The sequence below is a fragment of the Parapedobacter sp. SGR-10 genome (genome assembly GCF_011030405.1).
Lineage (GTDB): Bacteria > Bacteroidota > Bacteroidia > Sphingobacteriales > Sphingobacteriaceae > Sphingobacterium.
Genome location: NZ_JAAJTJ010000003.1, coordinates 1 through 57,671, shown reverse-complemented (window position 1 = coordinate 57,671; position 57,671 = coordinate 1). Strand labels below are relative to the sequence as shown.

The window sequence follows — 57,671 nt, the reverse complement described above, 5'->3', positions numbered from 1 at the left end:
AGTACATTGGAAGCACTCCATGTCCACAATCCGCTGCCGCGTCCCCATTTCCGGCCATCGTCCGTACTGCCCGAGTAAGATACCTCATTGGACGTCACATGTACATATTTTACGTTGGACATCTGCATGCCCGGACCGCCACTTTTGGTCACTTTGTTTCCACTCATCACCACATGGGTTATATTAGCCCTGGAATTTTCTCCGGTGAGCTTTATACCTGTATGTTCTACATTTTCGACGAGACAGTCCTCTATACGTACATTATTGATCTGAGTGGGATATGTACCGGCTATCAATCGGATGCCAAACCCATACGGCTCTGTTCCATTAGCTGAGCGGACTTCTTTGGGATCTCTTATATATCCGGGATTTTCGTAAAAAACATCACTGACTTTGACGTCTTTTACCAGGATATTCTCTGTGTGCATCTTGTCGGATGCCGTGATCAGTATGCCACAGCGCATATCTTTCGCGCCCTTTTCACCGGTGTAGCCGTTGGCTGTGATATGCAACTTGCGAATCTGAAGATGTGTGCAATTGCGGATCAGTAGCGCGTTGGCTTGTCCTTTTCCGTCTATATGTGCCGGTTCTTGCGATTTTTGATCAGGCCAGGCATAGCTTTCTAAGACAATCGGTTGTTTTAACCATCCATTGCGGCCCACAAGCTCTAGCGTGCCTTTGTGGTTCTCACCAGCGGCCAGCAGAAGCCTGTCTCCCGGTTTTAACGCAATCTGACTAGCTTTTTTAAGGGTCTGTATAGCTGTTGTCATAGATTTTCCGTCGTTGCTGTCATTGCCTTTGACTGGATGCACATAATAATCGGCCGCAAAGCTATTCATTGCTATGAAACATCCTAATAGACTTATGCATACCTTCTTGATTGTCTTCTTCATGTATCAATTCATTTAATTGGTATTTTTGTATCCATTCTTCTTTCTTTCCTGAACATATTTTCGCGTTTCACGGAAAGTTGACATGTCTCCAGTAAATCTTGGATCCCCTGTTTTTAAAGCATAGTTGGTTAGCTTATTCTTCAATTCTTGTCTTGTTTTTTCATGTGCTGTATTGCCGATCAGATTTTTTCCCTGCCATCTGTCATTGCCCATGTCATACAGTTCCTCTGAGGCTATCTCTGCTGCCGGATCTGTATAAGGCTCTACAGGCCGATCGTTGGAATAGTTGACGATATATGCATAGGTATCCGTAGTGATTGCCCTAAACGATTTGCTGGCAGGATCGACGTCACCGTGCCATTCTAGACCCGTCACCGCAAAATCACGTTTTTTATCCACCCTGCCGGAAGCATCTGATTTTAAAACGTTCAAAAAACTATTCCCGCTCATGGACGGTGGTACAGGAACCTTACAGGCCTGAAGGACGGTAGGTGCAAAATCCGAAAAATTGACAAAGTCACTTACCGTACGTCCTCCCGGCATGCCTGCGGGCCACATGATAGCCAGAGGAACATGTGTCCCAGAATCGTAAGGGCTCGTTTTCCCTTTATTGCGTCCCACAGAGGTACCGTTATCGGCCGTTACGATCACGATCGTATTATTCAATTGTCCTTTTTTCTCCAGCAAGGCCAAAGCTTCTCCCAAACGTTGGTCGGCATAGCAGATCTCATAGCCCATATTTGCACGATTTTTCCGGGTTGCTTCTGTATCTTTCGTAATAGGAGGGATCAATATGTCGGCTAGGCCAATGCCGTGTTCGGATTCCAGTCTTTTCCAATTGTCGGGATCAAAGGGAGCATGAGGTTCAAATACACCATACCAGAAAAAGAAGGGCTGCTCTGATTCGACCGATTTCAGAAAGTTTCCAAAATTGGCACCATAATCAAGCACCGATATATGAGGAATCCTTTGGGTAGCATCGAGTTTGGCCTCATTATATACTTTAGCCCCCAAATCTGCCGGATGGGCACCTTCGGGGTGGACACCGGGGCCCCATGTTTTGCCTGTCGAACCGACCCGGTATCCCGCGTCTTTTAACAGCTCCGTGAGGATAGGAAACTCACGAGGAAACCACGCGTGTATAAACGCACCCTGTTTCAGTTCCCAAAAGTTTCTTCCCGACAGTAAAGCCGCCCGGGCCGGGGCACATGAAGGTGCAGACGAATAGGCATTCAAGAATAAAGCACCGTTTCTAGCCACTCTGTCGAAATTGGGTGTAGGCAGCTTAGACTCGCCGTAGATGCTCCGCTCAAACCAGCTTTCGTCATCTGTAATAAACAAAAGGATATTAGGCCTGCTGGCTTGTGCCATGGCTATACCATTATTGACGATAAACGAAACCAAGCAAGCAAAAAACAGAAATATTTTTCTACTAAATATATGGGATAACAAATTCATAATCATTGTTTTTTAATTTATTTATTTCTTACGTTCATTATAATTGCTTATAAGTATCTCTTTCCGCAGCTGATCCCAATCCAATTATTTTCATAAAATTCATTTCCTTCCGATCAGGATATGGTTGGTTAAAAAATGTTGTCTAAGCGGAAGCAAGGCAAATAGATTTCATCATTTCCTATATTTCGTATCAGCTAATATCGATCTATCCAACGCATTGTTCCAATTGAACTTCGATGCTCTATCCGTCTTCCATTGACGACTAATGAAAGGATCATTGGTCTTATCCAAGTGTGCTTTCAATTTCGCAAACAGTTCATCCATCTCCCGGTCACGTCCCATTCCTCTAAAAATAGGTTTCATCTGATAAGGATCCTCTTGCAGATCATACAGTACCATACCGTCTTTTATATAGCGATAAAATTCCACCTTGGCCAGACAGAACAGATACCGATCTGTACGTATCGCCCGCCAGCTTCTATCATGCTCTGTCATCTCTCCCTGGTCAAAAGAGGTATAGGCCGCTTGGGGAATATCCTTCTGCTTTCCTCTCAACAGCAGTTCGGTAAAATTAAAACCGTCTACACTTTCGGGGATTTCCAGGTCGGCCAAGCCTAGCAGTGTGGGCATGATATCGATACTATTGACGATATTATCGTGGAGAGCAGGTTTCACTTTTGATGGATAAGCAATCAGAAAAGGAATACCTATAGCTTCTTCATACCATATCCCCTTTGTCATACGCCCTTGGGAGCCAAGCATCTCTCCATGGTCCGATGTGAAGATAATAATGGTATTGTCATACTCGCCCATATCTTTAAGCTGCTGAAGCAAACGACCAAAATTCTCGTCGATAGAGGTGATGGCTCCAAAATAGCCCGGAAACGCCCGCCACGCATCGTCTTTAGGTCTCCCTACAGGTTTGATATTCGGTCGTCTGGGCATGCCTTCCGGATCGGGATAAAGCGCCTCAAATCTTTCGGGGGCAGCATACCCGCCACCTTTTCTGATTTCATTGTTTACTCTCCTACCAGGCATCCAGCGGTCTTCATAGCCTTTACCTGCTCCATTGTGTGGCGTGAGGTACGAAACAACCAGAAAGAACGGATCTTCTTTTTTGGATTGAAGAAACTCAACAGCCCTATCGGTTACCCAATCTGGTTCCCAGCTATTTCTGACAACAGTCCTCTCTTTTTGATCCTGGATAAAATAGGGCTGTTCAAACGGTCTGTCTCCTTTAGAAATAATCCAATAATCAAACCCATGCCGGCGGTCTTTGGGCACATACCCTTCGTTAGGCCCGTCAAGATGCCATTTACCAATATAACCTGTATTGTACCCAGCTTTTTTGGCCACATCTCCCATGGTAATTGTCCTGGTAGACATCCTCACACCGTTGCCATACACACCCGTATTTACCGGATACTGTCCCGAAAAGAAACTTGCCCTGCTTGGGGTACAGATTGGCCGAACGGTCATGGTATTTTTAAAAACTACCGCGTTTTTTGAAAAAGCATCCAGATTCGGAGTAATCACGGGATCTTCTCCTATAAATCCTAAGGCCTGTCGACGCCACTGGTCACACATCACAAAGAGCACGTTGCTTTTTTTCGCTTTTCCTCTATCGCTATGGGTTTGTGCTATTCCCGTCAATATACTTACCACAAGGAAAAATAACGTACTGTTTATTCGTTTCCACATACCTAATTATTTATGTATTGAAAGATTGTTCCACTTTCGAGCAGGGCTCCATTTTCCCAGATATTGTGATTATTGGTCGCATCAAACTCGTACAAGGCCGTCATATCCGTATTGCCGATAGTCTCTATTGCCTCAATAAAGCTGTGAAAGTATTGCAATCTTCGTGCTTCGCCTCCGTTGTTTTCGAACTGCGGCCTTGCAAATCCCCATTCGGTCATCCAATACGGCAACGGTTGCTCCAATACCGCATTGATCGGGTTAAAGTAATAGGTACGAAGGTCATGTTCCATATCATCCACCAATGGCGGATAGGCATGTAAACCTATGCCATCGGCAAACCGAAGGTAATTCTTTTTATCAGACTGATCAGGATGTTTACCTTGCAGCAGGGTCATGAACATATTAGTCGCTATGACCGAAATACCTCTATTGATCGACCAGCTGTAGTTGTTTCGCTCACCTCCGCTGACCATACCGGTGGTCACCAACTTGACATTCCTATCGGCAAAATGGGTATCCATCAGCTCCTTTGTGATTGCCAGACATTTGCCATACTTACCAATACCGGCATAGATAGGTTGAAAAGAAGGAAGGTCCAGCGGTGTATCCAATCTAAACACCTCCCCTTTTCCTGCCGCGTTTGGTTGCAGGTCACCGTTGAAATCCCCCCAATTGGCTTCGTTGAAGAGCTCTAACCCAATCAAGGCATCTTTAGATGTACGCAGTGCTATCTGTTTCAACAACTCGTTCATATAGCTACGGAACCGAACGAGATCAATATCTGCCATCCGATAGAGCTTAAAATTGGGCCCCGGCACTTTTTGATACCCCAGTGGAAACATCTCCATCCACATAGGCTGTATCAACAGCACTTTGACCCCTCTATCCGCAAAGATATTGATACTGTGGATGACCTGGTCTATACTGCCGTCTTCCTTCACCCCGTTTATCCGTACGACCGGAATATCACTCTTGACTATATTATTTGCGATCTCAACGGTTTTACTGTTGTTCACCCATTGCAGATTCTGCCGACATATACCGTGTATAGGAAAGATAGAAGTCAATTCTTCCTTGCGGTCGGGATCACCCGGGTCGGGAAGGGTGTCCGGTGTGTCCGAACACCCCTGCAATCCCCCTGCGCTGAACAGCAGCATAAGTATGCTGTATAAAAACACCTGTTTCATCACTGCAATTTAATGCTTTTCATCTATTGTTGTTTATCCCTTACGCAGCGTATGCTAAATCCCGATCTTAAATCGGGACTATACCTGTTGATAGGTTTCGCCCGTATGACTCTTGCAGTCATATAAATAGATGTCGGGTTATTTTGGGTACTCGTCCACATATAATGCCCTTCCCAAGCTCCGAACTTCTCGAACGCTCCGGTAATATGTCTTCTTCCAACCGGTGCGGCGCCAAATCCATAATCGTCGGTTCCGACCGGCGCGGATGTCCAAACTGCGCTACGCAATTTAACCGCAACATCCTGGGTAGCACCTCTTGCCGTACTCTCTCCTGATATCTCAAGGTCTGCTTCCGGCATACCCAGGAAGCGTTCCAGTTCCTTAAAATCCTCGTCGGTAGGCACACGCCAACCTACAGGCGCTACACCCCTTGGATCCAATACCGTATAGCCATTGTACAAGCGGCCAAACCGAGCAACCATCTCCGCCTCTGTGGCTACAGTGACCGGAAATGCCGCAGAACCTGTCACCGGGGTAGAATACACCGCATATGCCCCGGACGTCAAACCTGCCCAATCCGAATCGGTAAATCCGGTCGGGATCGGTGCTCCTGTACGGTAATGGGTCACTTTGAGGTTTTCGGTCATCCACTCCTGGTTACCGATCGTGACAATAGCGTACTCGTTGCCGTCAATGTCTACAGGTGGACCGACCTCGTCGGCATGCCATACGGACAGGGCCATATCGACATTCGCAAGTGGTCCGATATTTTGGGGCAATGCTCTATTTTGCAGCACATCGTTGATGGATGCGCCTCCGTAGAACATCGCAATATCCCCATGGTTCAAGTCGCCACCGCCATCGATATCTACATAGGCTCTTGCAAAGAGATACGGTACATCCTCGAGGTTTTCAAAGACCAGCGTCAGCCCGTTGTCAATCTCCGATTGGGTCAGCGTATGCTGGCGTATAATGTCGGGCGTACGGCCTGTCACCGGTTCATCCTCTGTCCCGGCATAGTATAGACCGACCTCCAGCTGTGCTCCGGCCAATGGCGGAGCCGGAAAGGTGATGAGCATCTCCAATGGTGGCCGCTGTGTGGAGTACAGCCGATCCATGATCATGGTCAAAAACTTGCGATGGCTGACACTTTCAGCCGTTGCCACCTTTCTCATGACTTCCCAGACATTCAGTGACTCCCCTCCTCCGTAAGCCACGGCAATATCTCCTTCGCTCAGTTTACTATCGTCGTCCACATCTGCAAAAGCGATGGCATACGCAAAGGGGGATGTGATCTTACCTTCAAAAGTCAAGGTCAATCCTTCTGCGATTTCTTTTGCGGTAAGAGTATGCTTGAGCACTTTGTCCGGTTCTCTATCAAGAAACGGTTCATTTTCCTCCTCCGCGTAGTAGAGATGGGCAATCAATTGCGTGCCCGGAGCAGGCTTCTCTTCAAAACTAAAATTAAGATCCAGTCCATTGGAATTCTTTACTTCTAGTTTGATATCCCTGTTGTCTTTTCTACAGGCGGCTAGGATCAGTATCAAACATGATAAAAATCCTAAAAGTAAATGGTGTCTTTTCATGTTTTATATTTAAGTATTCATTATGTTGGTTCTTAGAAAAAATCATCTGACCTTACTATTTATTCCTTTGTTGTGCCTGAAATTCCTTTAATTTTTCACGCTGTGCCGGTGTAAGAATAGCTGCTATACCGTCTCTCTGCTCCTTGTTGATCCGCCTCCGCCACAGGGCTTTCTTCTGATCGTCTCCTTCTTGGGTTTCTTTAACCTCTTTCCTTTTTAGCGATAAGGTAGCGAGCAACGTATAGAGCTGCTGGGTCTGCCCCTCCGTGAGATCCAGTTCTTTTTTCAGACGCTTTGAATACTTATCTGACCATTTATGATACGGCACCGCTCCCGAAGAGGCCGCGGCCTGCTGTGCTTCCTGAGCCTTAACTTGACTTTTGTTGTTTGCCTGCTCTCGCAGTTGCTTTAATTTTTCATTCTGTTCGGCGGTTAGAATGGAAGCAATCTTATCGTTTTGTTCTTTGTCGACTTGCCAAACTGTCATCTTTGGTTTATCTCCGCCTGTATTTTCCCGGATCTCTTTCTTTTTTCGTTCTCCTGTAGCCAATGCTTCATAGATCTGATTGGCTTGTTCTTCTGTCAGCCCCAATTGATTTTTCAACTGTTGCGAACGTTGTTTTGCCCAATTAGATTCCTGCGCCTGCACCGCAAAGCCGAGGCTACACAAAAGGACAACTATCATCATACAGAAGCTGCTGTTTTTAATATTTACTGTTTTCATAATACATTGATGTTTTAGTTTTTTTATTATTTACTCACTGATCATTTATAACGACAATATTCTCGGTGTGCTCATGGAGTTCTCTTATTCCGCTGTTTCCAATATTCATCCATCTGCTCCTTGACCAGTCCCAGGAATGCGGGTTCTTTCAGCTTCATTTTCCATTCTTCAAGCTCTTTTACTAGAAATTCGCGTACTGTCTTATGCTGGTTCTCTTCGAATAAATTCCGTGTTTCACTGATATCTTCATTTACATTATACAGTTCCTTTTTGTTGGTTTTTAGCAAAACCTTGAAAGGACCATTCCCTTGACGGGCAATATGTTCCTGTGTATCGTATCTGCGCCAAAACAATGTCCTCTTTGGCGTATTTTTTACAGTTCCGTTCACTATCGGCATAACATCTATACCATGAAGCTCATTCTTTACCGTAACCCGATCTCTTATATTTGCCACTATAGTCGCAGCAATATCTAGCGAGATAACAGGCGTTTCACAGACCTGACCTGCTTTGATTTTATCCGGCCAGCGCATGGCAAAAGGCACATGGATCCCTCCTTCATAAAAACTCGATTTCCCTGCTCGTAAGACACCGTTGTCCGATGCATTGTCCTGCTCCGGCCCACCATTATCTGATAAGAAAAATACAATTGTATTGTTACTTATGCCAGATTTCTCCAACTGTTGCAACAACAATCCTACGCCGTCATCCACGGCACTAACCATAGCTGCGTAAGTTCGTCTTTTTTTGTCTGCAATGTGATGAAAACGGCTAAGATACTTTTCTGTCGCTTGCAAGGGAGTATGCGGAGCATTATAAGCGAGATACAAAAAAAATGGATGTCCTGCATTTTGCTTAACAAAAGAAACTGCTTCCCGTGAGAGCGCATCAGTTAAATATTCTCGTTCCTCTACAGGCTTCCCATTACGCTGTATTTTCGTTCTATAACTTCCTCCTTCCCCTTTAGCCTCACTTTCATGTTCAATCGTCCATTCTTCTGGAAAATAACGATGTCCACCACCCAAGAAGCCAAAAAACTCGTCAAAACCACGGACGTTCGGATGAAGACCAGCATGTGCTCCTAAATGCCACTTACCCACTCCCATCGTTTTATAACCGGCACTTTTCACAATATCTGCCAATGTCTGTTCACTTAAAGGCAAGCCCATTTCCGGGTCTTGAGGCGAAAATATAGGATTACGGCTAAATCCAAACTGGTCTTGATAACGACCAGTCATTAAGCCTGCCCGACTTGGACCACACACGGCGTACGTAACATAACCATTGGTAAATTTTACACCTTCCTTGGCGATACGGTCAATATTGGGGGTAGGAATGTCTTCACAGCCATTGAAGCCCACATCATTATAGCCTTGATCATCTGTTAAAATGATAATGATATTTGGATTTTTAGACAAGGGTTCGGTTTGTGTAATGCCAAACTTGCTCGCCATAATCAGTATAACGCTGAAAAAATAATATTTTATTTTTATCATATCCCTATTCATTTTTTAGAAAATCAATATCCCGGATTCTGATTGTTTGCCAGATTGGGGTTAAGTCCTGTTTCCCGTAGCGGAATGGGGAACCATATCTTATAAGGCTTCCAATTGGTCTGCAAATCACGCACCCTGGTATTCGGTCCTGTATCCTTCTTTTCCAACGCTTGGATAGCATCGTTGAGCTTATTGAAACGAAAAAGATCTATCCTTCTCTTGCTTTCATAGCACAGCTCACGGCTACGCTCCTCGAGCAGTTCGACAATAAAATCCCCTCTGTTATACTCCGCCGTCAGATCGTCTACCGAATTGCTACCGGAGGTAACGCGTTCGCGCACCGGCTCAAAATATGACCTTGCCAAGGGCTCATCGCCTGTAAAATAGAGTGCCTCGGCATACTGTAAGAGTATATCCGCAAACCGAAGTAGCGGCACGGAAATCGCCGAACCATTGACACGGATAGTTTTTTCGTACGGTGCCATGTGCCGGTACTTGCCGGTCTGGTTGTTCAAGAACTCGGGACCGCTACTTGCTCCGGGCACAAAGTAATCCACATTATCTATTTTTTCGATATTGGTAGTGTACGGCGCAGTTATGTTGTGCGCATAGCGGATATCTATATTCCTATTGTACAGCTTGGCAAATTCGATGGTAGGCCGGTACCCTCCCCATGATCCCCCGACATTCTGCACATTGCCGCTTGGACAAAACAGGTAGTTGATATCGGGAAAGACATCGCCTCCATTGACCAATGCATACTCTGCCGTAAACAGGCATTCTTCCTGCTGAGAAGATTTGGTAGTCTCCCTAAACAGGTAATCATAACGCGTTATCAACCGATAAGGGCTATTCTCTACCACATCCTGCAATATATCCTTGGCCTCCGAACTCATCTGCCCTGCATCTACCCATTGGAAACTGTTGAGTGGGAAATTCAGGCTCTCCCCTGCTGCATAGCGTTTGCAGGCCGCCAGATAATTGTAGATGACCCCGAGATAGCCCTTGGCTGTCCATGCACTAGCTCTTCCGGCAAAGGGAGCTGTAGGCAAAAGATTGTCCTTGGCAAACAGCAGGTCCGGAATGATCAGCTCGGTATAGATGGTCTCCAAGCTAGCACGTGGTGCGAGCGGATCGACCGAAGAAGAAGTATTGAGCGGTACTCCACCAAACAAAGAAGCCAAATGGTAATAGAAGAACGCCCGCAGAAACCTTGCTTCTGCCAGGATCTGTGTCATCTGCGCTTGTCCCTGCTCACCTGACACGTCAAATTCGACCGCTTTGTCCAACAGCACATTACAGCGCATAATGCCTGCATAGTAAGCCAGCCAAAGATCCGAAATCCCTTTACTGTTGGTGTTATAGTTGGCTATACCATATTGGTTACGTCCTTCACCGGCGGGAGCAGAGGGGCCTATGATCAACTCATCTGTACCTGCACTCAGCATATATTGCAGGCCGTACATATAGGTACCCATGGCCACGTTTCGGCCGGGAAGACCCGACATATTGATGGCATCATAGCACCCCATCAAGGCAGTTTCAAACTCTTTCACTGATTTATAATAGTTGTCTGGCGAACCGGTCGAAAGTGGTTCTTTGTCCAAAAATCCAATATCTTCGCAGGAGCCGAATATCGTCACAAGCGGCAACAGGATGTATACATATTTTTTTATCGTTCTCATTATCTTCTGATTTGAATATTAGAAAGTCATATTGATACCAAACATATAGGTACGTGGTCTGGGATAGGCCAGACGGTCGTATCCCGGCAACAGCTTGTTCGAAGAACGCACATCGGGATCCAAACCACTGTAATTTGTCCATACATGCATATTGTCCACGGAAGCCTCGACACGGAGGCTAGAGGCTCCTATCGCTTTCAGCACCTTGGGCTGAAAACGGTACGCAAGCGAAAGCGTACGCAAACGCAAATAAGAGCCATCCTCCACGTAATACGTAGAAGCATACTGATCCGTATTGCTCCTCGAAATAGATGCATAACGGTTTGATGGATTGTCCGGTGTCCAACGGTTTTCCCAATACGCCCTTGTGAGGTTAGAAGCCTCCGACCCTTGTCCGGACTCTACGCGGGTCGGGAAGGCATTGAATATATCATTGCCGTACACCCCTTCCAAGAATACATGGAGCGAAAAATTGCGGTAACTGAACTCATTGGTAATTCCACCTGCAAATTTAGGATTGCTGTTGCTGATGATCCGACGGTCTTGTGCATTGATCTCGTTGTTGCCGTCCAGATCCTTGTACTTGAATACCCCCGGAATCGTAGCCGTACCGGACAAGAAAGGTATGCCATCTTTCAGCACATAATCCCGGTTATTGTGCGGAATACTCGGATCGCTATCATTTTGCCAAGTAAAATCATCAATCTGGTAGATACCGTCCCACACATAGCCATAGGCTGTACCCAAAGAATGTCCTTCACGCACGATACCGACATCTGTCAGATAACCATCTCCAAATGTTACCGGAATATCGGCCGTACCGCCCAGGCTAGCCACTTTGTTCCTGTTGAAATAGATGTTGAAAGCGGTATTCCATTTGAATCCCTTTTTTTCCACGTTTATGGTATTCAAGGTAAATTCCAACCCTTTGTTTTCCATGTCTCCGATGTTCTGCCACTGCCGTACATAACCGGTCTGCCCTTGAATCTCGGCATTCAACAACATGCCGTTTGTCATTTTGCTGTAGGCTTCAGCAGTAAGGGAGACCCGGCCTTTTAGGATAGCTACATCCAACCCAAGATTATACTGTTCGGTTGCCTCCCATCTGAGGTTTTTATTTTCGCCACGGGTAGGTGCTGTGGCATAGATCAGGTTCCCGTTGCTGGCATAGTAGAGCGGAGATAGTTCCGGCAGACTGGAATATGGTGTGATACGGTCATTACCTGTCATCCCGTAGCTCAGGCGCAAGCGAAGATCGGAAAATATATCCTGTTGTTTCATAAACCGTTCGTTGAGTACCCGCCAGGCAAATGCCGCCGAGGGGAAATATCCGAAACGGCTGCCCCGTCCGAAATTGGACGAACCATCGGCACGCAACGTGCTGGTAAATAAATACCGATCCTTGATATTATAGTTCAACCGCCCAAAAAAGGACATACGGTTGACTTCATTGACTCTGGTTGTCGTCGGCTGCGTGATGAGGGCCTTGGACATATCATAGGGGCCCGTCGATTGATCCTCAAAATTCTGTGCTCTCGTAAAAAAGGTTTCAAACCTATAGGTATTCAGCTCAAATCCCCCCATCGCCCGGAGCGTATGCCCTTTTTTAATTCTTGTATTGTAATTCAATGTGGTGGTCTGTGAAAAGGCATCTGTCTGTGTATGCCTTAATCCCGCTCTACCGTTGGGTATACGCCCCCAGGAGGTGTTGCTGCTGTAAAATTCTGTCAGCTTGGAATTGGTCATGGTACCGCCTCCCTGTACCCGAAGCATTAGGTTCTTCTTGATATTATACTCCATATAGACATTTCCGACCAGACGGTTGAATCCTGTCTCACGATGAGACTCGTTGATATCTGTCATCAGGTGTACCGGTTCATCCTCGTTGTTCGGATTGTGGATCAGTATCGGACGATAGGTATAGATATTCTGTATGATCCCTGACCACGATCCTCCACCGCCACCACTAGAGGCCATACCGCTGCTCATCGTCTTTCCCCAGATGACATTGGTACCGATCTTGATCTTGTCGGATGCCTGATGATCCATTCTGACGCGGCCCGAATAGGCCTTAAAATTGTTGTTTTTGACCAGAGCATTTTTGTCCTCGTATCCCAACGCAGCCGTATATGTCGTCTTGCCGCTTCCGCCCTGCATAGACAGGTTGAACCGGGAGATAGATCCCAGACGGAACAGCTCGTCCTGCCAATTGTAGCTCGGCAGGTCGGATACATCCCGGGGAGAATCCAGCACGCCGTCGTTATCGGTATCTATCGCCCAGGCTTGGCTGTTCGGTGTCTGTTCATAGCGATAGTTGGCATATTCCTGTCCACCTATCATATCGATACCTTTGGTAATCTCTTCGATACCGTGCGAAAGATTGGCCGTGATGCTGGTTTTACCGGCTTTGCCTGATTTGGTGGTGATGATGATAACGCCATTGGCTCCTCTGGCACCATAGATGGCCGCGGCCGACGCATCTTTGAGTACGTCGATAGTCTCTATGTCCTGCGGATTGATGGAAGCCAAGGGATTGCCTGCGGTATTGGTTCCAAGGTTGGAAGTCGCGACCTCACTTTCGTTGACATCCATCTGTATCCCGTCAATGACGTATAAGGGTTGACTGCCCGCATTGATGGAGCTGGCACCACGGATCTCGATATTGATCCCTGCTCCCGGTTCGCCCGATTGCATATTGACCCGTACACCGGCAATCTTGCCCTGTATGGCCTCGGCAAAGGTAGACGAGTTGGATTTGGCGATATCTTCGGCTTTGATACTGCTGATAGCACCCGTGAGATCCCCCCTTTTTTCTGTACCATAACCTATCACGACGACGTCTTCTAAGGTTTGTACATTTTGTGAAAGGACTATCCTCGAAAAGTCCGCACCATCCACGGACACCTCACGACCGGTATAGCCGACATAGGAAAACACCAATACAGCATTTTTGTCCTTTACTTTGATCGCGAAAGCGCCGTCTGCCTTGGTCACCGCAATGTTCTTCGTTCCTTTTTCCGTGACAACGACCCCGACCAAAGGCTGCCCTGCTTGATCCACGACTTTTCCCGATACTGGGACGTTGGTCTGTAATGCTTTGTTGACATCCGTTTCCTTTTTTACTCCTGTATAAGCCGTACCTGAAAACTGTACTGCACCAACAAGCAAGACCGTAAAAAGTAATTTTTGTATTTGCATAAGTTTATAAATTTGGTTGTTTTCATGCCATCACGGGTACATGAAATGCCCGCTCAACAATACAAAGTTAGCCTTGCCATCAGATACATTTCTGCTCTAATCGTTCATTTTATAACACTAATTCGGCATGAGGAGGTGTTTTTATTATAAGTAGAGACGCAATGCATTGCGTCTCTACTCCGACCCCTTGGATTGGGCATACTTGCGAGGTGTATCTCCAAACTTTTTCTTGAATGCCCTGTTGAAGTAAGAGGCATTCTCAAATCCAACCTGATACATGACCTCGTTTACAGAATACCGGTCTTGAGTAAGTAATTGAGCAGCCCGATTGAGCCTCACATCCAAGATAAGGCCATTGATGGACAGTCCGGAATTGGATTTGATAATCCTAAAAAGCTTGGATCTGCTCAGATTGACATTATCACATAAATCTGCTACCGTATACGCATGGTTATCGATGTTTTTCTCAATATCGGCCATGACGGATTTAAAGATTTCATCCGTGTAGGCCGGTACTTCGACCACAGAGGGAGACAACTGCTCCTGTACATGTACAATGTCCGACACGCTATCTTTTGAACTGATGAGATTTCGGATCTTGAGATTCAATATCTTGAGATTAAACGGTTTTTCTATGTAATCGTTTGCCATGGTTTCCAACCCTTCAATCTTGCTCTCATCCGAACCTTTTGCCGAAATGATAATGACCGGAATGTGCGAAAGGTATTTGTGCCTCTTCATGGCTTTTATCAAACTTATCCCGTCCATCAAAGGCATCATGACATCAGCAATGACCAGATCCGGTTGGTGTTTTTTCACTAAGGCCAATGCTTCTTTTCCATTGTCGCAGGCGAATACTTCGTAGCTGTCCTGTAGATCATCTATCAGTATATGTCGCAAATCTGTATTGTCTTCGGCAATGACCAACTTTCTTTTGCCCGACTCGACATTTCCCCTCTTCTCTTGAGTTGGGCGCTGCACTATATTTTCGATCATCTCCAGACAAGGGAATGAGAGTGTAAAGGCTGTAAAAGCCCCGTGCTGCTGACTGCCGGGTTGGCTTTCCACAGTAATCTGTCCGCTATGCAGTTCGACGAGATACTTCACAATCGCCAATCCCAGACCAGAACCAACGGTCTCCATGCCATTATCAACCTGATAAAACGGGTCAAAGATCTTCTTTTGGACAGACGGCTCGATATAACTGTTCGTATTGCGTACAGTGACATACGCCTGTTGATCTACTTTTTGGATATCGACCTCTACTTCCGATCCTTCCGGAGTAAATTTCAATGCATTGGAAAACAAGTTCAAAAACACTTGGTCTATCTTATTCCGGTCAAACTCACAAAAAATATCGGGATCATTCCCTTTGATTTTCCAAGTGATCCCTTTGGATGAGGCCAAATCCTCAAACTGTGAAAATATCTGCTTGACAAAAAATGAAAGATCCGTTTTCTCCACATTCAGCTCTACTTTCCCCAGTTCAAATTTCCGTATATCCAATAGTTGGTTGATCAGTATCTTGAGTCTGGAAGCATTTTTGTACACCACTCCAAGTTTTTCCTTGACCTGTTCATTGAGCTTATATTTGTCGAATACCTGCTCCAACGGAGTGGTAATCAACGCCAGTGGTGTCCGCAATTCGTGGGATATATTGGTGAAAAATTGCAGTTTCTCGTCATAGCTTTTCAGTTCCCGTTCCTGTTTGTACTGCTGGAGAGCCAGCTCATTCTTGGTATTGGTCCGAAGAATAGTATATCTTGTGTAGGCATACACCAATGCCAAAAATACCAGAAAATAAAAAAGGTAACCATATCCACTCTGCCAAAATGTAGGTTTCACGACGATCTCAATACGCTTTGGTTGTTCGGACCAGACACCATCACCACTGTGGGCTTCTATCCATAGCGTGTACGTGCCGGGGCTCAGGTTCGAATAAGATACCATCCTTCGGGAGCTATTGGTATAAGCCCACTCCTTGTCAAAACCTTCCAATCTATACCGATAAAGTTCTTTGTTTGACGACTGTGTATGGACCCCTGCAAATTCTACGGTAAAGGTCTTGATGCCGGGATACAACATGACACGCTCTGTGTACAGTAGACTTTTGTCAAGGACGACACGACCTTCAATGCTTTCACGCACATGTATCCTCTTATTATCCAGGATCAGCTCGGTAAACATCAGTCTCGGCGGTACAGGGTTGCCCACGATCTGTCGGGGTGCAAAAATATTGAATCCATCTATCCCTCCGAACACCAACTCCTCCTCATTGATCTTGTGTGCCGCCCAGACTTTAAAGAAATTGCTCTGCAGGCCATCGTTGACATCGTAATAATTGAATTTGTTCTCTTTCGGATTGAACCTCGTCAACCCTAAAGAACCTATCCATAGGTCGCCGCTACTGTCTTCGATGATGGTCTCTACCTCATCGCTGACGAGGCCGCTGGCTTTGGTGACATGCTGAGCCTGGTATTTTCCATCTTTCCGGGATATAATACTAATCCCGCCCCCTAGAGTCCCTACTACTAGATTGCCCTCTTTATTTTTGAGCAATACCGATACCCAATTGGAATTTATCAGATTGCTATTGATGTCGTAATGTTCTTTGTCCAATAGCTTATAGCTATCCCCGCTGTAGTCTATCAGGAGTCTGTAGATACCTTTTCGGGTACCGATCCATGCCGTAAACCTACCGGTGGCGGCATCGTCCATCAAGACCAGATCGTTGACAATCTCATCATATAGCAATCTAGGTTGTCCATTTTTCTGCACAACTCTTACTTCTTGTTTATCTTTGAGCAGCGCCACACCTTTCTGTGTCAACAGCCATATCATGCCATTTTTATCCTGTTTGATCTTGTTGATTCGACCTATCGGGCTTATATACCCCTCTAATTTCTGAAACAGGATGTCCTGTCTGCCTTTCTCTGCCTTTTGCTGTTCTTCAGGGGATAGATAATACAGACCTCCCCCAATAATACCACCTATCCAAAGATTCTTGTCTTTGTCGTGAAAAAGCGCCCCAATATTGCTTCGGTTGCTTACGGAGGCCCCGGTTAGGAAAAAACGATAATGGTTGGTCTTCCGGTCGAATAAGGCCAATCCCTTTCCTTTTGTTCCTATCCACAATTTGTCCGGTTCGGCTGCTGAAAAACAGGTGGCCTGCCTATTGAGATCATCCCAGTTGGACTGCGCATCCGGATAGGCATTAAATTTCTGGTTGTAGGAGTTGAAATATTTGACTCCCTGCCCGGTGGTACACAAAAAGACGGTATTGAACGAATCTTTGAAGATATAGCGTATCTCGATATGCCCTGTATTAAATCTGTTTCTAACTGGACCAAGATTACCCGACAAGAGATCCTCTTCCATGATGATATCCAATCCATGCTCCGGTGTACCGACCCAAATTGTTTTTTCTTCCTTGTTGATCAATAGGGATATGACTGTATAATTCCGTATTTTGGTCAATTCTCCTGTCTGAAAATCAAATTTGTACAACCCATCCGCACATCCTATCAGTAGATAATAAGACTCTCCTGCTTCGAGTTCCCGAATAACGTTGCAAAACTTAATATCATTGGGTAAGAATCTTGCAAGAGTATAACTCTTGGGAGTCTTAGCAGCGACTTTGTAAACACCCGAACCTGAAGTAAAGTATATCCTTTGCTGATGATCTTCAAATATACAAGCCACCTCACCCATTGGGCTGTTTTCTACTTCTCGGAATACCGCTTCCGCCACAGCTTCATCTTTTTTTAAAGCGGCGACCACAACCCCCTTGTCGGTGACCACCCACAACCTCCGCTGCGAATCGAGCAATACGGCTGAGACTGTTTCGGCATTGTGGGGCAAGGTATAGTGGATAAAGCGTTCGGTGACAATATCAAAAAAATTGATCCCTCCGCCCCCTGTTCCGAGCCACAGTCCATTGTATACTTTGTCAAAGGCAACCGCCGTTACCCTGTTATTGATCAGCGAGCCGGGATCTTTGAAGTTTGTTTTATAAACTTTCAGTTCCAATCCGTCAAACCTACATAACCCATCCAAGGACGAAAACCATACGAAGCCGTTGTCATCCTGCGTCGCCTGAAAAGAATCGGTATGGGGAAAATCCTCGATAGATTGCAGTCTCTGGGCATGAACCGGATTGACCCAAACACACAGTCCCACGATAAGTCCAATAACAATAGCATAGAAATTTGAATGTGTTCCCCTCATACAATAAAGCTCAAAACCCCGGAATAAAATAAACATAGCGGTTCATCGCAAAATAATGAAAAATAAAATTTTTACGCCTCTTCGTCAAAAATATTTTCAAATTTCACGAAGTCTGACACCTGAATTAGCAAAACGCCCGACATGTCGGGCGTTTTGCTAATATGCTACTTCTTTTCCAACTCTGCCATTTTTTTCTTCTGCTCTTCGGTTAGGATGCTATTCACTTTGTGCTCACGTTCTCTTTGATTTTGCCAAGATGCCTTCTTTTGCTCTTCGCCTTTCAAGGTTTCCTTGATCTCTGCTCCTCTTTTTGCGGATTCCGTAAAAAATCCACGTATCTGCTGTGCCTGTTGTTCGTTGAGGTTTAGGTTCTTTGTATAATAGTTTACTCGCCCGTTGATCCACGACTCGATTCCTTTGGGTAGTCCTGTACTGTGTGGTACTAGTGTTGTGGTCGTTTTTGGAGTTTCCTGTTCAGCACTTTTCGGTGTTTGTTGTGTGCTAGTGACTTTGGATTCCTGCGATTCGGTTTGCAGATATTTGGCTATAGCAGAAGCCAGATCACGTCCGAATACGCGCGTGTTCTCTGCCGTGACCACTGTACCGGAAGCGTTGGCATAAGGCATCTCTATCGTACTGACCAACCTGACACTGTTCATCGAGTGTGCCCAATCCGAGAAACGGCTGTCCTTTTTGCCTTTATTCCACGATGTACCAAACTTGATGTTGTTACTTTCCTTATAAGGCAATGAATTTTTTACCGAACGCTCCAGATGTGCCGAAAACAGACTTTGCTGTACTTGCGTAGGTTCACGGAAATTTTCGACCATATAGACACTTTCATGGCTACCTCCACTAATGAAAGGACAATGTATATCCAATGCCACCTTGATACTCTGCCCGCCCCACTTGGGAACAAAAGATTTGAGTGCAGAAACGCTCGCCCACAAACTTTCTCCTTTATAATCACTATTGTGATCTCTTGGGCGTTGGTTTTTTCCCTGTCTGCCCTCTTCTACCCCATCCTTGTCCATAAAAGGGATAAGTAGAAATTCCACATTTTCCCGCAGCCATTTTCCATCGGTATCATCTTCTAATACAGCTTCAATCAGACCTTCCAAAACAAAACTGCCCATGGACTCACAAGCATGATGACGTGCTGTAATCAACACCTTATGTGATACATTGCCCGCTACCTTGCCAATGTGCAGGCGCTCGACTTTTCTTCCTCCCTCTGATACGGTCAATCCTCTTTCGTACACATTTGGATGGTTCTTGTATCGTTCCATAAAGCGTGTATAATCAGCTTCTGTATAAGGAATAACGGCGCTCAGCTGTACAACCGAAGTATTCGAAGGAAAAGTATAGGTAAATGAATGTGCAGTTGTGTTTTCCTTTCCTGCCCATGTCCACGTCTTGCCTTCATCCAAGCTGATGGCCGGACCATGTACTCCCACGACTTGCATCTTTTTGACGTCTTCCCAAGGGTGGGTAAAATTAAACGTATAGGTTTTGCCCGGCGTGGCTCCTTTTACCTTAAAGTTCCAATAGAACCAATTACCCCAGATACCATTGATATCCTGATGAAGATAAACCTGGTCTCCGACAATGGAATCCACCACGATATTTCCACCGGGAAAATCACTGTAAATGGTTATGCCCCCATCTGCCGTTGCAGACTGAGCAAGACAACATGTTTTACCGCATACAAACGATAGGAAAAACATTGTGCCAAGCACAAGAGATTTTATATCAATCACGATCAATTACGCTTTTTGGCATCTTTCAATTGATCTGTCCGAAAAGGCACAGCCGGAAAGCCCTCATTGTTATAAAAATTGATTTTCTCGGGGCTGCTTTCAAAAGCATACCGCACATGAACAGGTTGCGGTACATCTTTGCTGTGCACCACGACCTTATTTCCGTTCAGCGTTGCCGTAGCCCGGTAGAATATATTATCCTCACCTGCCAGTGCAAAGGCATATAGCTCATCACCTCCATCTTTGGCCACAAGACCACTTCCTACATTTTTAAAAGACAGTTCAAACATATTGCCTTTCACGACTGCCTTGTCCAAAACAGGCCCTTCTACCGTCTTGTTTTCATGTCCGTAAATCATACTTAGAGCAGATGCTGCCAAGCGCTTGCCGACATCTCGTTTGTTCCGTGGATGGATATCCAAAGGTTCTCCAAGATCGTTTATAACGACAGTAGAAACACGCTTCATACGCTTGCTGACATTGTACTGCGCTTCCTGCACCATTGCCCAACCCGAGGACTCTGGCTCGTCAATGATTTTTCCATAATTGGCCAATTGAACAACAAAAAAAGGCAGTTCTTCATCTTTCCATGACTTACGCCACGAAGTAATCAAACCTGTCAACATCGCTTCGTAATCATAACACAAGGGAACAACGCTGTTTGCTTCTCCTTGATACCAGATCACACCTTTTACAGGATAGGCGAAAAAAGGATTGATCATACCGTTGTACACCATCGTAGGATAACGGTTGTCTATATTGACAAAACCTTTGGGATTCCTAACGCCGGGATTAGCTTTCCGCAATTGCTCATTGGATTTTCTAGTGCTTGTGATAAATTCCGGGGTAATCTTTTCCACTTTTGCTGTGGCCTCCTCAAAATCTTTCAAGGACAAAGCACTCATAAATGTTTCGATAGGCGCCCCCCCCCAAGATGAATGAATAATACCAATCGGAATCCCTTCTTGCTGATGTATTGATTTTGCAAAATAATGGGCTACGGCAGATAGTCGGTTGAAATTTGAAGCTTCTGTCATCTTCCATTCTGCTCTGGACACCTCTTTTTGGGGAGATATAGCCGTTTTGCGGTACACAAAGAGCTGTCTTACCAATGGAAGCGGCTCTTTTTCTTCTTGATTGTATTGCTCATTCCGCATCAAAAAAGCCATATTGCTCTGCCCGCTACAAAAATACACATCACCAAAATAAATATCGTTTACGGTAATACTTTCGGCTTCGCCGGATACCTTAATTTCATAAGGCCCTCCGGCAGATGTTGCAGGGAGTTGTACCTGCCATATGCTATCTGTATCAGCTTTTGCCAAATAATCCTTGCCTGCCATCGTAACAGACACCTCCTCTCCCGGCTTCGACCATCCCCACAATACTATGGGGTGATCCCGCTGAAGCACGGCATGGTTGGAAAAATAGTGTGGCAATCGTAATTGGGCGTGGGCAGACAAGACAGCCCACATCATCAATAGCCCGATAGAGATGGATCCTTTCAAATTCATATTTTTTTATTTATTGAATATTACTGTTCTTGATCACGACATCTGGATTATCTTCCTTTGGTATGTCGATGGGTTTGTTTACGCTTATAAACGTATTGCCCTCAACGTACATGCCAAGTGTTCCTTTTGCCACAATCCCTTCTGTGCTGTGCTCGACCGTATTGCCGATCACACGTATATCTGTCATCCAGGGGGATGTGCGATCCTGTAGTTGAGGATCTTTATCCGTATGAAAAACAAGTCCCTCTCCATCTTCCTGATTTCGAATACCTATCGCTCCTGTAATGCCATGACGCAACATCCAGCCCGAATGTGTCACCTTGTTTCCTTCAATCCGCACATTCTTTGGCACTACGCCTTCTCCCTCATGGACAGCTCCTCCGATCATAATGGCCGGGTACATGATATAATCGAACGTATTGTTCAAAATACTAACGTTAGAATTACGGATCAGGCTGGCGCATCCGGCAATATTACGAAATTCCGAATTGCTCAGCATATACTCATCGATATTCCAGCCGTATATCTGGCAAAGTGTTTCTTCATTGATAAAGTCAGGAACAGGCTCGGTAAATGTCAACAAAAACCCACGTTCCTTTTTTTCCGTAGGTTTCAACTCCGATTTTTGCACCGTGCGCAATACCTCCTCTTTGCCATTCCAAAAACCTACTTTTGACCCTGCCGGAATGGGGAAGGCCGCACCTTTTTTCTTCCTCAGCCAGATCGTGTTTTTATCGATTATCTGATGGGGCCACAAAAACGAGCCATGCACGTTTTGTCCATCCCAACGCACACCTTCCATGTAGATTTCGTCCATGACTACTTTTCCACGGCAGGCGTACAATTTCCAGCCATCCCGCGATCCTACAGCAAGCTGATTGTCGGGAGCAATCACTTTGACTTTGCGTGCCGTTATGTTTTCACAGGCCTGTGCCTGCATACAAAAACCAATGGCATTGTAGGTCCATACATTCTCCACGGTCAAATCATTGCACATGTAGAAATTGACTTGAATGCCCTTGTACGAAAAATGCCAGCTAAGCCCTTCTCCTACCGCCACTTTTGACGCTAAGGTGGGGGAATTGAGTTGCATGATCCGATCCGCGGGATCGCCCACCACACGCCAGGTATATTCCTCTCTCTTCTTATAGACATCTCCTCCATAAGTCGGGCTTTCCACTTTTTTGAGGGTCTTGGTCGCAAGATCCCAAATATTGCTCGTGAAAAACAACGTGCCGTCCATGACAGGATTACCCTCAAATATTTTGACCTTAACGGTTTTTCCATCGTTGGCGATCACCTCTCCCGCAGTGGAATAACGCGGATTGTTATCGAAAATAATGTTTTGTAGATGAAAGTTGTTGCTGCGACGCACAGACAAAATCGGTTTGCCGTGCATATCATCTCTGAAATCATAATGCCTAAGAAAGGTCGTTGCGGGATTCCCTGTATTGTCCACTGCTCCTCGGAAGACAAAATCATTGAACTGTGCGACTTCAATAGCCATATTCTTCGAAGCATCCCCTACAAAAAGGTCATACGTTCCGGCATCAAATACCAGCTCTTCCGCTTTCACTGTTTTGGCATAATCCAATGCCTTTTTGATGGCGGCTATATCGCATTTCCCATCGTTGGGCAATGCTCCAAAGTCAGCCACCTTGACGATTTTATCCTGTGCTTGTGTCGTACAGACCGTTACAAAAAATGTGGCAATCAATGCCATAAAATTTCTATTCATCATTTCTTTATTCTTTGTTCCTTATTTCATTATCAGCTATACGTGCTCCGTCATTATAATCCGGGTGAACGTCAAGCGCATTTTTCACGTTGATAAACTTGTTTTTCTCGATGACCAGTTCTTTTGTCTCGTCAGCGACAATTCCATATTCACAGTCCGTGACGGTGTTTCCTGCGATGTACACATTCTGGATCGGAGGCGAAGATTTTCTTTCTTCTCCATGTTTCCGAAGTGGTTCTACTGTATCAGGGGCTTCATTGATCCGCTGGTTTCTGACACCGATGGCGCCCCTTGTTTTGAAGCGGGGCACCCAACCGGAATGGGAAATGGTGTTGTTTTCAATCCTGACATCTTTAGGCACGAGACCTTCTCCCTGACGAATGGCCGCACCGATCACGACAGCCGTGTACATAATATGGTCAAAGGTATTGTTCTTGATGGTGACATTGGTGTTTCTGATCAAGTTCGCTGTCCCGGCAATATTGCGAAACGTCGAATTGCTCAGCACATAGTTGTCAATATTCCAGGCATATACCTGGCAAAGCGTTTCTTCGTTGACAAAATCAGGAATATCCTCTTTGAACGTAAGGAGAAATCCGCGCTCTTTTTTCTCGGTCATCTTATGTTCCGCTTTCTCCACGGTAAGGACAGTTTCTGTATCTCCCTCCCAGAAACCTATCTTTGAACCTATCTGGATAGGATAAGTTACTCCCCGTTTTTTCTTGAGCCAAATTGTTTTTTTATTGAAGATCTCATGTGGCCACATAAAAGAACCGTGCACATTCTGTCCGTCCCAACGAACACCTTCCATATAGATTTCGTCCATTAGCACATTGCCCCGGTTGGCGAACAGCTTCCATCCGTCACGCGGACTCACAAGCAACTGATTCTCCGGTGCGATCACTTTGACTTTGCGTGCCGTAATATTTTCACATGCTCTGGCTTCCATGGCAAAGCCGATAGCATTGTAGGTCCATACATTTTCGACAAACAGATCTTTGCACATATCAAAAACCACCTGTCTGCCATCCCAGGAAAAGCTCCAGCTAATGCCATCACCAACTACCACTTTGGAAGCTATAGCTGCCGAATTAAGTTTCATGGTACGGTCGGCGGGATCACCTACCACACGCCAAGTCATTTCTTCCTTTTTCTTATCCACATCCGATCCATAAGTCAGGCTTGGCTGTTTTTTAAGTGTTTTGGTGGACATATCCCAAGCATTACCGGTATAAAAAACAACACCATCGATTACCGGGTTTCCTTCAAAGATCTTTACCGTAATAGTCTGCCCATCGTTGGCAATGACTTCTCCTGCCGTGGAATAGCGGGGATTATTGTCGAAAATAAAATTTTGCAAACGAAAGTTTGCACTCTTGTCTACATGCAGGATCGGTCTGGCAGACAATGAATTCCTGAATTCGTAATGACGCAACAGTGTGGTGGCAGGCTGTCCTTGCGCATCGGTCGCTCCCGTCATCGTAAAACCGTCCAGTGATTGTATGTCTATCGCTATATTTTTTCCTGCATCGCCCACAAACAGATCATACGTTCCTGCATCAAAAATCAGTTCTCCTGCTTTCACTGTTTTGACGTAGTCCAACGCCCTTTTGATGGCGGCCATATCGCACCTCCCATCGTTGGGTACTGCACCAAAATCAGCGACTTGAACAACTTTGTCCTGTGCCTGTACCATCTGCCCCATTATTGCGAATAAGACTATGAATACTGGAATCTTTCTAAATTTCATATCTTTATTATTTGTTCCCTGCCTATTGGCAGGCTTGCTCTTTACCTCATCATCGGGCATCCTTCGGATGCTCCTATATTGGATTTGGGCGCATGCAATACGCCCCTACATTAATCACCAATAACCAATACTGCCCCTCCGTGCTTTTCCGTATCTACCACCAATTTATTACCGGATATCTGTATGTTCTCTGCTACAAAGGGTGTAATTATTTCACTATAATGCCTGTCTTTGGCGTTGTATTCTCTGGCGATGGGATTAGGTATATTGCCCGAAGCATCCCGGTATAAAACCGCTTTTCCAACCGAAGTACCGAGAGGTGCCAGATCGATTTCCACTGTCTTCTTTTCTCCTCCGTTCAGTACCCCAATGTACCAATCGTTGCCTTTTCGTCGGGCCATAATCGCCAATTCTCCTATTTCGCTTCCCGGTAAAACAACTGTTTCATCCCATACCGTTGGTATCTGTTTAATCAGGGGCAAAGCATCCTTCACCGCGGGGTGTCTTAATAGAATTTCCGGATTTTCAGCAATCACTTGAATAGGCGACGTAAACAAAACCAGTGTTGCCAACTGATGTGCCCAGGTGGTTTCGCCGGTTGCCGTGAATGCCAATGGCGTGTAATCACCATGTCCCAATACAAACCGGGTAAACGGCAACGCCGCATTATGGGACGCTGTTATAGGCCCTTCGGGGTGTGTATTCAGTTCCAATCCCCGTATACCCTCGCGGGTGAGTTCGTTCGGGTATCTTTTGATTTCCCCCGTAGCGGTCTGTATACCGTGAAAATTTACCATCAGTTTCCGCGCTGCGGCATGACGAAGCACCGCTTCATCAAAATCGATCAAGCTTTTTTCTTCCCCATCCATAAAATCCACTTTGATTCCCGCTACACCTACGGCTTTCAAACTATCCATAAACGTCTGCATCACCTGATAATCCCCTTTGGGAAAGTTCAATTCTTTGGAATGCTTCCATACCCATGTGATCACGCCATTTTCTGTTCCATAGCGACAAACGTCTGCTAAGGCATTCCATTTATCGGGCCATTTTTCCCAATTTGCATCCACAAGATTATGCTCAAACCCAAGCTCCTTGGCGTAGTCTACCATCTGTTTTTGTAGCTCGGGCGTACCCGTAAAATTAGACCACCAACTCCAAACTGATCGTCCAGGCTTGATCCAACTTCTATCAGCGAATAATTCGGGATCGGGTTCGGGGTTTAAGGACGTGATGATCGTTTGCTGATTGACCAATTGGTTGAGGTCGTCGGCTACCAGAGCGACACGCCAGGGGGATATTACAGCTCCCTGAATTGAAAAACCTTTATCTCCCTCAAAAAAATTGGCTTTTATTGTATTCTCCGGCAATGCTTCCAGGCGCATACCGCTGTAATTGAACAATCCGGCTTCTGCCAAAAGGCCATACGATCCATTTGCATATTCGAAAATCAGGGGCTTTCCCTGTACATTACCCATTTTCGAAATCGTGGGGAGTTGTTCTATGGTGGTAGACAGCCATTCGCCTGCATAAGATTTCAGTTTCCAATTGTTGTTTCGTTCAAAGAACCATACTTTCGTCTGTGCCGGAATAGTCCATGACGACCCTTCTCCCAACACGTGATGTGTTGCATGCCCGTTATCTAGCTTATACCGATAGGCTATTCCTTCATCAAACATCCGTACCTCCAGCTGTTCGCCTCGATCAAATACCAGGACGTATTCATTCCACTGTCGTTCCACGGCACTGCTGATACCCATTACATCCACGACCTCTTTTTGACTGAATGGCCCCTTTATTTCTTTAAGAATTGTAAAAAGACTGTCTTGTCCTTGAACGGACAACCCCAGCTTTCCTTTTTCTACAAAAACGAAATCATTTTTGGAGGCTTGCAGAGCATAATGTCCCGTGCCGTCAAGAGTTATTTTCGCACGAACGGTAGCATCGGGACTAACAAACGACAAGTCTTTTTTCTTCATGCCACAGGCATAAAAAAACAGGCTAATAATCCCTACGCTTAATAAAGTATTGATTTGGTTATATAATCGAGACATGATGATCATTCTTTTACTTTTTACTGATTGCTTTTTCCTGTATTTTATCTTTTGGTCGAAGTCGGCGGTTCACTTCCCCACCAATTGTCCCCTGGATCAAAATCTGTAGAAAGGAATTGTCGTCGTTGAGCTTCCAATTCCGGCATCTTTATATCTTTTATTTGCTGTAAATATTGTTTTTCTTTTTGGGCATCGTATTCTGGATCGGACATCGGATAGCGTGCGCCTGTCTGTGTCAAATAGGCCTGCAATTCTTTCCAAAGGTTCTTCACTTGATTGGGGTAACGAGCTGATATATCCTGTTGCTCTCCCGGATCGGCTTGCAAATTATAAAGTTCGTTTCGACCATCTTCATAATAATGGATCAGTTTCCACTCTCCTTTGCGTATCATGGAAGACGGTTCCCCTCCTTGGTTGCCATAATGCGGATAGTGCCAGATAAGGGAACGTTGTCCTATTTCGCTTCCTTGTAGCATAGGTGCCAGACTTTTGCCATCTTTATGTTCTTCTGGCTTTAAGGACAAACCGCACAGCTCCAGCAATGTCGGATAAAAATCTGTATTGATAACCGGTGTGTCAAATTGCTTTCCGTTTGCCAATCCCGGCACTTTGATGAAATAAGGCACACGGATACCACCTTCAAACTGATAGCCCTTGCCTCCTCGTAAGGGTAGGTTAGCAGTCGCAAAAGCATCTCCCGCGGATACCCCTCCATTATCTGAGGTAAAGACGACAATGGTATTGTCTGCAATCCCGGCTTCTTCTAAGGCTCGCAATACAATACCCACCGCATCGTCCATCGTCTCTACGAGACCGGCATAGACCGGATTGTCCTGCACTTGGCGCATCGGCAGGTATTTTGCCATCTCAAAGCCTTTATCGGCAATACCTCTTTTTTCGGCTTTGTCGCGGTATTTCTTCCATTTGTCCCTTGTCGTTTGGATCGGGCCGTGAACGGCGTAAAAAGACAAAAAGGTGAAGAAAGGTGTTCCGGTAGTATTGGGGTTATTTTCCCGGATAAATTTTGCTGTTTCTTTCGCTAAGCATATACTTAGGTTTTCGCCGGGTTCTTTATTCTCCAGCTTCGGATTTTTCCAGGGTGAAAAATATCCTCCTGCGGGGCTACCATACCCCCAGCCGCCGATATTAACGTCGAAGCCGTGGTCTTCCGGCCAAGATCCCTGATTGCCCAGATGCCATTTTCCGGCTAGAAAGGTTTTGTAACCTCCGGCCTTCAACGCTTCGGGCAAGGTTGTGTAGGCGTGATGCAGTGCGGTATCGTAGGATGCCGGTAGCAATTTGCTATAACGTTGCTGCTTCCGCCAGGCTGTACCGTATCTTGCCCCGATATAATCGGTAATGCCATGCCGCGCGGGAGATCTTCCCGTAAATAGGCTCGCACGGGACGGACTACAGACTTGACTGGCGGAATAGCCGGTAGTAAATATTGTTCCTTCTCGTGCGATACGATCGATATTAGGCGTTTCATAATAGGTACTACCTGTACAGCTGAGATCATGGTAGCCCAGATCGTCTGCCAATATAAATACAATATTCGGACGATTGGGCTGTTGCTGTGCAAACACACTAAATCCTGTCAGTTGCAGGCAACCCAACAGGAATGAGATCATGTAACGTATTTTATCCATTATATATTTTTATATCGTCACACTGGGCACACGCGGCACGCGTGCCGCGTGTGCTTGAATTTGGACAGTTACACAGTAATTCCATATCTATTTCAACTCTTCAAATTTTTTCTTCTGATCGTCGTTCAGCACTTTCAATAAGCTGTCTTTGCGATCTTTGGTATTTTGCCACAAAGCTTTCTTCTGTGTATCTCCTGTTTCTTTTTCCTTGATTTCCGCGGCTTTTTTTGAGGTGGACAGCAATACTTCATGAAATGCCTGTGCCTGCTTGCCGCTTAGTCCCAAATTTGTTGTATAGTATGCCACACGTTCGTTGACCCAACGTTCGATAAACGCATCATCTACCGCGCTTGCCCCTTGCTTTTTGTCGGCTGCGACTGCGTTTGTGTTAGCTTTGGCACCTCCGCCTTGCATTTTCTTTAATTTCTGTTGTTGTTCGGCAGTTAAAACAGTCTGTAATTGTTTGTTACGATCAGCCGTATTGCGCCATATAGCCTTCTTCTGTGCCTCGCCGGTCTCTTTTTCTTTGATTTCTTCTGCTTTTTTGGCCGTGGTCAGCAATATTTCATGCACTTGTTTAGCCTGTTCCTCGCTCAAGCCTAAATTTTCAGTATAACGCTTTGTCTCTTGAACAGCCCATCTGTCTGCATATGTTTTCTCCTGGGCAACCAGTGTCATCGTACTGCCCAATACGAGTACGAAAGTCAATAGTTGTTTTATGTTGTCCATCACTTGTTTTTTTATTTGTCAATACTAAGATATCACTCCGTTTCTATTTTTTCTTGCTCCTTAATTCCTTAAATTTCTGCTGTTGCTCCGGAGTCAAAATTTCGTTCAGCTGCTTAATCCTATCTTGACCGACACGCCACAAAGCTTTCTTTTGTGCGTCATCCGCCGGTCCTTCTTTCTTGATTTCCTCCGATTTTTTAGCCGTAGTCAGTATGATTTCATGTGCTTTCACTGCTTGCTCCTCTGTCAACCCTAACTCCTCGGTATACTGTTTTGTCATCTTGGCCGCCCATCGGTCTGCAAATGTTTTTTCCTGGGCCTGTACCGCTAAACCAATTGAACACAACACGGCTACGACTACTGTTAATACTGTTTTTTTCATTTTAATCGTTTTCATAACATTTAATTTTAAAGTATCTATTATTTGTTTGTATTTTCTATTTTTCAGTCTTTGATCACTATGTTTTTTGTCGATTCTTTTTCTACGAGCACCTTGTTCTTTACATTTTTATAGGTATTGTTCCTTATTGTCACGTTTTGGGCATTTTTGAGCCCTATTGCACCCATTTCCTCGTTGAAACTCATGTCTTCGAAGGTATTGTTCTCGATCAGAATGTTCATGTTATACGGCTCCTTGGTAAAATGGGGATGTTGTTCAAGCGTCGTGATGGCTCCTCCATATATACCTCCGTATTCATTCCCATACATACTCGTGTATTTGTTGATCCATCCGTTGGAGATAAAGTGGTTGTTCCTGATCACGATATTATCCACAAATGCTCCTGTATTTATACTAGTCGTTCCGAATCCAACAGCATGGTATGCGTTATTTCGAAACACGTTATTCTCCAATAATAGATTTTCACTTTCATATATCAGACCAGTACCAAAATTATCCTCAAATACGGAGTTTTTAATCACGGCACTTTCCCATTGGGGGGGAGTAATGTAAGTGCCCACAACAGCTTCTTTTGGTAGAGCTTCCATAAATATAACACGGTGATTCTTTTCCTTTTTGTTTTGAAGCACCTCCACCGATTTGATTTGTCGTCTCATCGGCTTATCGCCACACCAAAAGTACACATTGTCCCCTGCCTGCAAAATGGTCTCCGCATGTGCGGCTGCGGTATACGAAGTTACCATTGTCTTTTCGTCTACGAGTTCCTTTATTTTGATAAAATTGACGCGACTTACCAATGGATCCCAACGCACACCTTTGATATACAAATTGTTTACCAGCAACTGACCTCTACTGTTTGATATATAAATACCATCGCGGGGTCCTGCCGCCAATGAATTGCCCTCCGGTTTGATCTGCATGTTGCGGATGGTCACATTCTTTGAATCATTGATTCTAAAAGCTACGGTAATCGCATTGTACATGTGGACGTTATTCAGGTCAATATTCTTACAATTATAGAAGTATACGCCATAGCCTGAGGAGCTGTGCGCCGCATAATGCCATGAGATACCGTCCCCAACTTCAATTTTATCCAAAAAGGGCATGTTCTTGATGGCGTACACCACCTTGCCGGGCCTGTCTACGCGATGCCATAAGTTTTCAAAATAGGGGGCTTTCATGTTGATGGTCAAAGCATCCATGTGCTTCAATTTCTTTGTCTTCAAATCCCAGGCATTGGCCGAAAAACATTTCATACCTTCAAAGTGGGACATACCCTCAAAAATCTCTACTTCTACACGTTTTTGTGAAGGGTCTATGGCGATGATCTTGCCAGATGTGGAAAATCGGGGTTTCAGATCAAAGATGATGTTTTCTATACCGATATTCTCACTGTTTTTCCAATCTAAATGACGGCTGAATTTGAGATCATCGTTATTTGCCAGCTTGGCGTTTACTTCCAAAATAGTAGCCGGCTGCCCATCATGTGCTATCTGCCCTATGAGTTTGATATTTTTTACACCATCAATGGTGATAGTTGGCTGCGTCCATTCCCCTCCCTGTAAATTGTACACGCCTTTTTCGAATACTACATATGGTTTATTATCAGCATTAGCGTGTTGTATAGCCTTTTTGATAGGATTGGTATCATTCTGTCCATCATCCGGAATAGCGCCAAAGTCTTTGACAAAGACCGAATTCTCTGCAGTAAACCCGGAGATTTCTCCAGCCTGCACCTCCAAGTTTGTAGCTAATAAGGCTACCGCAAACATGCCTAAAAATTTCTTTTTCATCTGTTTTCTATTATCTCTAGATTCTTTTCTTATTCAACCTTTTGTTTATTCCATATTGTTACATACCTTCAGTTCCTCCTTTTACCGGCTTCCCCCGAAGCAAAATCCTACCTAAGTAGATAGCTGTGCGATCGTATTTCTCGGGGTTTGCGGTAATGTCTTTCAACTTAGTAGGCCCTAATATCTCGTGTTTATCCGCTTTTGCAGGAGATATCTTCAATGTTACTTTATGCTTTCCGGGTTGCAACTGGATGACATCATACTGCCCGCGGTATCGGTTGTTGCAATAACTATTGAACCGATTTAGTACAGTATCGCCATCCAATCCACTGACTTCACGCAACCGATACCCCCGTTCGGTAATCATTTTCACACCTACCGGCTGGTCATTGATCCACACAGAGAGTTGTCCGGCTTCCGGACCGCCAATGTCAAAGAAACCAAACTGATCGCCTTCAAAGAAAAAAGTGAAGGACGCTCCCGGCTTTTCCGCGGTCATGATCGTGTCAAACCACCCTTGAAACTGCTTGAGTGCCGATTGCTTCGTGACAACTGCTGTCCAGTCTGGATCAAACACCGCGATTTCCCGCGGATCATACATCCCGGCTTCTTCCCAAGCGGCCGTCATCAGCGGAGCAGGAAGCGCATGGGCTGTCGGGGTAGCCAATTTATCCATTTTCTCCATCGCCCGTGCAATTGCGGCAGCATATAGATCGCCACCGGCCCTGGCCGGATGGATGCCGTCTCTCGAAAATAATATACGGTCTCCGGCCTGCTGCAGGGTACCTTTCCAAACAAGTTTGTCCTGTGCTTCCAGTGCGGCCGGCTCCATTCCCAAATGGATCGTCGGCAGATTATAATGTTGGGCAATACGTTCCAAACCTTGAATATTAGGGGGCACTTCGCCGCGTTGGTAATATGCCGTCTGACCGTTCTGAATCGTATAGATCAGGCAAATATCTGTATAGGGATTGGCTTTGATGATCTGGCGAACCATGCCTTCCATGCCGGGCTGATAAGCCCCATTGACGGCAAACTCAATAAAGATCAAATCGGGCTGATGCCGAAGTACCTGCTCACGGATACGAAATGCGCCCAAATCCGTACCCGTACCGGACACACCGGCATTCACCCATTTGAACGCGGCTTTTGGAAACCGGTTTTGCATATACCGAGCGGTCTGCATCCGATAGCTGTCCCTGCTCTGCGTAATGCTACCACCGATAAAGGCTACGGTGATCTCTTTTCCATTTTTGGCTTTATGGAGCAAGTTGGGGATGCCCGATCTCACCGTACATTCGTTACTGTGCGAGAAACTGCCCGGTACAACAGGCTGTACGTTATCATTTGGCACGGTAAACAATAACGGGGAGCTTCCTCCCTGGGAAGCAGCTATCTTATCAAGATCACTGCTGTCCTGTGCATGCCCCATTGACACAACAAGCAGGACAAGTCCAGACCATAAAACTGCAATATAATATCGTGTCTTCTTCATCATTATTTGTTGTTTTGTTTCTTTTGTCGTTGAATCTCCCAATATTCTTTAAGCTCTGCCAAGCCTAAAAATGCGGGTTCTTTTGCCATCTCTTTTTTCCAGGCTTCCAGTTCTTTTACCAAAGCGTCATACGCTTCTCTATTCTTACCGCTTTTCAGTAGATTGTTTTTTTCCGAAACATCATCATCCAGGTTATAGAGTTCGTTCCCATTTGGTTTTGTCAGTACTTTGAACGCTCCATTGCCGTTACGGGCCACATACAAGTCCCTGTCATACATCCGCCAAAAAAGCGTTCTGTCGGGTGCCGTTTTTTCCGGGCGGGTCACCACAGGAACCAGGTCTATACCATCCAGCTTGTTTTTGACTTTTACGGGGCGTCCCAAATTTGCCGCCACGGTAGAAAAGATATCCAGGGAAATGACAGGTGCATAATATACTTGATTAGGTTTTATCTTTGCCGGCCAACGCATGGCAAAGGGTACACGGATGCCACCTTCGTACCATGTGGATTTACCTCCACGCAATATACCGTTGTCGGAGGCATTGGCGTTTTTTGGTCCGCCATTGTCTGACAGGAAGAAAACCATGGTGTTTTCGGCAATCCCCAAAGCATCCAATTGATCCAATAAACGTCCCACACCGTCATCCACCGCACTGACCATAGCGGCATAGATGCGTCGTTTCTCGTCTGCGATGTGCTTGAAGCGGTCCAGATATTTCTCTGTCGCCTGCAAAGGCGTATGTGGCGCATTGTATGCCAGATAAAGGAAAAATGGCTGATCCTTGTTATCCTTGACGAAATTTACCGCTTCACGGGAAAAAGCATCCGTAAGGTATTCCGTTTCATTTTCAATCACTTGTCCATTGCGTTGCAACTTGGTTCGATAGCCATGCTCTTCGTTACCCTCTGCGTCATATTCGGACTGAAAAGTCCAATCCTGCGGAAAATAACGATGTCCTCCGGCGAGAAAACCAAAAAATTCATCAAATCCACGTTTGTTTGGGTGATGTACTTCGGCATGTGCTCCGACGTGCCATTTGCCAGATAGCATCGTACGGTACCCGGCTGTTTTCAGCATTTCTGCCATGGTCTGTTCGGTTTTGGGTAGTCCCATTTCGGGATCGCTTGGTGCAAAAACAGGTGTACGATCAAAACCAAACCTACTCTGATAACGTCCGGTAATCAATCCTGCACGGCTCGGCCCACAGACCGCAAAGGTGACATAGCCTTGTGGAAACTTCACACCTTCATCCGCGATACGATCTATATTGGGCGTCGGGATATCCTGACATCCGTTAAATCCCACGTCATTGTTTCCCATGTCATCCGTCAGGATAACAATGATATTGGGGCTTTTAGTGTTGCTGCTTTTTTGTCCATAGCCTGTAAAGGCAACCATCATGACAACTAAGCCTATTGTGCTCTTTAAAAGTATCGCATTCATTGTTGTCTATTTTATACGCTCTCTTTGGATTCCACCTTCTGCCAAGGCGACCATTGGCTTTCCATACCTTCGCTTTCTTCCCTGATCCTCACCTCATATCCCTCCGGATCTAAAAGGTTTATTTTCGCAGAACCTTCCAATTCTGTCTCAAATTCACGTACATTTTCGGGGGTTCCTGCACGACGATACTGGATACGATAACGGCCGTCATGACGTTTTACTTCATATCCTACCACGAGCCCATCCGTGACCTGCATAGCCTTTCGAATGACCGGAGGTAGTGCCGCACCTGCAAATTGCAGTTCATGGGACAAGGGTTTGCTTTGTCCCTTATGGTTGGCAACATATAGCTGCACTTTTCCATTTCCGGACAATTGCTTTTTGGAAATATCTATAGAGGAGGCTATGGTCTTGACCGTATCCCCTCCGGGCAGAATCAAAACGATCTCATTTTCGGGCAATACAGGTTTGAAATAAAATCTTGCCGCGGTATCAGAGATCAAGAGTTGCGTTATCTCCGGTTGGGTCGGAACATCGCTATAAACAAAGCGTTCATAAACGTGATGACCTGTAGGGTTGAGCAAACTCACCTTGACAGACGATATATTCTTTCCCTTTTTTGCCGGGGTAAAAGTATGTTGGACACGGTTGTCCCCGGGACGGATCGTTTCCAATACAATGGCATCCTTTCCATAGTGCTGTCCGTTTTTGTCATACGTCTCCAATTGCAATTTGTAATCATACAACACATGAGTCGGCAATGCATTGCTTGCCCTAGGGTCGATGGTCACTACGACTTTATTTTGACGGACATTCCAATCGGCATCCAAACCGGCTATCGGTGCAAATGCATCACGGATCTGCCGTGCGGCCCGTTTTGGGGTACGCCATACATCCACTACACCCCAGGTACGATCACCGCCCAAGGGTGTGCCTTTGTAATCACTCCGATAATCATTGTAGGTCCAGAGTGAAGCTCCCGCGACATACGGCAATGACGCCGCACGTCGCAGTCTGTCTGCAAGACGTGCATCTAGCGTATCATCGGGGTGGTGGCCTACCTGATCCTGCCCAAATTCTGTCACCAGAATCAACTTATCAGGCCAGCGCTGATGGATCTTTTCAGCGGTCTCCACAAAATCGCCATAACTGTTGAAACAGAGCATGTCGGCATGGTGGGCGGGTTCTGTTTTGGGGTCGTTGTCTCTGAAAGAGGTAAACGAAACGTAAGTGACCAAACGCGTGCTGTCCAGCTCTTCCCGCACATACCGCATCATCGAGATCACATATTGGGACTGTTCACGGCTCATGGCCAATTGTTTCCGGTCGTCTTTGTCTGCCGCCAATTCGTTGCCCATGCTCCAACCGATCACCGAAGGATGGTTGTAGTCACGTTCGATCATTTCCTGCAACCAATGGCGCGTCAGCGGATTGTTCTCAAATGACTGCGGATCTTCGATGCCCCAAACCGGGATTTCGCCAATGATCAGCATACCTATTTTATCTGCATACGCCAATAGTTCCGAAGAAAGCGGCGCGTGCATCATCCGTGTCATGTTGCATCCCAGACTTTTCATGTGGTCCAAGTCTTTTTTAATGAGCCACAGCGGTTCGGTGTTTCCCACGGCACGGTGATCGTGCACCCGGTTAAAACCGGCAAGCTTTACCGGCTCTCCGTTCAGCAACAGCTGTTGTCCATTGATTTCGACCTTGCGAAAACCAAAGGTGCTACGTTTCTGATGTATTTTCTGACCGTTTTTGCTAAGGGTGATTTCACAGCCATACAGATTGGGATAATCGATATGCCACAGTTTCACGGCATCGGACAACCGAAAGGTGATTTTCTGTGAAGTGGTTTGTTCGTCGGGAATAGTTACAGAATAACTGGTATCCGCGAGTACGGATGTATATTGGTCATCTGCAAATAGTTGTACGGAGACTTCCACCCCATTTTCGTGCAACGCATTATTTTCCAAACGGTAGGCTATCGCGACCTCCCCTTTCTTTGTCTGCAAATCAACTTCAGGCGTGACGAGAAGCTGGTTTACCCGGACAGCCTTATTTCGTTTTAGGGAAACATTTCTGCTGATCCCTCCCCATGGCCACCAAGCTCCTCTCCTGTATCTATTGTCGGCCACCACCGCGATCATGTTGTTTTCACCGATTTTTAACAGATCTTCTACACGAAACTCAAATGGTGTGTACCCACCTCTGTGCATGCCCACATACCGTCCGTTTACATATACATGGGCTGTCTCATAGACCGCCTCAAAATGCAGACGTACAATATCATCTTTCCATGCGGCAGGTACATGAATACTCCGGCGATACATCCCCAGACCTTTATATTGGGCATAAGCTGATTCGGTATCCCAATTGCCGGGAACAAGCAAAGAGTCACTTTTCTGCCAAACGGTGTCGGGACGGGCATATGCAGGAGCTTCTTCCAATGTACTAATGGTTTTAAATGCCCAACGTCCATTGAGTGACAGGCGTTCTTCTCCCGCTGTAGACTGCTGCGCCCGTGCTGCTATCATGGACAAGCAACTGCTTAATATTAAAAAACTCCATTTTAAGAAGGCATACTTTACAAATCGGCTCATTTTTATCGTTTATCTTTCTATTTTTAAATTTATAATCTCGTATAGCAGTGATCTATTGGACTGCAATAGCTGGTTCTGGTTTATTCTATCCGTATCCTAACATACTTCGGCGCACCTTACACTACCGGTACAAGAAAATGTCCACTGTCCGTTTAGCACCCCATAGGTTGGTCACGCATGATGAGTTTATTTTCCAAAAAACATATGATTTTTATCCATGTTACTAGATTTAAAATTTCCCTCCACCAACAACCATGCTTAAATAGTCTGGTCTGGTATGGTCTATAATTATATATAACAAATATAATTGAACAAAATCGAAATACCAATTTTTTTTGAAAAAGTTTGCTGGTGGTGTTATTCAGAGAGTATTTTAATATAAGAGGGGAGACTATAAGTCGTTTTACGACAAAATATCCTTATAAAAAGGTCTTGCGACAACAATCAACTATATTGTTGCAAAACTATGATAAGTCTGTATGAGGGAAATAAAAGACCGCTTTCTAAACATTCAGAAAACGGTCTTTTTTTTGTCATTGCGTACACTTAGCTATTCCCTCACGCATCGCACACAATATCCTTCCCGTTTTGCAACAGTACCTCTAAGTACAGAATGTGGGCGGGAGCTTTCAATCAATCTTCTATATCCCAAGGTGCCCGATTCATTTCCATTTGTAGATGTCCAGAAAGCAGCCCTGGCGAGACTACCGTTGTTACCGGCATTAATGAAATTACCGTAAACCCCTGTCTCTGCCCTAACACCGGCAGGCAGTGCTTTAAAATCCAGATCATCCGTACCCACAAGAGGCCAACCTTCTGTACTACGCAACTTAAGGCCAACATTCGGGCTAAGTGTAGGAGTCCCTCTCCAACTGGTTGCATCCAATAGGTCATCCGGCATTCCGGCGGCTTCTTCAAGTGCCTTAAAATCATCGTCTGAAGCCACGCGCCACCCCACAGGGCACAGGCCACGTGTATCCTCTACCGCATAGCCGTTGTACAGTAATCCGTATCTGGCGATCATCTCGGCTTCCGACGATACCGTACCACCGGATTCTGTATAGGGATATACCGCATAGGCACGCACACGGCCATTCGTAAATGTAGCAGCCCAATCGGTATTAGAAAGCCCCGTAACCAAAGCATCACCATTTCTAAAACGCGTTGTCTTGAGGTTTTCTGCCATCCATTCCGTCGTGCCGATCATGACAGTCTGATACACATTACCGTCTATATCCCTCAGTACACCGTCTTCCTGGATAAACCAATCTTTCATATCCATCTCTACACTCTCTTCGCCTGCGATACTGGCAGCTGTTTCTGTTCCCGAGATGATATCCATCAGAGATTTCCCCGGATAGACGGCAGCTACATCAGCATGATCCAGATTACCATTGCCATTGATATCCAGATAAGCCATCGCGTAGACATAGGGATTATCCTGCATATCATTGAGCGATATCTTTGCTCCATCGCGTATCTCATCTGCAGTCAGTACAACCTCCCGGACGTCATCAGGCGCACGCTCAAAGAAGTTGGGTTCTTCCTGGTCGGCATAGTAAAGATGGAGCAACAGCTTCGTGTCTTCGGCCGGTGCAATCGTAAAGGAAAAATCGGCCTCAAAAGACACCAGAGTTGTGTACAGTTCGGCCATCTCTATGGTCAGAAACTCGCGATGGGCGACATTACTGGCTTTCGCTGTGCCGCGCATCACCTTCCTCAGTGTCTGCTCAAAGTAACCCGTAGCGATATCTCCTTCACTCAACACGCCGTCCCCATCTACATCGACAAAGGCCGTGACATACGCAAAACCATTTCTGTCCAACTCTTCGATGGGTAAAGTAAAGCCATTTTCGACATCGCTTGTACTCAGTGTTCTCTTGAGAACCATATCGGGATCACGTTGGTAGAACGGTTCGTTTTCATCCTGTGTATGATATAAGTTCAGAATAAATTCCGTCCCTGCTTCGGGTTTGATCTTAAAACTAATATTGGCATCCAACACATCTTTTGTGACTGTAGGTTGAAGTTCGTCTTTACACGCTCCTAAGAGTAAGCCTACTCCAATAATGGTGAGCAGAAGTCCTTTTTGTTTCGTCCATTTCATATTTAACATCATTAAACAGGTTTTCTTGTTTGTTTATAATCCTTTATCTGATAATCCCCTTATTCGCATCCAATTCCGACTTTGGTATAGGCCAACGATAGCCTTTGGAGGGATCAAATGAACGCTCCTGTACCGTATATATTTCATATTCGATATTATTTGGCGTAAGTTTAGAGGGTCGGTATCCATGCAGGTTCTGGTAAGCCTCCTGCCCAATTTCCCACCGCATGACATCATATATCCGCAAACCTTCAAAAGCAAATTCCACCCGTCTTTCATGGCGGATCACCTCAATCAGATCCTCTGGCAGTAGTCCCGTACCTTCCACATCCTCTACTTTGGGCATCATCACCCCCGGACGTTGCCGCACCTGATTGATAAGACTATAGACGTGTGCCTCATCATAGGTTCCGCTCTCCACCAACGCTTCAGCTTCCATCAACAATACATCTGCATAACGGATAATCACCGGATTGACACCGGAAACATTATTAGTCCCGTTATCCGAAAAATCTATATATTTTCGTACCCGGAAACTTGTAAAATTCGCGTTCTGCGTCTGTGATGGATAATATACCTGCGGTGCACCTGTCTCCACATGATAGTCCCGAATGGAGTAAGGCACAATAAGCGTATAATGCAATCTGGGGTCACGGTTTGTAAAACGGTTGTCGTAGCCCCCTTCTTTCACGTAATTCGAGGGAGTCTTAAGACCTGTCGGCCGCACCGAAGGATCATACAAGGTATTATTGGGATCGTTTATAGACAGTCCATTGGTAGAATAATACTGCTCATAAAGTTCGTAGGACACCATCAGCCCGCTCCACGAACGAAGCCGGGTATACCATTGGTTGGAGAGACCAAATGGCTGCGCCCTTCTTTCAAACTGCATATCAAAGAGAACTTCCTTATTGTCGGCTTCGCCCTCCGGCAAAAATAATTGGTCATATTGGTTATAGATTTCGTATACGTCCAATTCACGTACCTTTTGGCAATATTCCGCGGCTTCCGTATAATGATGATTAAACAGTAACACCCGCGCTTTGAGTGCCAGCGCAGCGCCTTTTGTTGCCCTGCCTCTGTTATCAGGCGCATAGGTCGGTGGCAACAGTTCTGCCGCTGTCTCCAGGTCATCCAATACCTGTTGCACGACATCAGCTTCGGCAGTCAATGGCTTATCGGCTTCATCCAGACTTTCCGGCTTTAGCCGCAAAGGTACATCGCCGTAAAAAAACGCCAGATCAAAATAGGCCAACGACCGTAGAAACAAGGCTTCACCCTTATACTGATCATAAGCTGCCTGGGGCATATCCACATTATCAATATAGTGCAAGACCGTATTGGCACGCAGGATGATCCGATAGTTTCGTGCCCATTTGCTGACTACCTGATTGGTTTCATTGTTAAAAGTTCTAGACCAAAGCAACTGATATTCCACATAATATCCGTTGTCCATGACAAAGTCTAAATAAATGGGTTCATAAAGGTCATTGTGTGCTCTATATATACCATTGACCGCCTCCCGGATATCCCGCTCCGTCTTAAAATTGTCCGGAGACAGGAAGTCAATAGGTTGCCTGTCCAAAAACTTATCGTCACATGCGGTCAGACCAGATAAAAGGCCTACACATATTATATAGAATAATATATTCTTTTTCATAGCGTTAAAAATTTAAGTTTAATCCCAATGTATAACTTGCGATCTGCGGATGGAATGAAGCCGTTACATGTTTATAACTACGTTCAGGATCAAAACCTTCGATAAAAGATGTCAGCAATAGCAAATTTTCAGCATTGAAAAATACCCTACAACGATCCACCTGATAGCGTTGCACAAATTTCTTTGGTAGCTCATAACCAAGTTGTATACTCTTCAACCGAAAGAAAGAAGCATCATAGATATGGTAATCCGTCACAAGGCCGTCCCGGGTTTTGTCCTCATAAAGCCGTGTATATCTGTCTGAAGGATTATCGTATGTCCAGCGGTTATCGACCATGGTTCTGGTAATCGTACCCTGTGTATTAAAAAACGGTGCGATCAAATGTCCATTCATATAACCATCGCTTCCCTGCACACCATGCCCGATAATATTCAAACTGAATTGCTTATAAGAAAGGTCTGCATTAAATCCGTACTGAAATTTGGGCAGTGGATTACCGATTAAGGTGCGATCATCAGGTGTCACTTGTCCATTTCCATCGGCATCCACCAATTTGACATCTCCCGGGGCTGGTGTATCCATGAGGTTAGATTGGTTAGGGAGTCCATTTTTCAGCACATATACTCTTTCATCATGTGGAATGGCCGGATCGCTGTCATGCTGCCATGTGAAATCCGATACTTGATAAATCCGGTCTACTTGATAACCATAATAAGACGAGAAGGGCTCACCTACCACACTTCGGGTATTGCCGGTATGGTCAACAAACGGTAACCCACCTAATGTAGTTAACTTGTTTTTTATATACGTAAAATTGGTTGCGAGCGTATAGTTGATCTTATCCGCACGACGAGGTGATCTATAGCTTAGATTAAGTTCTATCCCCCTATTGGTCATCGCACCGATATTTTGATAAGGCAAGGTACTGATACCCAAGGATGGAGGTACCGTTACCCGCGCGAGGATATCAAATGTATTTTTATGAAAAAGCTCTGCTTCCAGACTCAGCCGGTTCCATAAAATAAGATCAAGACCGATATTAGTCTGCTCTGTCGTTTCCCACCGAACACTCTTGTTGGCAAGCAGATTTGTACCTCTTCCGGGAACGATGATATTACCAAAGGCATAGTATTCCTGTCCGCTCATGACATCGGCAAAAGCATAATATTGGCCCCATATATTCTGATTACCCAGACGTCCCCAGGATCCACGTAGCTTGAGATCCATAAAATCCAGCCCCTGCATAAAGTTTTCCTGACTGACACGCCAAGCTGCTGAAACAGACGGAAAACTTCCCCATCTGTGGGCCGGAGCAAATCGTGATGAGCCATCTCTGCGAAAATTGAATTCAAACAGGTACTTATTGGCATACGCATAGTTGAACCGGCCAAAATAAGAGGAGGTTGCGTATTCATAGGCTTCACTATTCAGATAGAGCTGATTTGGATCTCCGAAATTGAATATCGGCGCATTGCTGGACATCTCTTTTACCTGTCCATCGTCACGGTTGTATATCGTTTCTAGTTTTTCATGTGCTGCAAAGAAATTCATATCATGCCGACCTTTAGACAATTTGTAGTCCAAAGAAAACAAATACGTATTCTGATCCCTGCGTCCAAATCGTTTTTCCAGCAACGATTCTCGCTTCTGCGTTCCCGTTTCCATAAAGTCTGCCGCTGTATAAAACTCTGGCCTAAAAATCGTATATGTCTGGTTATACTTATTGTTAGCCAGCATAATTTTTCCTTTCAGGTTCTTGACAGGTATGATCTCTACGGAAGCTCTGGTATTCAACTGGGTGTTTTTCGCATTGATACCACCACCGAGTTCCTCCCCTGCGAGAAAACGTCCATGATATCCATAGAGATTAGGCATTCCGGTTTCTGGATCGGTCGAACGTATAAATGAAGACGGTGTCATCTGAGCTATTTGCCCCATAATAGCATTTGTACTTTCCGTCAATTCGTCCACACCTTCCCGATAACCATTCACACCGACGGACACATTTACTTTGTTCTTGAAAAAATTTCCCCAAAGGCTACTGTTGTACGAAATACGGTTTGCCGCCGTTCCGATCAGCACACCTTCCTGGTCTTTGTAGGAGACAGAGCTCGAAAACCCACTGTTTTTGCTCCTACCCCGTAAACCCACATAATGGTTTTGCATATGACTCTGTCTGAAATATACATCGTACCAATCGGTATTGGGATATCGTGGATCATCCTGCCGACGATAGTCTTCTATCCGATCCTGCGGAACTGCTTCAGGTTGCCCTACATTTTTTCGGGCTTCATTTTTATATATGAAATGTTCCCAGGAGTTCACCACGTCTGGCAAACGGGTAGCATTGCTCAGGGAGAAAGTACCGTTATAATCCAACTTCAATGTACCCCCTGTATCTTTTCCTTTTTTCGTTTCGATCAGGATCACCCCGGCAGATGCCCGCGACCCATATATGGCGGCGGATGCAGCATCTTTTAATATAGAGATAGACTCTACATCTTGTGGATTGACATCATTCAGATCGGCCTGTACACCATCGATGATGACCAACGGTTCATTATTGTTGTCAATGGACGATATCCCACGTATCCGGATTTCGCCCATATCATCCCCCGGTCGGCCGGAGTTTTGTACAATGCCGACTCCCGATACTTTTCCCTGCAACAATTGCTCGATACTGGTCAGAGCCCTGCCTTCGGCTTCATCTACGGTCACCGTGGAAACGGCTCCTGTGAGATTGGCTTTCTTTTGCGTACCGTATCCGATGGCAACAACTTCCTCAAGGCCGATCACATCCTGCTTCAGCACAATATTGACTCGTGTGCTGTCCTTGATGGGCACCGTTTGCGTCACGTAGGACACGCTTGAAAAAATAAGACGTGTAGTTTTCTCCGTAATAGCTACAGAAAATCCCCCTTTTGTATTTGTCAATGCCGGTGCCAGCCCGTCATCGGGTTTGACCGTGACGTTCGACAGAGGTTTTCCCTCTTCATCCATGACTGTTCCACTAATCCGTCGCATTTGGCTATAGCCATAGTGAAAACATACGGAAAGCAACAGTATTAATAGTATACTTCTTCTCATTTTTTTATGGTTTTTAATTCGTATTCATCATTATTGCGCACAATAGCACTTCATGGTCTAGGGTCTATATGCTCCACATTGGATATACCTCCGATGCCCTGTGGCACAAAGGACATATCTGTGGTCAGCAATATTTTATCACATCTTGCAAAATATTGAGAACTGTCGTAGAGTTCCACCACGTTCATTCCCTCTTTAAGCGTAAATACACCTCCCGTCTGCCATCCATATCCTACTTTGCCATGTGTTCCAAATTCGACCGGAGATTCCTCTCCTTTGATAATCACTTTAAACTTACGGTATCCTTGTTGAGTGTCGAAATCCTGCGAACGCACCCATAGCTTATATTCTACTGTTTCGTTGACCGTAATACCTGTCATCGCCTTCAGATCAGCCGGAGTACGTGTAGGATTTGGACTGCTTAAGCCCCTTAATACCATGCTGTGATCCCCACCTCTATCTACAATCCAATTATTGGTAAAAGCAAAATCCTCAGCCTCTATCCATAGATCAGTTCCCTGCGAGTGCTGTGGCCCCCTCAATGAATCTAGATAATCGACAAAGGGAATCTTTCGAACCGCGTATTCAGTAGGAGATATTTCGTATGCACGGATATAATCCACCATCATTACACCATTATCTGTAGCATCCGCCTCAGTAGCTATACACGTAATCCATAAATAGGTATCGTGCTGAGGAGCAAATCGGATATCGATAGTCCTGATCAACTTTCCATCAAAGAAAAAATTGATATAATCTGGCGTATATTCAAATCCATACGTATGGAAATCTTTTGACAGATCCACCACTGTCTCATATCTGCCCCCTCCGATAGATCCCCTATGCAGATTGCTTCCTTTCATATCCGACCAGTCTATAGCTCCATACTGAAAAAGACTGGAAGTAAAGTTGCCAAAATGCTCAAAACAATCGATCTCCGTACGCCCTCCAGATACATCTGTAAGAGGGTTTGGATCGTCAAAACCACTTCGTCCCGTTGCCCAGAAAGCCTCGTGCCAACCATAGCCGTCGTTCATTTTTGCCCGAATTTCATAATAACCATAACCTGTGGATTTTCTGGTGATTATGCCTCCACCTGTGAATGGTTTGTTGTTATAGCTTTCCTTTTTCAGTAATACTTTCAGATAGCCATTTTCAACCAATACATTCTCTGGACGCTGGCAGCTCTGGCTCTTACAATCCGTACGGTATCGCCAACGCTCTACATCAAGGACCGGAACATCAAATTGATCTTCCCAGACCAGTGTGTAGCCAAGGATAGGCGCCGATACCTCTTCGAGATTTTCGTTCTCAGCCGGCAAACCAACAGCTAACTCCTTGCACCCCGGAAGCACGCAGACAACACACGCAAAGGCAAAAAAGAACGACCTTCTCTGGGCATACAAAAGCAGATTTAACAATGTACTACGCATAGGTTTATTTTTTATTAGGTTTATTACCGCTTGCTACATTTCCCCGTCACCAGATACAGGATGTATTAATCCCAAAAGATTTGTGCAGTATTGTTCATGTTATATTGATTTAAAAACTTCTCCCTACCATCCACGAAAATAGTCTGGTCTGGTATGGTCTATAATTATAAAACAAACTTAACAGAACAAAAATGAAATACCAAATTTTTTTTGAAAAAATTGAGAATTACCGAAATGGCCTACTTTATAATAAAGAGAATCCGTTGTACATTATCAAATAAAACCGCTCTTTTGTCATACTGAGGAAACCGAAGGATCTGTATTGCCGCCGCCGGTAGGCAGGTTTTCTTCATCAGAGCCTGCCCCGAAAGTATTCGGGAATGACAAAGAAACGTACATAATGCACAACGGGTAAAGAAAATATTATTGGAATCCCTATTGTTCCAAGAGCCAAGGGAGATATTTTGGTAATGTAGAACCTAAGTAATAAGGTAAATTTAACAATAGGTAAGGCTGTTTATTTGGTGTCTGTGTACGTTCCAACACAAATTCACCGCCATAGATCCGTATGGCGTGCCGCGCCCCCGACTGTTCTATAAACTGATGCAATGATCGTAACGAACCTGTCTTGCCGGATTTTATCTCCACCGGAACGACTTTATCCCTATAAGATAAGAGCAGGTCAACCTCTGCCTGGGACTGGCTTTTTTCCCGGACCCAAAAGACAGGGCGTACATCTCCCGAATTTTCTATGGATATCAGCTCCTGCGCAACCAAATGCGGAATAATAGCCCCCTTGTATGCTTGGTTAAGGTCGTCCATCCCCAACATTTCAGCCTGTATCCGTAGACTGTAATTGACTAGTCCGGTATCCAAAAATTGTAGCCTTGGGGCTTTCTTCACGTCTAGCCGCAAAGGTGGATCTATCTCAGTTGTAGGATAAAGCAACCGGATAACCCTCGCGTCATCCAGTATCCTAAAGGCCTCTCCCACTTCCCTGGAACGGTAATTGGAATTCCCGAATCCTTGAAATCTGATCCTTTCGTCCACATGGAGAGGGGCTGTTTCGAGGATATACCGAATGATCCTCCTTTGATTATCATTGGCGGCATACTTTTCGACATCACCCTTGTACGTGTCCCATATACCGGCATACACACGTTGCAGATCGGGCAAGCTTTCTTTCTGCACATCTTTTCTGACCACTTCGGGCATCCCACCGATGATGGCGTACCTGTGAAAGTGATCCATTAATGTAGGATGTGCCACCTTTGTAACCGGAATATTTTCCAGTATGGCCAACAAATCATCTCGGCCGATTGCAGACAGATACTCAGGAAAATTCAACGGATGCAAATAAAGGTACTCCACTCTCCCTACCGGAAAATTTTTCACCTCTTTTAGCGCAAACTCTAACAAGGAACCGGCCGCAATCACGTGCAATGCGGGAAACTCCTCGTAAAAGTATCTAAGCTGTTGTATGGCCTTCGGGCTTTCCTGAATCTCATCGATAAACAACAGTGTATCGCCCATAGCGCCAAGCGGAATCCCTTTGGACACGAACAAAGCCTCTATAAGCAGCTTAGCCTCATCAAATTGTTCAAAAAAAGCACTATCCGAGGCTTTTTCCAGATTCATAAGAATGGTATGCTTATACGTTTTTGCGAAATCTTTTACCATAGTCGTTTTGCCGACCTGTCTGGCTCCCCTTATGATAAGAGGCTTCCTGTCCTCACGCCGTTTCCAATCCTGCAACAAACCTTCTGTTCTTCGTACAAATACCATATTCTTTAACTTAATCATCAATTAAACCACAACAAACTCATTTACAGCACAAATATATAAATTTTGTAACAGAACAAGGGCAATTTTTTGATAATTCTGTAACAGAACAAGGGTAATTTTTTGATAATTCTGTAACAGAACAAGGGCAATTTATCCGTTGTTGGCGTAAGGATTATCTGTGACGGGCTCTCTGCTGGTTGGACCATAAGTGTTAAATTAAGGCTTGCTTCGCCGATTTTTCCTCAGCTCCCGTAGGAGCGGTCTTTTGGTTGGACCTCGGCTATCTCTAACAGAAAGCTCCGTAGGAGCGACCTTATAGCTGATGATCGTTTCCATAAGGACGTCTCTATGGGACTTTTTGTGTTCTATTTGTTTTGTTACCATAAGGTAGTCCCTACGGGACTGTGTTAGGTTTACGATAGATTTTTATGTATTGTTATGGTTTCATCAGCAAGCTTGTTTCCTTAGTCTCAAGGGTATTGTTTCGGAGATCTATCACAGGGATCAGAATAATGTTTTGCTTAAGTTAACGGCTATGGCCAACTGGCGGATCGGTTAGCGAAGCGACCCTTGTGACTTTGCTTTTTGGGTGACAAGCGAGACACCTACCGCAAGCAGGCTTGCACCAGAACAATCCAAAACTCCTGGTCTGGTCTGTACTTTTTCCTTGTTTTAACCAACCAAACCTATTAGTTTTGTAACTGTTTCACAATTAATCCGTAATCAAATTGAAAGAAGTTTCCGATTCTATATCAAATAGCACAGGCACTATGCATCGCTTGAAATACATGCAACTGGTAGACTATATCATGTCGCAGATAGAACAAAACGAATTAGCCATTAACGATAGGCTACCTTCACTCAATCAATTGACGGCCGATCTTCGTATCAGTAAGGAAACAGCGTTAAAGGGCTTGCAATACCTCTCCGAAAAAGGCATTATCGAGTCCGAATACCGCAAAGGTTATTATGTAAAGAGTTTGAAACTACATCAAACTTATCGTGTGTGTTTGATATTGGACAAAATGAACGTGCTGCGTGATCGGGTGTACCAAGCCTTTCTGGAAACAATCAAAGATGAGGCCGAAGTAGATGTATTCTTTCATCACCACAATTTTAAGGTATTCGAAAAACTTGTCGAAGAAAACCTCAATAACTATACACATTTCGTTGTTATCACATATTTTAAGGAAAATCCTGTAGAAGTTCTCAATAAAATCCCTCCGCACAAAAGATTGATCATCGACCGTCACGAAAACGGCCTTCATGGTGAATACACCAGCATCTATCAGGACCACAAATCGGATATCGTAGATTCATTGACCACCTTACTTCCGCAACTGAAAAAATACAAACACTTGACACTGGTCGCCCCATTGGAAGCCTTTCATGCCAAAGAGCTGATCGAAGGGTTTGAAGCCTTTGCCAAAGAATACAAAAAACCCTATAGTATCATCCATGCCCCGGATGATACGACCGTCAAAAAGGGGGACGCGTATATCACATTCAGTCGGTATGACCAAGATGACGTGGATATCATCAAGATAGCCAGGGAGAAAAACTGGAAATTGGGGAAAGACATAGGCTTGATCTCTTACAACGATACGGCAGTAAAAGAAGTACTGGAAGACGGCATTACCGTCATCAGTACGGATTTTCACAAAATGGGGGAAGAAGCGGCCAAAGCCATCCTAAACCGCGAACCGATACAACTCCGCGACCCGGCAACGGTCATTATCCGTAAGTCACTGTGACTTACATCATATATCCTTCGTCGCGCATGCTATAATAGCCTTCATCGGTGAAGATCACATGATCAATGATACGTATATCCATGACCCGTGCGGCCTCCCAGATCTTTCGGGTGATATCCTGATCCGCTTCGCTCGCTGCCAAAGTTCCTGACGGATGGTTGTGGACCAATACGATAGAACTGGCATTGTTTTGCAACGCATACCGCAGGATGATACGCACGTCTACCGGGGTAGAATCGTTACCTCCCCTACCGATCAGCTTGCTCTCCAACAACTTGCAGCTCCTACTGAGATAAATTGCCCAAAACTCTTCATATGGCAGATCTTTCAAACGGGCTCCAAAGTACTTGTAAACACGACTACTGGTATTTAGGATAGGCTTTTCCATAGGTTTCTCATCCTTACGCCTTCTTCCCAATTCCAATGCCGCTACAATAGAGATCGCCTTGGCCTCACCTATACCTTTGTACCTGCAAAAATCTGAGACATCCAATTGGGAGAGATTATGCAGATCATTGTTTTGATCCTTCAGTATTCGCTTGCACAGTTCCACGGCAGTCTCTTCACGAGAGCCCGAACCTATCAGGATCGCCAGCAACTCGGCATCCGTCAAGGCACGCCTGCCATGCTCCATAAGTTTTTCCCGCGGTCTATCCGCTTCTGCCCATTCGCGTATGATCAGTTTGTTCATCGGCAAAATACAATTGGTCAATATCTAACCGAAGATATAAAATAAATCTTTGGTTAACAACCCCTCTCCCCATAACAAAAAAAGGTTCCGGCCTCTACGACCGGAACCTCAACAACCAAACTTAACCACCTCACTATATTATTTTACTTCAATCAGTCTCTTTGCCACAATAGCATCTTCCTTCTTACCGATCCTGACATCCAATACGCCATCTACATACGTAGCCTCTATATTGCTGTAATCCACCGTATCAGGCAATGTGAATGAGCGGGTAAAGGAAGTATAGCTGTACTCTTTCTTGCTGTACAATTTTTCCTTGACTTCCGATTCCTCTTTCTTGTCTACCGAAATCGAAACAATATTTTTGTCCACATTGATCTTGAAATCAGACTTCTGCAATCCCGGAGCAGCCAATTCGATATTGTAGGCATCCTCCGTTTCGGTAATATTGACCGCTGGAACTCGGGTTACTAACCTATCGGTAATGAACGAATCATTGAATAGATTGTCAAAGACCGAATTAACAAAGGGATTTACAGAATCTGTATTTACTGTACGATTGGGAAATTTAATTAATGCCATTTTTATGTCCTCCTATAGTTTTTTTATTTGTTATACACTTGCTATTACTCAAGTTGTGTTCCAAAACCAAAAACAGGACATTTTGTCTTAATAAAAGAATTTATTAAGACATTTTGACACTACCCGCTTAACAAAGAACAGTGGAAAGTGGACAATTCATAATTTGCAATTCGTAATTCATAATTATGTCCTCTCCACTATTTTTCAAAAATCAACGCCACTTCCGAATTGGCCAGATCTCCCCCGAAAGCCGGATTAACCTTACGTATATTGACCACCACCTTCGTCACAAAATCATATTTATTCAATACTCTGTCCAATATTTCCTGTGCCGCAGACTCCAGAAGCTTGCGCTTACATCCCATGACCTCCACCAATATTTGATAGATATCTTCGTAATTGATCGTATTGCCCAGATGTTCCGTATCTTCATTTTGGAAAGGAAAATAAGCCTCCACAGCAACAAAAAACTCATTCCCCACGATCTGTTCCTCTTCATAATAGCCAATGGGTGAAAAGAAACGCACCTCGGACAAAGCCACCTTTTGTGTTATCATACCTTAAAAATAACAATTTACCTCAAAAAATGAAAGATAAAAAGTCTTCCGAAGTTTCGAAACGGCGAAGCCCTCAACTTTGCCTTTGAAAAATATAACACAGCAAAGTTAAACTTCGGAAGTCTAGTCATAAATTCCTAACTTCGTCCAATAATCCCCAGCGCTGGCGCGCGACTCCCGTCGCGTGTCCCCCTCATAATCGGGCACACGAAAGGGTTTGTGCTAGCGTGTGAACGCGTACACTCAATAAATAATTATGTTAATGAAAAAACTAGTATTCCTTTTTCTATTAGGCTCATCATGTGCGTATGCGCAGCGCAATTTTACCATTGATGAAACCGTGTATGGCCCCGGAAAATTCGCTCCAAAAAACTATTATGCCCTACAATGGCAAACATCTTCCGATATCATTAGCCATGTGGACGAAAACTATCAAAATCTCGTTTTGAGACAATCCAAAGACAATTGGGCAGTCCAAAATACAGTCTCCGCCGCCGAACTGCAAAAAGCCGTCGAAGAAATTCTACCCGCTGAAAAAATAACTTTTCGCATGTTCCCCATGCCATACAATTGGAAATCAGACCATGTATTGTCATTTTCGACAGCATCAGAAAAATCGACCTATATGATCGATTACGACATCTCGACGAAAAAAGCAACCGTCACCTCTACCGTTCCCCATACCGCGGCCAACGTGGAATACAGTTCGGACAACAGTACAGTGGCCTATCTGATCGGAAACAATATTGAAATTTTGACCCCATCCGGACAAACCATACAGGTCACCAAAGATACGGTAGACGGCATTGTCAATGGCTCGGACTATACCCACAGACAGGAGTTTGGCATCAAAAAGGGGATGTGGTGGTCTCCAGACAACAAGAAACTGCTCTACTATCGTAAAGATGAAACGATGGTGACAAAATACCCCTTACCGCAATGGGACCCCCGCATTGCTATGGTCAAAAACATCCGATATCCGATGGCCGGTATGAAAAGCGAAGAAGTAACCCTGGTCGTCTACGATACCCAAACGAGACAATACACCTCCCTACAGACAGGCGAGCCCAAAGAGCAATACCTCACCATTGTCACCTGGGATCCTTCGGGCAGATATATTTATGTCGGCGTACTCAATCGGGGTCAGGATCATCTCAAGCTCAACCAATACGATGCACAAACGGGCACTCTGGTCAAAACACTGTTTGAAGAACGATCGACTACCTGGGTAGAACCGCAGGAACCGTTGATTTTCCTCCCCAATACTCCCGACCAATTCCTCTATCAAACCGACAAGGATGGTTACAATCAACTTTATCTCTATGATACGTCAGGCAAGCTTATCAAACATCTTGGATACAATGATGTGATCGTTGTAGACTTCAAAGGCTTTGACAGCAAGGGACGAAAAGCCTACTATATCGGTGCAAGCAACAAAGGGTTGGAAAGACACCTGTTCGAAGTAGATCTAAAGTCCGGAAAAACCCAGCAATTGACCTCCACAGGCGGAGTGCACAATGCCACTATCAGTCCTAGCGGTAATTTTGTTCTGGATCAATACAGCAACTTAAGTACACCAAACAAAATCCAGGTTTTATCCAAAAACAACAAAAAGAGCCAAATTCTATTGGAAGCGGACAATCCGTTTATAGGACAGATCAACCTCCCCCATATAGAAATCCGGGAATTTACCTCGGCAGATGGAAGTACACCGCTAAACGCACGCATTACCTATCCAACAGACTTTGACAGCAACAAGAAATATCCCGTCATGGTATATCTGTACGGAGGTTCACATGCCCAGTTGGTTACGGACAAATGGTTGGGAGGAATAGGTTATTTCGACCTATACATGGCACAAAACGGGTATATCGTCTTCACTTTGGACAATAGAGGCTCGGATGCGCGAGGACGGGATTTTACTCGTATCACACATCGTCGGCTCGGCGAAGCTGAAATGGCCGATCAGCTGGTGGGTGTGGATTTCCTGCGGTCATTGCCCTACGTAGACAAGGACAGAATGGGCATATTTGGATGGAGTTATGGCGGCTTTATGACCACTTCGCTGATGACCAAACACAACGATATCTTCCACACAGCTGTAGCCGGAGGACCGGTCATGGATTGGAAGTATTACGAAATCATGTACGGCGAACGCTATATGGATACGCCACAGGAAAATAAGGATGGCTATGAAAAAACTTCCCTGCTCAATAAAACCGACCGCTTGAAAGGCAACCTCTTGATCATACACGGCGCACAGGATCCTGTCGTCGTACAGCAGCATAGTATGCAATTCGTCGAACAATGTATCAAACAGGGAAAGCAAGTAGATTATTTTTTATACCCCACCCATGAGCACAATGTAGGTGGCAAGGACCGTATCCATATGTACGAAAAGATTGCACGGTATTTTGATTTGCATCTGAAAATATAGGGGCAAATAATCATTTGCCCAAATATTGTAGAGACGCAATGCATTGCGTCTCTACCAGAACCCCATCATAAAAAAAACAAACCTTCCGTATCTTTGTTGTAATGCTAACAATCGAAGATCGGCTACATCATTTGTTTTAGAAAAGACGATTATTCTGAATTATAAAAATATTTTGAAATAAAATTTTATCTATTTGTAGCGTACCCGAAGAAAAAACCGTTTATCCTATTGTACAAAATAAAATATGATATGAAAAATGCATTACTAATTGCAACTACATTATTCCTCACATTGAACAGCTGTGGAATCAAAAAAGTAAAAAACACAGAAGAAGTGGCTATAACCGAAAATCTTTATAACACCAAATGGAAGCTCATCGAATTGGACGGCAAACCTGTAGCGGATAAAGTCAATGGCAAAGAACCTTATCTTTCATTTGACGAGACCACGAAAAGGTATTCTGCATCGGGTGGATGCAACGGTCTTGGCGGAACCTTCGAAGTGAAAGGAAAAGAAATCATATTCTCCCAAGGCATATCGACCATGATGGCCTGTATGGACATGACTGTAGAAAACGGATTCCGATCGATCTTCGGCAATACGATACAGTTCTCCCTGTCCGAAGACAACGTTTCCAAGACCAAAACGCTCTCTCTAAGTAAAGACAAAAAAGTTATTGCCCGGTTTGCCGTTGCAAACAACGAATCCGTTGCCAAGCTCGACGGTATCTGGGAATTGGATTACATATCCGGTCCACGCATTGCCTTTGAGGGCCTCTATCCCGACAAAAAACCGACCATACAATTCGACGTAGAAAAAGGCCGGATCACCGGCAACGGAAGCTGCAACAGCTACAATGGATCTGTAAAAATCGACGGTTACCACATCTCGTTCGGAGCCATTGCTTCGACCAAGATGATGTGTCCACATATCCAAGGCGAAGACGTGTATTTTCAGACCTTGAAAAAAATAAATAGGTTCGACGTACAGGACGACCAACTCACCTTCATCATGGACGACATCGCCATGATGCGGTTTAAGAAAAAGTAATAAGTATTGGGGCTGTCTAAAAAGCCCATCATGCCGTCATTTCGACGAGGCACGAGGAGAAATCTATGGCTAAGAAATTTTTCAAACTATTGAAAATAAGCAAATTATAATTCATCCATAGATTTCTCTCTTCGTTCGAAATGACGATTAGATTAATTGTCAGACCTTTTTAGACACCCATCTCTACCTAAACAAATCAAAACTTAATACCAACCTTCTCAGTCGCAGGCGACATACCCTTGGAATCCTGCTGTGTGGAACGTGATTTGCCTTTGCTCTTATACCTCCTCACGGGCCCGCCATCCACCACACGGACAATGCCCCTGCGTTCGCCACCCGTGGTCATGTATTCCAAATAGCCCGTATAATCTCCCAGATTATACAGATGCAGATGATTCAAATCATAATTGTATTTCTCCAGATAGGGCCGATCGGGATGATAACGCACTACCTTTGATTGAAATTCCGCTTGGCCGTTTTGACGCGTGATTATCAAGCGGTCAAATATCGTTTTCAGCATGGTCCGATCAGGTGTATAACCGAGACTGTCACGGCTTATCTTGAGCAACGACACTATCCGGTGCGATCCCCGAATCGGCACTTCCAATATCTTTCTCTGCCCATAGGCCGATGTGTAGGCCTTCTTCCAGGTAACGTATATCTTCGGTTCGACTGTCTTACGGCTTGTGTCATTTGTGCCCGCCTTCTGCGGAACAGACTTCTCTGCAAGCTTCGTATATACTTCAGCACTCATTTTTTCTTCTTGCTTCGCCGAAACAGATTTCGTAAATTTTGCATACATGCCAGTACGCATCTGCTCTTCCAACTCCGTCTGATAGTATTGTTTGGCAGTCTCTATAAACTTAGGATCCTCCTCAATTTTTGCCATACGATCGGGAACAAGACTATCGCTGAACTTTTTATTGCAGGAACCGATCAATAGGCAAACTGCGAACAAAAAAACAAGAAATAGATTTCTTTTCATAATCATAGATTTAACCATATAACCTAAACCAAAGAAGAATTTGGTCAAGCTTTTTCTCTTAAAGTCATCATAAAGATATTAAAAATATGGCGATTATATACTTTAGCAACCAGCCCGTCATTTCGACGAAGAAGGAGGAGAAATCTATGGATGAATTGGATTAATGTACTATCTGGCCATAGATTTCTCTTCGTCGTACCTCCTCATCGAAATGACGACAAAGTTTGGTTAAAGAAATATATAATTACCAAAAATATAAATTAGATACAATCGCAGCGATGAGGAGTCGATCCGGTTTTCACTAAAAATAAGTACAGTACAAAAAGACAGTTGCAAGTAGCTGTAATAGGACAGAAATCCAATTTGTTAAATTACATTCCACAAACAACATAAAATAAAACACAAAGAAACAAAACCGCCATCAAAAATCCCTTCAATCCATAAAAAACAAAATAAGCGTTTTAAGCCTCTTTTTTTTACAAAAATGGGAAACCTACGTAAAAGATGAAACTATCTTAAAAACAGCTTAAAAAACACCTTAAATAAAAAATATTACCATAAGCAGGGAGCAGTCTACAACACAGGGGGGGGGCATAAAAACAATCATCCCATAAATACAGGGCGAATGTACCGTGAAAGTACTGTGAGTGTACTATAAAGGTACCAGAGAGGTACTGGAAAGGTACTAAGGAGGTACTGGAAAGGTACTAAAGAGGTACCAACTGACAGTACCTTTGCAGGCAATCTTTAGTAGCTTTAGCGCCTATCTCCGGTAGAACTGTAATTAACCCAAAAGAAAACATCAGATCCTCCGTCACCCAAACAGATCCGAGCTCAGATACCGATGGGGGCACGACAAAACCACGAAGTAGCTGCGAAGCAAGCCGACCGGAGGGAGTTCAACGTAGGTAAATATAGAAGAAGCGGTCTATTCCCCTTTCTGTCTCATAGCCATCCCTTGTACTCCAGTCGTAAAATGTCCAAAATCGATAAGTCTGCTCATTTTTTATCGTAAACTTTCTGCACAGAAATTCACGCTTCATGCGTGCTTGTACTCCTTCTCAAACTTTCGGATAGTTAACGTCCTCTGTCCCGTATCAATAGTACCAAATGAGTGGTTCAGATTCTCCGGAAAACTCCTTATAACAAAAAACTGCAAACATATCAGCTACTTTCACTTGACCATCTTTCCTAACACCAAGCTTGATTTCAGATGCAAAACACAGAACTATTCCATAAAGCAACAAAGCCCCATACTGTTTTATTTAATTCACCCCATTGACATATAATATTACCAAAAATAGCTTTGATGGCACTACATCATGGAGTCGGCAACCTCCTGACACCCAATCATACAATTCAAAACAACAGGAAATCGGCCGAATCATCTGAACCCTTTTTGATGTAAAACACAGAGGCTATTTTCCCATCCTTCATCAATACATACTGATAAATTTGTCCTCTCAAAATTATCAAATAAATGTTTTTTTTAACCTCCGGGATCTTATTCTGAAACAAAGTATCCTCACCCGGATGATCAAGAAGTGAAACAATGCGGAACGGATGATCAGCATCAAAAATTATCATACAGTTCTGACAGTCAATACAAGGGCAAACCATCTCATCTCGTTTCCTAAGGTGGGAATCTATAAAATGTGCTGTACCACGGATATTTTCCTTATCCTCGACAAACATAAATTGTTGCACAATATCAGCAGCACTGACTTTCGACGCATGTACGGCATTAAAAAAATCCCGAATGACCTGCATATCCAGTTGTTTCATGTCATCCTGTGCAGACAATGGCAAAATAGTGCTACAAAGCATAAGGAATAATAATACAATTCTCATAGTTTACTAACTTAATTGCTACAATCACCACTTTTATTGGGTGCATTTGTCTTAGATCCAGTCTTGCTTACGCCTGGCGGGACAGTCATTGCTCTTATATCTTCTCCTAGGTGACCTGGAGATCGTCCTGTAAACATCGTCCCTGTTGCAGAAGTACTCGGCAAATTTAAACCACCGAGATTACCTACATTAATCCCAAAATCGGTACAATTATAAGTGTTTAAATTGTATGTTGAGGGGAAGTTATTAGTATAATGTATAATGCTAGAAAGTTGAGAAGCTGTTATATTTTTGGAAATACTTACATGATACATAGTGCCGCTATTATCTCTAATTTCAGCATTATAGTCGCTTCCCAAAGCGATACCAACAGAACTTGCTGAAGAAGGTGGATAGTATCCTAGATATCTAGAGACATTTCCTTGCTCTATTCCAATAAAAACGTGCCCAACCGAATTGGGTCCAACATCATTTCTTGTTCCCTCTTTTGCTTGTTGTACATAAACTGTTAATTTGGCAGATTGAGTTTTGTCAAAACATTTCGTTTCTTCTTCTGGATCTACTTTCTCTCCTTCAATGTTTATAATTACTGTTGGCACCTCCAAC

At 44.6% G+C, this 57,671-nt stretch carries 36 protein-coding genes (1 of these 36 running past the window's edge); 3 read left to right on the top strand and 33 right to left on the bottom strand.

Features of this window, described 5'->3' with window-relative positions:
- From G5B00_RS04325 to G5B00_RS04195, 27 genes are all read right to left on the bottom strand, one after another.
- A protein-coding gene (locus G5B00_RS04325) for a right-handed parallel beta-helix repeat-containing protein (RefSeq protein ID WP_163872030.1) crosses the window boundary here: on the bottom strand, positions 1-893 show its 5' portion. The gene continues 751 nt to the left of window position 1, outside the view; 893 of the gene's 1,644 nt are visible here — the first part of the coding sequence; the start codon lies at positions 891-893; the stop codon falls past the left edge of the window.
- A gap of 12 nt (positions 894-905) precedes the next feature.
- A complete protein-coding gene (locus G5B00_RS04320; protein WP_205966298.1) occupies positions 906-2,351 on the bottom strand; it encodes a sulfatase in 1,446 nt (481 codons plus the stop codon).
- A 171-nt stretch (positions 2,352-2,522) separates the two neighbouring features.
- Positions 2,523-4,052, bottom strand: a complete 1,530-nt coding sequence (locus G5B00_RS04315; protein ID WP_163872029.1) for a sulfatase — start codon at positions 4,050-4,052, stop codon at positions 2,523-2,525.
- Between the two features lie 2 nt (positions 4,053-4,054).
- Entirely contained in the window at positions 4,055-5,239 is a 1,185-nt protein-coding gene (locus tag G5B00_RS04310; RefSeq protein WP_163872028.1) for a hypothetical protein, read from the bottom strand.
- Positions 5,240-5,262: 23 nt separating this feature from the next.
- Positions 5,263-6,825: a fibrobacter succinogenes major paralogous domain-containing protein gene (locus G5B00_RS04305; protein WP_163872027.1), complete on the bottom strand. Its 1,563-nt coding sequence runs from the start codon at positions 6,823-6,825 to the stop codon at positions 5,263-5,265.
- Between the two features lie 55 nt (positions 6,826-6,880).
- Positions 6,881-7,549 carry a hypothetical protein gene (locus tag G5B00_RS04300; RefSeq protein ID WP_163872026.1) on the bottom strand — a complete coding sequence of 223 codons (669 nt, stop codon included), beginning with the start codon at positions 7,547-7,549 and terminating at the stop codon, positions 6,881-6,883.
- A 71-nt stretch (positions 7,550-7,620) separates the two neighbouring features.
- Positions 7,621-9,045 (bottom strand): sulfatase-like hydrolase/transferase, encoded by a 1,425-nt coding sequence (locus tag G5B00_RS04295; RefSeq protein ID WP_205966297.1) that lies wholly within the window; start codon positions 9,043-9,045, stop codon positions 7,621-7,623.
- Between the two features lie 23 nt (positions 9,046-9,068).
- On the bottom strand, positions 9,069-10,730 hold the full coding sequence (locus tag G5B00_RS04290; RefSeq protein ID WP_163872025.1) for a RagB/SusD family nutrient uptake outer membrane protein: 1,662 nt from the start codon (positions 10,728-10,730) through the stop codon (positions 9,069-9,071).
- An 18-nt stretch (positions 10,731-10,748) separates the two neighbouring features.
- Positions 10,749-13,928 (bottom strand): SusC/RagA family TonB-linked outer membrane protein, encoded by a 3,180-nt coding sequence (locus tag G5B00_RS04285; RefSeq protein WP_163872024.1) that lies wholly within the window; start codon positions 13,926-13,928, stop codon positions 10,749-10,751.
- A gap of 174 nt (positions 13,929-14,102) precedes the next feature.
- Positions 14,103-18,155 carry a hybrid sensor histidine kinase/response regulator transcription factor gene (locus G5B00_RS04280; protein WP_163872023.1) on the bottom strand — a complete coding sequence of 1,351 codons (4,053 nt, stop codon included), beginning with the start codon at positions 18,153-18,155 and terminating at the stop codon, positions 14,103-14,105.
- A 164-nt stretch (positions 18,156-18,319) separates the two neighbouring features.
- The gene (locus G5B00_RS04275; RefSeq protein ID WP_163872022.1) at positions 18,320-19,915 is read right to left on the bottom strand and encodes a M14 family zinc carboxypeptidase; all 1,596 of its coding nucleotides are present in this window, start codon (positions 19,913-19,915) and stop codon (positions 18,320-18,322) included.
- Between the two features lie 2 nt (positions 19,916-19,917).
- Complete coding sequence (locus tag G5B00_RS04270; RefSeq protein ID WP_163872021.1) at positions 19,918-21,429, bottom strand: sialate O-acetylesterase; 1,512 nt, start codon at positions 21,427-21,429, stop codon at positions 19,918-19,920.
- A gap of 10 nt (positions 21,430-21,439) precedes the next feature.
- Complete coding sequence (locus G5B00_RS04265) at positions 21,440-23,170, bottom strand: hypothetical protein (RefSeq protein ID WP_163872020.1); 1,731 nt, start codon at positions 23,168-23,170, stop codon at positions 21,440-21,442.
- Between the two features lie 4 nt (positions 23,171-23,174).
- A complete protein-coding gene (locus G5B00_RS04260; protein WP_163872019.1) occupies positions 23,175-24,917 on the bottom strand; it encodes a right-handed parallel beta-helix repeat-containing protein in 1,743 nt (580 codons plus the stop codon).
- Positions 24,918-25,027: 110 nt separating this feature from the next.
- A complete protein-coding gene (locus G5B00_RS04255; protein ID WP_163872018.1) occupies positions 25,028-26,971 on the bottom strand; it encodes a glycoside hydrolase family 97 protein in 1,944 nt (647 codons plus the stop codon).
- Positions 26,972-27,015: 44 nt separating this feature from the next.
- Positions 27,016-28,620: a sulfatase gene (locus tag G5B00_RS04250; RefSeq protein WP_240894382.1), complete on the bottom strand. Its 1,605-nt coding sequence runs from the start codon at positions 28,618-28,620 to the stop codon at positions 27,016-27,018.
- Positions 28,621-28,707: 87 nt separating this feature from the next.
- Complete coding sequence (locus G5B00_RS04245; protein ID WP_163872017.1) at positions 28,708-29,349, bottom strand: hypothetical protein; 642 nt, start codon at positions 29,347-29,349, stop codon at positions 28,708-28,710.
- Positions 29,350-29,392: 43 nt separating this feature from the next.
- The gene (locus G5B00_RS04240; RefSeq protein WP_163872016.1) at positions 29,393-29,746 is read right to left on the bottom strand and encodes a hypothetical protein; all 354 of its coding nucleotides are present in this window, start codon (positions 29,744-29,746) and stop codon (positions 29,393-29,395) included.
- Between the two features lie 47 nt (positions 29,747-29,793).
- Positions 29,794-31,542, bottom strand: a complete 1,749-nt coding sequence (locus G5B00_RS04235; protein ID WP_163872015.1) for a right-handed parallel beta-helix repeat-containing protein — start codon at positions 31,540-31,542, stop codon at positions 29,794-29,796.
- A gap of 58 nt (positions 31,543-31,600) precedes the next feature.
- Positions 31,601-33,040, bottom strand: coding sequence for an SGNH/GDSL hydrolase family protein (locus tag G5B00_RS04230; protein ID WP_205966296.1), 1,440 nt, complete (start codon positions 33,038-33,040; stop codon positions 31,601-31,603).
- Complete coding sequence (locus tag G5B00_RS04225) at positions 33,040-34,482, bottom strand: sulfatase-like hydrolase/transferase (protein WP_163872014.1); 1,443 nt, start codon at positions 34,480-34,482, stop codon at positions 33,040-33,042. The genes G5B00_RS04230 and G5B00_RS04225 overlap by 1 nt, the downstream gene beginning before the upstream one ends.
- 11 nt (positions 34,483-34,493) lie before the next feature.
- Positions 34,494-37,085: a glycoside hydrolase family 2 protein gene (locus G5B00_RS04220; protein ID WP_163872013.1), complete on the bottom strand. Its 2,592-nt coding sequence runs from the start codon at positions 37,083-37,085 to the stop codon at positions 34,494-34,496.
- A gap of 550 nt (positions 37,086-37,635) precedes the next feature.
- A complete protein-coding gene (locus G5B00_RS04215; RefSeq protein ID WP_163872012.1) occupies positions 37,636-39,192 on the bottom strand; it encodes a fibrobacter succinogenes major paralogous domain-containing protein in 1,557 nt (518 codons plus the stop codon).
- Between the two features lie 43 nt (positions 39,193-39,235).
- Positions 39,236-40,852 carry a RagB/SusD family nutrient uptake outer membrane protein gene (locus G5B00_RS04210; protein ID WP_163872011.1) on the bottom strand — a complete coding sequence of 539 codons (1,617 nt, stop codon included), beginning with the start codon at positions 40,850-40,852 and terminating at the stop codon, positions 39,236-39,238.
- Positions 40,853-40,856: 4 nt separating this feature from the next.
- The gene (locus G5B00_RS04205; protein ID WP_163872010.1) at positions 40,857-43,940 is read right to left on the bottom strand and encodes a SusC/RagA family TonB-linked outer membrane protein; all 3,084 of its coding nucleotides are present in this window, start codon (positions 43,938-43,940) and stop codon (positions 40,857-40,859) included.
- A 50-nt stretch (positions 43,941-43,990) separates the two neighbouring features.
- On the bottom strand, positions 43,991-45,373 hold the full coding sequence (locus G5B00_RS04200) for a family 16 glycosylhydrolase (RefSeq protein ID WP_163872009.1): 1,383 nt from the start codon (positions 45,371-45,373) through the stop codon (positions 43,991-43,993).
- A gap of 435 nt (positions 45,374-45,808) precedes the next feature.
- Positions 45,809-47,176 carry an ATP-binding protein gene (locus G5B00_RS04195; RefSeq protein ID WP_205966874.1) on the bottom strand — a complete coding sequence of 456 codons (1,368 nt, stop codon included), beginning with the start codon at positions 47,174-47,176 and terminating at the stop codon, positions 45,809-45,811.
- 752 nt (positions 47,177-47,928) lie between these two features.
- Here G5B00_RS04195 and G5B00_RS04190 point away from each other — a divergent pair.
- Positions 47,929-48,912 carry a GntR family transcriptional regulator gene (locus G5B00_RS04190; protein WP_163872008.1) on the top strand — a complete coding sequence of 328 codons (984 nt, stop codon included), beginning with the start codon at positions 47,929-47,931 and terminating at the stop codon, positions 48,910-48,912.
- Position 48,913: 1 nt separating this feature from the next.
- Here G5B00_RS04190 and radC read toward each other — a convergent pair whose 3' ends face one another.
- The 3 genes from radC to G5B00_RS04175 form a co-directional block, all read right to left on the bottom strand.
- The gene (gene radC / locus G5B00_RS04185; protein WP_205966295.1) at positions 48,914-49,603 is read right to left on the bottom strand and encodes a RadC family protein; all 690 of its coding nucleotides are present in this window, start codon (positions 49,601-49,603) and stop codon (positions 48,914-48,916) included.
- A 138-nt stretch (positions 49,604-49,741) separates the two neighbouring features.
- Entirely contained in the window at positions 49,742-50,185 is a 444-nt protein-coding gene (locus G5B00_RS04180; protein WP_163872007.1) for an Hsp20/alpha crystallin family protein, read from the bottom strand.
- A gap of 197 nt (positions 50,186-50,382) precedes the next feature.
- Positions 50,383-50,742 (bottom strand): dihydroneopterin aldolase, encoded by a 360-nt coding sequence (locus G5B00_RS04175; RefSeq protein WP_163872006.1) that lies wholly within the window; start codon positions 50,740-50,742, stop codon positions 50,383-50,385.
- 262 nt (positions 50,743-51,004) lie between these two features.
- On the opposite strand from G5B00_RS04175, the gene G5B00_RS04170 reads away from it, so the two are divergent.
- On the top strand, positions 51,005-53,179 hold the full coding sequence (locus tag G5B00_RS04170) for a S9 family peptidase (RefSeq protein WP_163872005.1): 2,175 nt from the start codon (positions 51,005-51,007) through the stop codon (positions 53,177-53,179).
- Positions 53,180-53,428: 249 nt separating this feature from the next.
- Complete coding sequence (locus tag G5B00_RS04165) at positions 53,429-54,229, top strand: META domain-containing protein (protein WP_163872004.1); 801 nt, start codon at positions 53,429-53,431, stop codon at positions 54,227-54,229.
- Positions 54,230-54,425: 196 nt separating this feature from the next.
- Here G5B00_RS04165 and G5B00_RS04160 read toward each other — a convergent pair whose 3' ends face one another.
- The 3 genes from G5B00_RS04160 to G5B00_RS04150 all read right to left on the bottom strand — a co-directional run.
- Positions 54,426-55,214 (bottom strand): hypothetical protein, encoded by a 789-nt coding sequence (locus tag G5B00_RS04160; protein WP_163872003.1) that lies wholly within the window; start codon positions 55,212-55,214, stop codon positions 54,426-54,428.
- Positions 55,215-56,573: 1,359 nt separating this feature from the next.
- Positions 56,574-57,065 carry a hypothetical protein gene (locus G5B00_RS04155; RefSeq protein ID WP_163872002.1) on the bottom strand — a complete coding sequence of 164 codons (492 nt, stop codon included), beginning with the start codon at positions 57,063-57,065 and terminating at the stop codon, positions 56,574-56,576.
- An 11-nt stretch (positions 57,066-57,076) separates the two neighbouring features.
- The coding region (locus G5B00_RS04150; RefSeq protein WP_205966294.1) for a hypothetical protein at positions 57,077-57,671 on the bottom strand (595 nt) is incomplete at its 5' end.

Excerpts from the sequence above, each read along its gene's own strand:
- G5B00_RS04320 (WP_205966298.1), bottom strand. The coding sequence starts at position 2,351 with ATGAATTTGTTATCCCATATATTTAGTAGAAAAATATTTCTGTTTTTT.
- G5B00_RS04315 (WP_163872029.1), bottom strand. The coding sequence starts at position 4,052 with ATGTGGAAACGAATAAACAGTACGTTATTTTTCCTTGTGGTAAGTATA.
- G5B00_RS04310 (WP_163872028.1), bottom strand. The coding sequence starts at position 5,239 with ATGAAACAGGTGTTTTTATACAGCATACTTATGCTGCTGTTCAGCGCA.
- G5B00_RS04305 (WP_163872027.1), bottom strand. The coding sequence starts at position 6,825 with ATGAAAAGACACCATTTACTTTTAGGATTTTTATCATGTTTGATACTG.
- G5B00_RS04300 (WP_163872026.1), bottom strand. The coding sequence starts at position 7,549 with ATGAAAACAGTAAATATTAAAAACAGCAGCTTCTGTATGATGATAGTT.
- G5B00_RS04295 (WP_205966297.1), bottom strand. The coding sequence starts at position 9,045 with ATGATAAAAATAAAATATTATTTTTTCAGCGTTATACTGATTATGGCG.
- G5B00_RS04290 (WP_163872025.1), bottom strand. The coding sequence starts at position 10,730 with ATGAGAACGATAAAAAAATATGTATACATCCTGTTGCCGCTTGTGACG.
- G5B00_RS04285 (WP_163872024.1), bottom strand. The coding sequence starts at position 13,928 with ATGCAAATACAAAAATTACTTTTTACGGTCTTGCTTGTTGGTGCAGTA.
- G5B00_RS04280 (WP_163872023.1), bottom strand. The coding sequence starts at position 18,155 with ATGAGGGGAACACATTCAAATTTCTATGCTATTGTTATTGGACTTATC.
- G5B00_RS04270 (WP_163872021.1), bottom strand. The coding sequence starts at position 21,429 with ATGAATTTGAAAGGATCCATCTCTATCGGGCTATTGATGATGTGGGCT.
- G5B00_RS04265 (WP_163872020.1), bottom strand. The coding sequence starts at position 23,170 with ATGATGAATAGAAATTTTATGGCATTGATTGCCACATTTTTTGTAACG.
- G5B00_RS04260 (WP_163872019.1), bottom strand. The coding sequence starts at position 24,917 with ATGAAATTTAGAAAGATTCCAGTATTCATAGTCTTATTCGCAATAATG.
- G5B00_RS04255 (WP_163872018.1), bottom strand. The coding sequence starts at position 26,971 with ATGTCTCGATTATATAACCAAATCAATACTTTATTAAGCGTAGGGATT.
- G5B00_RS04250 (WP_240894382.1), bottom strand. The coding sequence starts at position 28,620 with ATGGATAAAATACGTTACATGATCTCATTCCTGTTGGGTTGCCTGCAA.
- G5B00_RS04245 (WP_163872017.1), bottom strand. The coding sequence starts at position 29,349 with ATGGACAACATAAAACAACTATTGACTTTCGTACTCGTATTGGGCAGT.
- G5B00_RS04240 (WP_163872016.1), bottom strand. The coding sequence starts at position 29,746 with ATGAAAACGATTAAAATGAAAAAAACAGTATTAACAGTAGTCGTAGCC.
- G5B00_RS04235 (WP_163872015.1), bottom strand. The coding sequence starts at position 31,542 with ATGAAAAAGAAATTTTTAGGCATGTTTGCGGTAGCCTTATTAGCTACA.
- G5B00_RS04230 (WP_205966296.1), bottom strand. The coding sequence starts at position 33,040 with ATGATGAAGAAGACACGATATTATATTGCAGTTTTATGGTCTGGACTT.
- G5B00_RS04225 (WP_163872014.1), bottom strand. The coding sequence starts at position 34,482 with ATGAATGCGATACTTTTAAAGAGCACAATAGGCTTAGTTGTCATGATG.
- G5B00_RS04220 (WP_163872013.1), bottom strand. The coding sequence starts at position 37,085 with ATGAGCCGATTTGTAAAGTATGCCTTCTTAAAATGGAGTTTTTTAATA.
- G5B00_RS04215 (WP_163872012.1), bottom strand. The coding sequence starts at position 39,192 with ATGAAATGGACGAAACAAAAAGGACTTCTGCTCACCATTATTGGAGTA.
- G5B00_RS04210 (WP_163872011.1), bottom strand. The coding sequence starts at position 40,852 with ATGAAAAAGAATATATTATTCTATATAATATGTGTAGGCCTTTTATCT.
- G5B00_RS04205 (WP_163872010.1), bottom strand. The coding sequence starts at position 43,940 with ATGAGAAGAAGTATACTATTAATACTGTTGCTTTCCGTATGTTTTCAC.
- G5B00_RS04200 (WP_163872009.1), bottom strand. The coding sequence starts at position 45,373 with ATGCGTAGTACATTGTTAAATCTGCTTTTGTATGCCCAGAGAAGGTCG.
- G5B00_RS04195 (WP_205966874.1), bottom strand. The coding sequence starts at position 47,176 with ATGATTAAGTTAAAGAATATGGTATTTGTACGAAGAACAGAAGGTTTG.
- G5B00_RS04190 (WP_163872008.1), top strand. The coding sequence starts at position 47,929 with ATGCATCGCTTGAAATACATGCAACTGGTAGACTATATCATGTCGCAG.
- radC (WP_205966295.1), bottom strand. The coding sequence starts at position 49,603 with ATGAACAAACTGATCATACGCGAATGGGCAGAAGCGGATAGACCGCGG.
- G5B00_RS04180 (WP_163872007.1), bottom strand. The coding sequence starts at position 50,185 with ATGGCATTAATTAAATTTCCCAATCGTACAGTAAATACAGATTCTGTA.
- G5B00_RS04175 (WP_163872006.1), bottom strand. The coding sequence starts at position 50,742 with ATGATAACACAAAAGGTGGCTTTGTCCGAGGTGCGTTTCTTTTCACCC.
- G5B00_RS04170 (WP_163872005.1), top strand. The coding sequence starts at position 51,005 with ATGAAAAAACTAGTATTCCTTTTTCTATTAGGCTCATCATGTGCGTAT.
- G5B00_RS04165 (WP_163872004.1), top strand. The coding sequence starts at position 53,429 with ATGAAAAATGCATTACTAATTGCAACTACATTATTCCTCACATTGAAC.
- G5B00_RS04160 (WP_163872003.1), bottom strand. The coding sequence starts at position 55,214 with ATGAAAAGAAATCTATTTCTTGTTTTTTTGTTCGCAGTTTGCCTATTG.
- G5B00_RS04155 (WP_163872002.1), bottom strand. The coding sequence starts at position 57,065 with ATGAGAATTGTATTATTATTCCTTATGCTTTGTAGCACTATTTTGCCA.